Source organism: Petrotoga sp. 9PWA.NaAc.5.4, from assembly GCF_002895485.1.
In the GTDB taxonomy this organism is placed as follows: domain Bacteria; phylum Thermotogota; class Thermotogae; order Petrotogales; family Petrotogaceae; genus AZRK01.
Genome location: NZ_AZRK01000001.1, coordinates 230,686 through 288,356, shown reverse-complemented (window position 1 = coordinate 288,356; position 57,671 = coordinate 230,686). Strand labels below are relative to the sequence as shown.

Here is a 57,671-nt window from a genome sequence, read left to right as displayed (position 1 = left end):
ATTGGGGGCTTATTATTCCTTATATGGTAAATCCTATGTTCGTTTTGATTGTATCTCAGTTTTTCAAAGGCATTCCCAACGAGTTTGAAGAAGCAGCTCGGATTGATGGAGCTGGTGAATTGTATATTCTGTTTCGAATAATGGTTCCATTAGCTAAGCCATCTTTAGTTGCTATAGCTGTTTTCAGTTTTGTAAGTACGTGGAACGATTTTTTGTGGCCTTTAATAGTTATGACTGATCAAAAAATGTACACTTTACCGGTAGGCTTGGCAACTTTTTATGGTTCATATACTATGAAATATGGGGTTACAATGGCAGGAAATGTAATTGCAGCTCTCCCCATTTTTATCTTCTTCATGATCTTTCAAGAACAGCTTATACAAGGATTAACTGTTGGAGGACTAAAAGAGTAAAAATTAAAAGTATACGATTTGTACTGTAGTCAGAGGTGAAATAGATTGAAAACTGCTTTCTTGATAATTGTTAATTTATTTTCATTGCTTATTTACGGTAATAATAATATTAATTTTGATTCGTCAAATTATGTTACTTATACTAATCCCCTAGGAGTTTTTGTAGCTGATCCCTATGTATTAAAAGTAGGGAGCAATTATTATCTCTATGGCACATCAGTTGCAAATATAGGATTTAAAGTATGGGAATCAAGCAATTTGGTAAATTGGGAGGAAAAAGGTTTTGCTTTCAATAAATTTGAAGAAGGAAATGAATGGGGGCAAAGTGATTTCTGGGCCCCAGAAGTTATTAACTATAATAATAAATATTACATGATATATAGTGCTCGAGCTTCTGATGGTCACTTAAAGATAGCTGTTGCCGAAAGCTTGTCTCCAGTAGGCCCTTTTCAAAATATTAAAGCACCCTTGTTCGATGATGGTTTTTCAAATATTGATGGACATATTTTTATTGATACAGATGGAATTCCGTATTTATTTTATGTAAGAGATTGCTCAGAAAATATTATTAATGGAAAACATATTAGCCAAATTTATGTACGAGAACTTTCTGAAGACTTAACCGAAGTAATAGGAGAACCTTTTTTAGTTGTGCAGCCTTCTCAAGAATGGGAAGGATTGACTGAAGAATGGCAATGGAATGAAGGACCTTTTGTTCTGAAAGAAAATGGTATTTATTATCTACTTTATTCAGCAAATTATTTTGCTTCTTCAGAATATAGTATTGGATATGCAACTGCAAATAATCTAAAAGGTCCGTGGATCAAAAGTAAAGATAATCCTATACTTTCAAAAGATTTATCTATAGGTGTTTCAGGACCAGGACATTGTTCAGTTACCACTTCCCCAGATGATAGTGAATTATTTATTGTGTACCACACACATGCTTTTCCAAAATCTCCAAGTGGTATTAGAGTTCTAAATATTGATAGAATTTACTTTGATGAGAATGGAAACCTGAAAATACTTGGTCCTACGAGAACACCACAACCTATTCCGTAACATACAATATTATTTTTAAAAAAACAAGAATATAAAAAGGAGAATGAATATGAATAATATACCTCGACCAGAATATCCTCGTCCAAACTTTGTTAGAAAAAATTGGTTGAATTTAAATGGAACTTGGGATTTTGAATTTGATGATGAAAATCTTGGAGAAAAAGAAAAATGGTTTATATCCCATAGCTTTTCAAAAAAAATAGTAGTTCCTTTTTGTTATGAAAGTGAAATGAGCGGAATTAACGACAAAGCCCCACACGATTACATATGGTACCAAAAAAGATTTGCTGTACCCGAATCTTGGAAAAATGAAACAATAAAAATAAATTTTGGAGCAGTTGATTATATAGCTAAAGTATGGGTAAATGGCGATTATATAGGTAGCCATATTGGAGGTTATACTCCTTTTAGCTTTAATATAACTAATTCCTTAAAATGGGACGGTAAGGAAGAAATAGTTGTGAAAGTTGAAGATCTAAGTTATAATCCAAAACAAGCGAGAGGAAAACAAACATGGATAGGAAAACCTTTTGCTTGCTGGTATACAAAAACTACAGGCATATGGCAAACAGTCTGGTTGGAACCTGTTAACGAAGCACATATTGAAAAAGTTAAATTGACTCCAGATTTAGACAATGGCAATCTAAAAGTCCATACTTTTATGACACATGAAGCTGTTGGAAATAAACTGAAGGTCACTATAAAGTTCGAAGAAATTGATATTGTAGAAACCGACTTTCATTGTTTTGATAATGAAATGAACTTTGTTTTAAATTTGTTAAATAAAGAATTCGAGTGGAAAATAAAATTATGGTCTCCTGAAGAACCCAACTTATATGATATTTACTTTGAATTAATAGATGATGAGGGGAAAATTTTGGACTCTGTAAAAAGTTATTTTGGTGTTAGAAAAGTGTCTACCAAAAATGGAAAGTTTTTATTAAACAATCGTCCCTATTATCAAAAATTAATTTTAGATCAAGGTTATTTTCCAGGTTCTTTGTTAACTCCTCCAAGTGAAGAGGCAATTATAAATGATATTAAAATGACCAAAATTTTAGGTTATAATGGAGCTAGAAAACATCAAAAGGTCGAAGATCCATTATACCTTTACTGGTGTGATAAGTTAGGATTGTTAGTTTGGGGAGAAATGGCTTCATTTTATGAATTTACAAACGAAGCAGCTAATCAATATACAAGAGAATGGCAAGAAATAATTGATAGAGATTATAATCATCCTTCCATAGTAGTTTGGACCCCCTTTAACGAATCGTGGGGAGTTCCTAGTGTTTTGGTAGATAAAAACCAACAAAGTTATACAGTAAGTTTGGTCAATATGATTAGATCTACAGACTCCACAAGATTAGTTGTATCTAATGATGGTTGGGAGCATACAGATACTGATTTATGTACCATCCATGATTATAGAGAATCGGGCAAAGAATTCTTGAAAATATATGAGGATAAAAGCGAAATTATCAACGATGCCCCTGCCAATAAATTTATCTTTGCAGAAGGATATTCATATAATAATCAACCAATTTTAATAACAGAATATGGAGGAATTGCTTTTTCACAAACTGAGGGATGGGGTTATGGAAACAAAGTTACTAATGAAGAAGCATTTTTAAAACGTTTAGACGAAATAACCACTGCTATAAAATCTATTGATTACATAGTCGGTTATTGTTATACACAATTGACAGATGTTGAGCAAGAAATGAATGGACTCTTGACATATGATAGAAAATTCAAAATTGATCCAGAAAAGATTAAAGCTATAAATGATAGAATTGTTTAATTAAGTTCTGATTAGTATTTACTTAAAGGAGTGGAAACATTGTGAAGTATAACCCAATTAGTGGAAAGGTTTCTCATTTTCTCCATGGTGCTGATTATAATCCTGATCAATGGCTCAACTATCCAGAAGTTCTTGAAGAAGACATCAGGCTTATGAAACTTGCTAACTGTAATGTTATGTCTGTAGGTATTTTCGCATGGAGTACTCTTGAACCGGAAGAAGGTAAGTTTAATTTTGAATGGTTGGATGAAGTGATTGAAAGATTGTATAAAAACGGAATTTACACGATACTTGCAACTCCGAGTGGTGCAAGACCAACGTGGATGGCTCAAAAATATCCAGAAGTTCTAAGAGTCGGTCCAAATAGGGTAAGAAATCTATTCGGAGAGCGTCATAATCATTGTTATACATCTCCTATTTACAGAGAAAAAGTCAGAATAATGAACACAAATCTTGCTGAAAGATATTCAAAACATCCCGGAGTAATCATGTGGCATGTATCAAACGAATATGGGGGAGAATGTCATTGTGACCTTTGTCAAGAAGCTTTTAGAAGCTGGCTAAAAGATAAATATGGAACTCTTGACAATCTCAATCATGCATGGTGGACATCTTTCTGGAGTCATACTTACACCGATTGGTCTCAGATAGAATCTCCTGCTCCACACGGAGAAAATCTTGTTCATGGATTAAATTTAGACTGGAAAAGATTCGTAACCCATCAAACTGTTGATTTTTTTAAACATGAAATTAAGCCTTTAAAAAAGATTAACCCAGAATTGCCTGTTACAACTAATTTTATGGGAGTCTATGAAGGATTAGATTACTGGAAATTTGTTGACTTTTTAGATGTCGTATCTTGGGACAATTACCCAAGGTGGCATCAAACTAACGATGATTCAGATTTAGCTTGTCAAGTTAGTTTGGTACACGACCTAAATAGGTCCCTGAAGGGTGGAAAACCATTCATGCTCATGGAAAGTACACCAAGCATGACAAATTGGATGACTGTTAGCAAGTTAAAAAGACCAGGTATGCATTTACTTTCTTCTATTCAAGCAGTAGCACATGGTTCAGATACTGTTCAATATTTTCAATGGAGGAAGAGCAGGGGTTGCAGTGAGAAATTTCATGGAGCAGTTGTTGATCATTGTGGACATGAGAATACTCGAGTCTTTAGAGATGTACAAGAAGTTGGAGAAATTCTTAAGAAATTAGATGAAGTAATTGGAACTACTGTGAAACCAGAAGTTGCTATCATTTTTGATTGGGAAAACCGTTGGGCTATGAAAGATGCAAAAGGACCGAGAAATATTGGAATTCATTATGAAGAAACTGTTGTAAGTAATTACAAACCTTTCTGGAAAAATGGCGTTCCTGTTGATGTAATTAATATGGATTGTGATTTTTCAAAATATAAACTACTTATTGCTCCAATGCTGTATATGGTTAAAGGTGGAGTAGCCGAAAGAATCGAAGAATTTGTGAAAAATGGAGGCACCTTCGTCACAACTTATTGGTCTGGGATTGTTAATGAAACTGATTTATGTTTCTTAGGGGGATTTCCTGGACATTTGAAAAAAGTTCTTGGGATCTGGGCTGAAGAAATTGATGCACTTTACGACGGAGAAGAAAGGCTCGTTTCTTTTAATGAAGGTAATGAACTTGGGTTAAAAGGAGATTATAAGGCGAGTGAATTATGTGATCTAATTCATTTAGAAGGAGCTCGAAGCTTGGCAACTTACAAAGAAGATTTCTATGCAGGAAGGCCCGCTTTAACGGTAAATGACTTTGAAAGAGGCAGATCATATTACATAGCTTCAAGAAACGAAGATAAGTTTAATGATATGTTCTACGGTAAACTTATTCAAGAACTTAATTTGAGAAAAACTGTTAACACAGAACTTCCCCATGGAGTAACAGCTCAAATGAGAACAGACGGAGAAAACGATTACGTATTCTTAATGAATTTTAGAAATGAAGAAAGCACAGTAACTTTAGACAATTTTGATTACACAGATTTATTGACAGGAGAAAAAGCATCTAAAGAAGTAAAGCTACCCATTTATGGTTTAAAGGTTTTAAAAAGAAGATCTAGGTAAAATAGTTAAAAATTCAATAAAATAAGGGTGCACTCTCCAGAGTACGCCCTTATTTCGTTTTTTAGCACTAAAAGGGGAAAATTATTTTTCTTTGACATTATTTTCAAGGATCTTTACAATCGTATCTGAAGCTACTTTCATATCCTCCACCGGAATCAATTCAAATCTGCTGTGAAAATTGTAACCACCTGTAAATATATTTGGACATGGTAATCCCATATATGACAGTCTTGCTCCGTCTGTTCCTCCTCTTATGGGTTTTATTATAGGATCAATACTTAGGTCAATCATTGATTTTTTTGCTAGTTCAATAATTTCCATATGTGGTTCTATCTTTTCTTTCATGTTATAATAACTGTCTGTTATTTCTGCTTTGACCAATTCTCGACTATATTTGTAATTTAGAAATTTAACAATTTCTCGAAAAAATTGTTTTTTAAATTCAAATTTAGCTTTTGAATGGTCTCGTATGATGTATTCAGCTTCTGCATAATCAACCGTACCATTTAGTTTTGTTAGCAAGAAGAAACCTTCATATCCTTCTGTATATTCTGGTTTTTCATTTACTGGAAGCATACTTTCTATTTCAAGTGCTATTCTTAAGGCATTTATCATTACATTCTTAGCAGTACCTGGATGTACATTTTTCCCATAAATTTTTAGTTTAATGCTTGCAGCATTAAAGTTTTCGTATTCTAATTCTCCAAGTGGTCCTCCATCAACTGTATATGCAAATTCTGCACCAAAACCTTCAATATCAAAAAAATCTGTTCCTCTTCCAATTTCTTCATCTGGAGTAAAAGCTATTTGAACATTTCCGTGTTCAATATCTGGATTATTAACTAAGAATTGAACAGCATTCATAATAGCAGCAATTCCAGCTTTATTATCTGCCCCTAAAAGTGTTGTTCCATCTGTAGTAATTATTTCCTTACCTTTTAATTTATCCAGAAAAGGAAATTCTTCAACAGTCATTATGTAATCATTATTTAATATAATGTTACCACCTTGATACAAGAAAATATGTGGATTTGTACATTTGCCATCTAAGTCTGGAGATGTATCCATATGGGCTATAAATCCTATAGACGGAACAGGTTTTTGCGTCTTAGATTGTAGGGTAGCATAAACGTAACCATGCTCATCTTGTTTTGCATTTGTTAATCCCATTTCTCTTAATTCTTGGACTAATAATCTTCCTAGTACTAATTGTCCAGGTGTACTTGGCACAGTTTTACTTGATTCATCAGATTTGGTATCTATAGCAATATATTTCTTGAACCTTTCTACAATATCTATCATTCTTCTCACCCTTTAAAATTCTAATATCTAATTTTTATAAATATTTTAGATTTGAATTTGTTATACAACACCTCTATAAATTATTTTCAAAAATGTTTAATTTAGTAAATTTTACTACAAAATCATTTTAGAAAAAGGCACGTATTTGTTAATATAAAAAATATAATTATTCTAAAAATAAGAAATTGAATCATAACGATAGTTATTTAAATTAGAACGATTCTAATTTTCAATAAACTTTTCTTATGAATAATACAATTTTAAAAGATATCTTTAGTAATAATATAGCACAAGTTGAAAATTCTAAAATTATTGGTCAAATTTCTCCCAATTCATTTTGTATATTTATGCCACAAATTGAAAGAAATATTTCAAAATACACTCCTTACAAAAGGATATTTTTAAAAGAATTTTTTCATAATATAAAGCAGAGAGATTTACTACAAACTAATTAGTTAGTTTCTTCTTAAGTACAAAAAGTACTATAACTGCTGCAACTTCTAATGTCATTGAAAAAACTACCAAAGTTATTATTGAATAATCGTACAATAATCCCATAATTGCACTTCCGATAAACCAAAATAATCCAAAGACTGTATTAAATAATCCATAAGCTGTTCCTCTTTTTTCAGAAGGAATTATATCAGCTACGACAGATTTTAAAATTGATTCCTGGGCTCCCATCCCAATTCCCCAAAAAATAATTCCAATAATTATCAAAATAATCGAATTTGATAGAAAAGCAAAAGGTGAAAAAAATAAGCTAAGAGAAGAAGCTATAATAAGACTACCCATTCCTATTTTGTCATATAAGAATCCAAAAATAAGGGCAGCAAATGCATCTATTCCCATAGCTATAGCATACATAAAGGGAATTAAAGAGTCTGTTAAAATCATATTCCTTTGAAAGTGAAAAGCCAGTAGTGGAAAATCTACAAATCCAGCGGCAATTAAAGATATAGCTACCAAATATAACCAATATGATCTATTCAATCCTTTGGTATCTATCTTATTTTGCTTAGTTTCAAATTTTTCGGGCTCTGGGAAATTAATTTTGCTAAATATTAATAACACAATAGTTAGAAGAGCTGGAATTAATAGCATCGCAAAAGCAAATTGATAGTTTCCTATATCATCATCACTTCTAAAAAGAAGTATAAAACTTAGTATTAAAGGTCCTGCTACAGCTCCTATTTGATCAAGAACTTCTGCAATAGCAAATCCTTTACCGCTTCCAACATTTCTTGCTGCATAAGACATAAGAGTATCTTTTGCAGGTTTTCTTGTGGCTTTTCCGATCCTTTCTAGAATTATTAGCATTGCAGCAGTTTGCCATCTTCCGGTTAAGGCAAGTGCAGGGACAGCAAATACATCTATCGTATACCCAAGGAAAGTAAATAACCAGTATTTACGTGTCTTATCGCTCAAATAACCTGTCAATAGCCTTAAACCATAACCGATAAACTCTCCTAAACCTGAAACTAATCCAACAATCGCACCACTTGCTCCAAGTAAACTTAAATAAGGTCCTATCAAACTTCTTGCGCCTTCATGAGTAATATCGGCAACTAAACTCACTATTCCCATAACGATGATAAAGCTAATAGCAGATTTTTTCGTTGGTATTCACCTTCTTTAAAATTATATCGACAATTTAAATATAATTCTTTTTTTGGAATTTGTCAATCTCAGTGTTTGTAAATTTTTTGATATAGAAAAAATAAAAAAGTAATAAGGTTTTCTTAAAAATAGTGTGGTAATTAAGCTGTAGTTAAATTGATTTTATACAATGACAAATTTAGAGAAGGCTACCATGTCTAAATCATAGACAACTGCATCCATCTACTCGAGAAAAGGAAACAAAACAAACAATAATGACCATACATAATATTAGATTTTTACTTATTGTTCATATCTTATTTTTTCTACATACTGTTTTCGAAAGGGAACCAAAAAGGTAGTTAGAAATTTTTATTAGTATGGAATTATCAGAATTAGAAGCTTATTTTTTAGATTTAATTTCTTGTAAAATATTTTTAATATCTGTTAACAATACCTCTTCTTTAGAAGGAGCTGGTGGAGTAGGAGGAGGTGGAAGAGGAGTTGGTTTTTCAAACTCTTTCCTTATCTTATTTATAAAGCGAACAAATATGAATATAGAAAATGCTACGATTAGAAAATCCACAACTGTTTGGATAAAATTACCATATTTAATAGTTGCCTCTCCTATGCGAAATTCGAGAGACGCAAAGTTTATGCCTCCTATAAGTAACCCTATGAAAGGCATCAAAATATCATTTACTAAAGAAGTGACGATTTTACTGAAAGCACTTCCTATAATGACACCAACAGCGAGATCAATAACGTTTCCTTTAACAGCAAATTTTTTAAATTCTGACCACATGCTTTTCATATAGTCTCCTCCTTATAAATTCAAAAGATTATTTTTAAAAAATTCTCATTTCTAAAGTTCCTATCTAATCCTTGCAAAATATAAATTTCTTTAACTTTTTCGCTGCGCGTAGCTAAGGAGAGAGGGGAGGGCTCCGCCCTGGACCCATTTTAAATTCAAAAGATTATTTTTAAAAAATTCTCATTTCTAAAGTTCCTATCTAATCCTTGCAAAATATAAATTTCTTTAACTTTTTCGCTACGTGTAGCTAAGAAGAGAAGGGAGGGCTCCGCCCTGAACCCATTTTAAATTCAAAAGCTTATTTTTAAAAAATTCTCATTTCTAAAATTCCTAAATTCAAAATTTTATTTTTGAAAATGTTCATTTTTAGGCTAATTAACTTTGAAATTTTTTTAATTAATGTTATCATATTCATAATATAAAATCAAATGTTAAGAGGTGATAAGATGGCAATAGTTTTTGAAGAAAAGAAGAAAAAATGGATTTTAGAAACTATAAATATGGGATATGTATTCGCTTTAGATAAAGAAGGAAAGTTAAAAAATGTATATTGGGGATCAAAATTACCAAGGTTTGAAGATTATCCAGAAGTTGATGATCTTGTTGTAATGGATAGGTACACCTGGGATGATGAGTTTTCTGTTAGAGGAGAAAAGAATAATGTAGAACCCTGTTTAAAAGTTGAATATTATGATGGAGTGAGAGACGTAGTTTTGAATTATGTTGATTTTGAAATTAAAGGCAATCAACTAATTATAAAATTATTAGATGAACAATATGGATTGAGTGTAAAACTTTTCTATAGATTAATAGAAAAGTACGACATTATAGAAAGATGGGTAGAATTAGAAAATAGTTCTGATAAAGAAATAAAGATAGAAGATATAAAATCAGCGTCATTATACGTTGAAAATTCAGAAAAAGTAAGGTTAAATTATTTAACTGGTATGTGGGGAAGCGAATTTCACTTACGAAAAGAAAAAATAAATGAAGGGAGCAAAGTTTTAGAAAGTAGAGTAGGTAAAACCAGCGCTTATATGAATCCATATTTTGCAATTGACTACGATGCAACAGAAGATAATGGAAAAGTATATTTTGGTGAATTAGCTTGGAGTGGAAACTGGAAAATATCTATTCAAAAAAGAATTTATGAAAGAATAGCGATTATAGCTGGTATCAACGAATGGGACTTTACATATATTTTAGAACCATCAAAAAAATTTATGACTCCTAAGTTTGTATTTGGTTTTTCAGAAGAAGGATTTTCTAAAGCAAGTCAGAATTTACATCATTATCAACTTGATTATATTTTACCTCAAGATAAAGCACATAAATTAAGAAAGGTTTTGTATAACTCATGGGAAGCAACTACGTTCAATGTAACTGAGGAAAATCAGAAGATTCTTGCAGAGAAAGCAGCAAAAATTGGTGTAGAACTTTTTGTAATAGATGATGGATGGTTTGGTCAAAGAAATGATGATCGTGCCGGATTAGGTGATTGGTATGTAAACAAAGAGAAGTTTCCAAATGGATTAAAGTCTTTAATAGATTATGTAAAATCTTTGGGGATGGATTTTGGTATATGGGTAGAACCTGAAATGGTAAATCCTGATAGTGATTTGTATAGAAAACATCCTGATTGGGTTATAAACTTTCAAAATAGGCCACGTTCAGTAGAAAGAAATCAATTAATGCTTAATTTAGCAAGAGAAGATGTAAAGCAATTTATAATAGATTTTATGGACAAGCTTTTATTAGAAAATAACATAGATTTTGTTAAGTGGGATATGAATAGACATGTTTTTGAATCAGGTTGGCCAGAAGTCGAATCAGAAAGACAAAGAGAAATATGGGTGAAATATGTGTGGAATTTATATGATATATGGAAATACTTGAGAGAAAAATATCCTCATGTTACTTTTGAGAATTGTTCGAGCGGCGGAGGAAGAGTAGATTTGGGTATTATGCAGTATGCAGATCAAGTATGGACAAGTGACAACACCGACCCATTTGATAGATTAGAAATTCAAGAAGGATTTTCTTATGCCTATGCTCCTAAAATAATGATGGGATGGGTAACTGATTGGGGAGGAAAAGATACGTATCCTTTAGAATACAGATTTCATTCATCTATGATGGGATCCTTAGGTATAGGTGCTGACTTAAATAAATTTAGCGAAAAAGATTTTGAAATAGCAAAAAAACAAGTTCAATTGTATAAAGAAATAAGAGAGATAGTGCAAGAAGGTTATCAATACAGACTGTCATCAGTAGCAAAAGAGAGATATTTTGCAGTTCAATATCTAAACGAAGATAAGAGTGAAGGAGTTATTATATATCTTAGAAATCCGAGACGTTTTGGGTTGTTTGATAGAGTCAATTTAAAGTTGAAAGGGTTAGAAGAAAAAAGTATTTATAAAATATATGAAGGAGTAGGAGAAGAAGAGATAGAAGTTAAGACATTATCTGGAAAAGCATTAGAAGAAAGAGGTATTATTATCGAAGATTCAAGTAAAGAATTTTTTTCGACGAATAAAATAAAACATTTTTACAGCAGAGTTTTGAAAATAAATAAAATATAAAACTAAAACTATTTAATCATTTTTTAATTTTTAGGTAATATAATTTCATAAAAGTGAGAATAAGAAATTGATTGAACGATTTAGAAATAAATTATGGACTTTAGAAATGATAATTTTCAGAAAATAAGCTTTTGAATTTAAAATGGGTTCGGGGCACAGCCCTCTCCCCTTCCTTCAGTCCAAGTACCGAAAAAGGTAAAGAAATTAGGAATTAGTAAGGATTAGAAGCGGGGAGATATTTTGTAAAAAAATCAATGCTAAAATATTTATAAAATGTGAAGTTTAGAATTTTTAGGTGACTATAGTAGGTATTTTAGAAATGATAATTTTCAGAAAATGGGCTTTTGAATTTAAGATGAGTCCAGGGCGGAGCCCTCTCCCCTTCCTTCGGTGCAAGTACTGAAAAAGGTAAAGAAATTAGGAATTAGTAAGTATTAAAAATAAATTTAAAGGAGGACGATAAATATGAAAAAAGTTTTTACTACGATTTTAATTTTAACGGTAGTTATTGCAGTATACTCTCTTGATATTATTGGAGGAGGTAGTTATAACACATATAACTTTGATTATTATATTGATGGTGAAAAGATGACTTTAAGTGATGAAGTACTTGAGGAAGTAGGAAAAGGTTTTGGCGCTTATGCTGGAATAGCGGTTGGAGGAAATGTTGGTATGGAATTTGGAGCAGATTGGTTTCAAAGCAAATATGATGGTACTGATGGAATTTTGACTTTATCTCAAAATACACTTGCACCATATGGAGCCTTAAGATTCAGGATAAATACATTAGTACTTCCATTGAGCATAGATGCAAAAGTAGGATTGTCTTATTATATGAATGAAACTACGTATAAAGGAGAATTAAGTTGGGGTTCAGGAAGTATAACTCTTTCATCAGGTGAAAAATATAGTGGATTAGGATACTTTGCTGGAGCAGGTGTGAATATTGGAATCACTAATACTTTAAGTCTTTCTTTAAACGGTACTTATAGATGGGCAAAAATACCTTTAACTGAGGAAAAAAGTTATTCAGGAGAATATGTAAAGTACGAAGGTGAAAGTACAAGAGAATTAGATTTATCTGGATGGAAAATTGGAGCAGGATTGGTATTAGAGTTTTAAAAATAAATTATATTATAATTGAATAATAAATAAAGATGGAGTGAGTAATTTTTCACCCCATCTTTTTATTTTTTAGCTTATTGGTGGCGGCGAAGAGATTCGAACTCTTGACACTACGGGTATGAACCGTATGCTCTAGCCAACTGAGCTACGCCGCCATAAATAAAAATGGTAGCGGGGGTAGGATTTGAACCTACGACCTTCGGGTTATGAGCCCGACGAGCTACCAGACTGCTCCACCCCGCACCAAGTAAAAGTAAATTTATTTTAATGGTGCCGAGAGTCGGACTCGAACCGACACGGGTGTCTCCACCCAGCGGATTTTAAGTCCGCAGCGTCTACCAATTCCGCCATCTCGGCATCCTTTACGTAAATAAGTTTATCATAAAAAGTGTCTTTTGTCAAGAATATTTATAAAATATCAAAGAGTTATTTTTTAATTATTTTGTTGTATAATTGATTTATCAGTTTAAATAGGTTAGGAATGAGATTTTTTTAAAATAAATTCTTGAATTTGCAAGGGGGTATCTCATGAAAAACATATTGTCAGAATTTAAATTCAAAAAAGTAACTGTTATCTTGATTTTTATGATAATTCCTTTGTTTTTTTTCTCTTCACAAGTTTATACACCACCTAAAGAACTTTATCAGATAGAAACTGAAAATTATAGATTTGTTTTTGAAAAAGATCTTTATTATTTTTATGAAGAAATCAGTGAATATGCAGAAGAATTATATGTAAAATACAAGTATTTTTACAATTCTAATCCAGGTAAAATTACTATTTTTATTTTAGATGATGTTGATTTTACGAATTCTTTTGCTTTGACTTCAACAAATGTTATAAGATTGTATATTAATCCTCCAGAAGATTTTTTGGCTTTAGGAAACAATGTAGAAGATTGGAGTAGGTTTGTTCTTTCTCATGAATTAACACATATATTTTATGGAAGCGATGTTAGGGATCCTTTGATTTCTTGGATCCCAAATAAATTAATTAAAAATACAATCAATATGGTTCATCAACCAAGTTATTTGCATGAGGGTTTGTCAATCTATATGGAAAGTAAAAATTTTGGTGGAAGATTTGAAGATGACTTATTTAACATGTATTTAAGAGCTGAGATTTTAAGTAATCAATTTCCGAGATATTATTTGGGGTCAGGTTCACAAATAGATGTTTGGAGTCCGGCTGGCTTCAATTACATGTACGGGGCTATTTTAGTAAGAGAAATAGTTGAAAATTATGGAGAAACCGCTTTAAGGGAAATTGTAAAAGTTTTAAACAGAAATATTTTTAGTAATATTGATGAAGCTTTTGAATGGGTAACAGGAGCAAGATGGGAAAGATTTATAGGAAACATAAAAAAAGAAAATATTTCAAAATATGATTCATTAATTGAAAAAGGGTATAAATTTTCATGGCTTAAAATAGATGAAACACATCAAAATACTGGAAATTTAAGAACAGATGGGGATTCTGTTTATGGATATTTAGAGATGCCTAATAAACCAAAAGGAATCTATAAAAATAACGATTTAATTAAAAAAAATGTAAATAGTTTCGATGTTAATGAAAATGGAGATTTGTTATATTTAGTAACTACATATTCTAATGGGTTTTATACCAACAAATTGTATTATGACTGTGGCTGTTCAGCAGGAGAAAAATTAATTGATGAGAGAGTGAAAGTGTTTGCCTTTGTTGGTACAGATAAAGTAATTTATTCTAAATTAGATAAAGGATTAACCGCAATATATTTATATGATTTGAAAACTAATAAATCTCGAATGTTAATTGATTACGGCAAATATGTTGTTAATTCAATTGATTCAGAAAATAATTTAATATATTTTTCTATAAATTATAAAAATCAAACAGACATCTATAGATATGATTTAGAAACTAACAAAGTAAGTCAAATAACAAATGATTCTTTTAAAGAGCTACAAATTTTTGTAAAAGATAATAATATTTACTATTCTGCAAATTACAAAGACAATATTTACAACATTTATAAATTAGACCTTAACAATAATAAATTAGAACAGATGACAAACTATATTACTGGAGCATTCAATCCCGTTATTTTAAATAATAAGTTATATCACTTATTTTATGATCATGAAGGGTATCATTTAACATACTTAGATTTAACAGAAAAGAATAGTTATTATGATTCTTTTTTGAAAGATGAAACCGTGTTGATTGAATTTGAAAAATATGCTTTAACTTTTCCTGAAGATTATGAATTAGATAAATATAATTTTGAAAAGCCTTATTTTATTCCTTATCCAGTTTTATTAATTGACGAAAACGAAAATATTTTTTATGGTGCAGGAACTATATTTGTCAGTGAAGCAACAAATTATTTAGGGATTATTCAAAGTTATACAGATGGCAACGAATTCTATTTGGATTTGGGAATAACTTTTGACTATTACACTACAAACAGTATAAATTTAAGTTTAGGAAGCGAAAAAATATATAGTGATTTTTACATTTCAAATAATTATCTTTTGTATTTGGGGCAGTATGTCAATACTTTTATTGGTGGAGGAATGGGCTTAACTAATGCTTCTTTAGAGTATTATCGTATAGACTCGATATTTCAAATAGAACCGTATTCAGTAAATAATTATGATATATATAACTTTGGATTATGGTTATCATATGTTTCTGATGCGGGGATTTTAGCTGTTTTAGATAAACCTTTTGTTGCTTTTGATACTAAAATAACACCCTATGTGGGTTATGAGGAAGGATCAATTTATTTAGGAAGCAGCATCGATAAAGTTCTTTGGAGACCGTATTTATCCTTTGAATCTGGTAAATATAGATTTGATGGAATTGTAGTTGGTGCAGACGTAAGTTACGATTTCATGAAAGAAGAGATTGATTATATGTTTTATATTCAGTTTGATTTAAGCGCTTTTTATTGGCTGAATTTGCCTTTAAGATTAAGTAGCGATATGTTTTTTTAGTACTTTAAAAATGAAGATTATTCTTAAAAAAATCGTATTTTAAAACATAAATTTAAAAGAGGCTTTGATTTATTAAAGCCTCTTTTCATATTAACCAAAAAATTAAAAATGCATCAAAAATAAGCCCTATTATCATAGAAATATAATTTTTTGATTTTAAATCTATATATAAGCGTAAAATTAGTATCCAGCAAATTGCTATATATAAAAAGAATTTTCCTAACAGTCCAAGGACTAAAGGAGAAATGGTGGAAATATAAGAGTAAAAAAAGTTATTTTCGGAAAATAAATTCCTTATTCCTGCGCTTAAATAAGAAAAAAACAAAATAAAAAGTATCAATTTTAACTTTGAAATATTTATTCGACCAATTACTATAAAAGTGGGGTTTTTCAAAATTATTGGAGAAAATATAAACAATATAGCTATAATTATAGGAATGAAAAAAGTTTTTTTGGTTACATTTAGGATTTTATTTGGACTGAAAAGAGCATTGTAAAAATCCAAAAACATATCTAATCAGTTCACCTTTCAAATAATAATATTGAATAATCATACACAATATTTATTCCTTCTTGAACAAGCGCATTTATAGTAGGCTGGACTGCCGCATTGTCAATTATAGAATTGTCTAAAATAATTCCTCCATAATCATTTAATGCATTTAACAAGGTTTGGTTGAAAGAATATGGTCGATACGCACTTTTTGTAAAAATATAATATCTACTCTTTAAGTAATTTATAACATTTTCATCTATATTTTCCAAATCTAAAACAAAGATAACGGGCGTTAATTCAACATATACATTATTAGTTAAAAACTGATAATAAGGTAATTTTAAACCATAAAGTTCATAATCTACCCGTTTTTCTTTATAATTTTCACCAGTGGAAATTAAAAAACTTGTTAAATCCTCATAAGAGCGTTTGTTTAAAGGTTTTACGCTTAAAAAATTTTCTTTAAAATCGAAATTAATCCTTCCAACGAAAACTTTGTTTCCTATTATATCTTTTGTCAAAAGGGAAAGATTGTGTATATCATTTAACTGTTTAGATAAAAAACTTGTTTTATCTTCTTGATTTTTAATTTGAAACATAGGAGGTTTCTCTAATTGATAAATATTAGTTTCTACATGGCCGTATAATAAATATAATAAAACAGATGATGAAAAAAATAAAATAAAAAGTATAATTACCCATCCATAAAATCGCACATTTAATTACCCCTTAATAAGAAATCCAATGCAGTTTTCAATTGTAAATCTTCTTCAAGGTTTATAACAGGTTTATCTGTTGTTGTGTTAAGAGCTTGCGAAGCTTCTTCTTCAGTTATTGTGCTTAAAGAAGCAATTTCTTTTGGAGGATTTTTAATTTCTATATCCGGTTTAATACCTTTTAAATGTATATCTTCTCCACTCGGCGTAAAATAATGAGCGATCGGTATCCATACTTCTCCTCCAGTTGATAATTGAAAAGTACTTTGTACAGCAGCTTTTCCATACGTGGTTTCTCCTATAATAGTTGCGACAGAGTTATCTTTTAAAGCTCCTGTCAAAATTTCGGAAGCAGAAGCAGAACCTTTATTAACTAATAATACTATTGGTATCTTTTCTAAAAAATTGTAATAATATCCAGGAATAGTAGGAATAATTTCTTTGGTCCCGTCAAAATAACTAATACTGACTATTTCACCAGTTTTCAAAAACATAGAAGTTACTTCTATTGCAGAATTAAGTAACCCTCCAGGGTTATTTCTTAAATCAAGGATAAGACCTTCTAAATTATTTTTAGAAAGGGTATTTAAAGCTTGCCTCATTTCTTGAGGGCTTGTTTCAGAAAAGTTTGTCAATAGAATATAGCCAAATTTTTTATTTTCATAATTAATTGCATCATATTTTACTGTTTTTGTTTCAATTATTTCTCTAATCAAAGTTATAGTTTTAGTTTCCTGCCATCCATCTCTATATATTTCTAAAGTAACCTCTGTACCAGGATTACCCCTCATTAAAGAAGCTGCTTTATTGATATTCAATTCAGAAGTTGGGGTTCCATCTATTGATATAATATAATCGTTTGGCATCAAACCAGCCCTATATGCAGGTGTACCTACCATTGGAGAAACTACTACAACCGCTTTTATTTCATAATCGTAACGTATAGTCAAACCTATTCCACCATATTTTGATTGAGTATCTATTTTACTTTCTTCAGTTTCTACAGAGTCTAAATACCATGCGAACGGGTCATTAAGGCCTTTCATCATACCTTCAATCGTAGAATCCAAAATTTTATCATAGTCAATTTTATCTCTGTCATAATAATAATTGTTAATATAATACAAGGTTCTTAAAATTGGTTCTTCAAATTTTTCATAATAAATTTGTACTGCAGATTTATCTTTACTATAACTATTTGAAACACTTTCTGCGTAGATCCACGAAGTAATAAACAAAACACAAATGAGAAAAATTGAAATAAATTTCTTTTTTTTCTTGCTCAATAAAATCACTCCTATTTTTTAAACTTCTTTAAATTTTGACAATATCTCTATTAATTCTTCAATTAACTTTTCATTTCCTGATTCTTCATATTCAATAATACAAACTTTAGTATATTCTTTTAATATTTTTTCGGTAGTTTTATTCAATGCTCCTTTAACTGCGGACAATTGAATTAAAATTTCAGAACAATTTCTATTTTCTTCTACCATTTTTTGAAGGCCTCTAATTTGCCCTTCTATTCTTTTCAAGCGGTTTATTATGCCAATTTTATATTCTTCTGTTTGGTGTTCCTTATTTGACATTTAAACACCTCACTTTTATGTATAAGAAATCTTTAAATCTTTTATTGAAACTTCTTTGTCATTAAGTACGTAATCTTGTAATTCTTCTATCTCCATTTGCATCATTTTTTTGAATTCTTTTCCAGAAATTTCTTGTTTATTGTATAGATATATAGCAAGAAGATCCAATCTATTTTTATTAGATAGTAACATTTCTTTTGCTTTTTCATAACTACTTATAATAAAATTTTTAATTTCTGAATCTATTTCTTGAGCAGTTTTTTGAGAGAAATTTTTCATTTTTGTTAATTCTCTACCTAAAAAAATTTCTCCCACTTCTTCTCCCCATGCTATAGGTCCTATTTTCTCACTCATTCCCAATTGGGTGACCATTTCTCTTACTAAGTCTGTTGCTCTTTTTAAATCATTTCCTGCACCAGTTGTTATTTCGTTGAAAACAATTTCTTCAGCGGCCCTCCCCCCTAAAAGACCAACTATTCTATCTTTTAATTCTGGTTCAGTGATAATAAACCTATCCTCAGTAGGAAGTTGCATTGTATATCCCAACGCAGCTTGTCCTCGAGGAATTATAGTGATTTTTTGAACAGGGTCAGCATATGGTAGTAGATAACCTAATAAAGCATGCCCTAATTCATGATATGTTACTATTTTTCTTTCTTTTTCATTTATTTTTCTTGACTTTCTTGAGGGACCAACTACAACACGTTCTATAGCTTCCTGAAAATCATTGTTAGTAATAAAATCTCTATTTTCTCTTGCAGCTAATAAAGCAGCTTCATTTACCATATTTTCTAAATCGGCACCAACAAATCCCGGTGTACTGCGAGCCAAACCACTTATATCCACATCTGTAGCTATTCGTTTACCCCTTAGATGAATCTTGATTATTTCTTCTCGTGCTTTTAAATCAGGCACATCTAAATAAATCTTTTTGTCAAATCTACCTGGTCTTAAAAGCGCCTTATCTAATATATCTGGTCTATTAGTTGCCGCCATAACTACTATTCCTTCTCTTGGATCAAAACCATCCATTTCTACTAAAAGGGCATTAAGTGTTTGTTCTCTTTCATCATGCCCACCACCCAAACCTGTTCCTCTTTGTCTTCCTACAGCATCTAATTCATCAATAAAAATAATTGAAGGGCTATTTTCTCTTGCCTCTTTGAAAAGCTCTCTGACTCTTGCCGCTCCTACTCCAACAAATAATTCTACAAAATCTGAACCTGACATAAAATAAAAAGGCACATTTGCTTCCCCTGCTACTGCACGAGCGACTAAGGTTTTTCCTGTTCCTGGAGGTCCTGCTAAAAGGACACCTTTAGGCATTTTTGCACCTAAAGAACTGTAATTTTTTGGATCTTTTAAAAAGTTAACAATATCTTCTAACTCTTCTTTAATTTCATCGATTCCAGCAACTTCGTTGAAGGTAATTTTATTCTTTTTTGAATCATACCTTTTAGCTGGATTCGCTCTATAACTACCGCCGGGTATTCCTTCTCCCCCTGCGGCTCTTCTAAACATCCAAAACCAAAAAATCATAATTAAAAACATTGGAAGCATGTAAATAATTAATGTAAACCACCAACTACTACCCGTGTTTTTTGTGTATTCTACTTTGATACCGTCGTTTGCTAAAGCTCTAACAAAAACTTGATCAAAGAGTAATGTTGGAGCATAAACTCTAAAGATCTGCCCATTTTTCGCCTTTGCCTGAACAATTCCACTTGTGTCAATTTGAATACTGATTATCGTATCTTGGTTGATTAAATTAACCAAATCAGTATAGGTTATTTCTATAATATTTGATGTATTTAATTGTGAAATACTCATGAAAATCAGAAGAGTAAGAATGAAATATATAAAGATGGGGCCTAATAACGGGCCAGTTCTTCTTGAATTATTTGCCATATAATCCTCCTTTTAATCGATACTCATTATTTTTTGATAAATTTTTATTTTTATAAGATTTTTAGTATGTTACTATAATTTTATACCAAAAATATAAAATATGCAAATTTTTGAGGTAAAATAAAAATAACAAGTGAAAAAAATAATTTTATTATGTGCGGGAAATCCTTTGTAGCTAAGATTATTGATTTTGTATTTTTGGTTTCTTTATTTATAGCAGTTATTTTTTAAGTTTTATTTAAGACAAAAATGATTAATTATAATCGTTTGTGATTTCCTTTGCTTTGCCTAATGGAAATAGAGACTTTAGGAATGAAAATTTTCTAAAAATAAGCTTTTGAATTTAAATATGGATGCGGTGCGTAGCCTTCTCCCCATTTTTTCGGTACAAGTACCGAAAAGGGTAAAGAAATTAGGAATTAATAAGGATTAGAAGTAGGGAGATATTTTTGAATAAATTTAGGACTAAAATATTGGCAAAATTTAAATTTTGGAATTTCTAAAGCGGATAAAAATATAAATAGGGACTTTAGAAATGAAAATTTTCTAAAAATAAGCTTTTGAATTTAAAATGGGTCCAGGGCGGAGCCCCCTCCCCATTTCTTCGGTACAAGTACCGAAAAACTAAAGAAATTAAGAATTAGTAAGGGTTAGAATGGGAGAGGTATTTTATAAAGAGTTAAACGCTAAACTATTGATAAAATATGAACTTTAAAATTTCTAAAGTGACTAAATATAAAACTAAGGAGGAAGAAGATGGTGAAAAAAGTTATATTGTTAGGAGTTATGTCTTTATTGGTAGTAGGTGTATTTTCAACAAATTTAACAGAGGTGTTTGATACATCAAAAGCAAATAGTGCTATATATAAAAAAGCTCAGATGGATCTTGAAATTACGAATCTTGATTATGAAAAAGCGAAGATAGAAGCAGTGAACAAAAAGGCAGAATTAGCAGCAGAACTTGCTTATTACAATGGACTTTCAAGTTATAATGCCTCAATGAAAGAGTATTACTCAGATATTTTGGATCGTGTTTTAAATGTTTATACCCAAGAAATAAATTTAGATATTGCTAATTTACAACTGAAAAATGCTCAGATTGATTACAATAACAACCAAGAATTGTACAATAGAGGATTAATATCGAATGACCAGCTTAAGAACTCCGAATTAAACGTAAAAGATGCACAAACCAATTTAGAAACTGTACAGCTGAATTTAGAAACGGCTGTGGATAATTTAAAAAAAGTATACAACGAAGATTATAGACAAATAGAACTAAAGATTCCTGAATATGAAGGGTTGTTTGTAACGGATGAAGAGTATTTAAACAAAAATTATAATTTAAAGTTAGCTTTATTGAATGTCGAAATGTCTCAATACGATTTAAATAATTTACCATACAATGCTTCTCAATACAATAGACGAATAGCGGAAGTTACACATCAAAAGAATCTTTTAACACTGGAAGATCTACAATATACCCTTATTGATATGCATAAAACTACAAAAAACACTATAGAGACTCTTTACAAAACTTTACAAAACCTGAAAGAAAGAATGGATTTAGCTCAAAGCACATACAACGATACAAAAGGACGATTCGATAAAGGGTTAGTATCAGAGATAGAATTAAATACAGCAAATATAAATTACTTAACAGCTCAAAAAAATTATTATGATAGCTTAAAGAATTATATTAAAGCTTATATAAACTACCTAATAGATACAGGAAGGAGCCCTGAGGAGGTAGGATTGTGAAAAAATTTTTGATTTTAACTATAAGCCTACTTACAGGAGTCTTAATGTTGTATGGAACGACTTTTGAAGAGTTATATAATGAAAATTTATATAAAAGTTCATCGTATGCACAAGCAAAGCTTGGATTAGAAAGTGCACAAGTAGATATGAATAAAATAGATAATTTTTTTATGCCATATTTAGGTTTATCGTTCGATACAATTAAATTAGGAACAACAGGACCAACTTCAGTTGCAGGTCTTGTTTTTGGAGGATTAGGAGAAACAGAAGGTTATAAATTATCTTTTAATGTGAACTTTTTAGAAGTATGGGGAGCCAGTGTAGCTCTTTCTTTTCCCTTTACTTTTAATGTGAAAGATGAATGGAATATAGAAACTCCGGAATCAGAAGATATTAATATTCGATTGTCTCGCGATTTAACAAAATTAGACAGAGTAGAAAGATTAAACACTGAGGCAAGTTATTATGATGCGCTTTCAAAGTATTATTTTGTTCAAACGAATATTTTTATTGATACTGTTGAAGATATATTCAATAGACACTACAACGAAAAGATGATCGAGTTATCACAAAAGGAATTAGAGATATTACAAAATAAGTATCAAGCATCTACAGACGAAGATGTTAAGAAAAACATAGAAAAACAAATTTTGAGTGCTCAAAAAACATTAGAAGGTTTAAAATCAAGTAATGCAAGTTTAGAATATTTTGAATATTCAGAAGAACTGTATAACCAAACAAAAAATATAGTAAAAAATTTAATAAATAGTAATCAAAATTATTCAAAAAACATAAACGAAAGGCTTGATTTAAAATCGTTGAAACTTAAAGAAGAAGCATCAAATATCCAAAAGAATTTTTGGTTCATACCTTATATACCATTTAAAAATGTAAATTTGTCTTTTTCTCCCTTTAAAGAAGAAAACAAATGGAGTATAGGTATAGGATTTGAATTAACAATATTAGACAAAGGAGAAAGACAGTTAGTATCAAATAATATGAAGTCGAATTTTGCGATGCTAACATACGATGAAAGTTTAAAAAAAGTAGAAGAAACAGTTAGGAGTCTTGAAACTAATAACAAGATGTTGAATTATGATTTGAATATAAATCAAATTGATTTAGATAATGCTTTAGATGAATACAACAAGAATGTAGATTTATACAATAAAGGATATATAACAAGAGAAGATTTAGAACTTTCTGAAATCAGTTTGAAAAGAGCACAACTTACAAAAGAAAATACAGAAAACAGTTTATTGTTAAATGAATTAAGAATAAGGCAACAATATTATGTAGATATTTGGGGTGATAAAAATTGAAAAAAAGAGGAAAGATAATAATATGGGCGATAGTAATAGTAGCAGTTATTGTTATAGGGATAATAATCATTCCAACTGGTAATGCTACAAAAACAAATCAAGCAAGTGGAATTCCTCCTGTATATTTAGAATATAAGGTAAAATCAGGAGAAGTGGGAGATTCTATAGAAGTAGTAGGAAACGTTGAAGCAGATGTAAAGTCAGTGTATCCAAAAGTTTCTGGTGAGATAGTAGAGATTTATGTAGAAAAAGGTGATTTCGTAGAAAAAGGACAAGTTTTAGCTAAAATAGATGACTTACAATATCAAACAGCATATTTGAATGCATTGAACGATTATGAATCATCTACAAATTTAGCCGAAAGAATGAAAGAGGTAAAAAGATTACAATTAGAACAAGCTAAAAAGAATTTAGAATCTATAGAAATAACGGCCCCCATTTCTGGAATTATAAGTCAAGTGAATGTTTCAGAAGGGACGACAGTTAATACATCTACAGCTGCTTTTACTATTGTAGATAAAAATAATTTAAAAGTTTCAACCAAGATAGATGAAATAGATTTTCCTTTTGTAGAAGAAGGCATGGAAGCTTCCGTAAAATTTAATTCTTTAAATTTAGAATTACCTGGAAAGATTAGTTGGATAAGTCCAGTGTCTTCGACGGATGTGGGAATAGTAGTTATACCAATAGAAATAGAACTTGAGAATATACCTGATAGTGATAAAATTGTTTCTGGTATGACAGCTGACGTTGAGATTGTTACTTTGAAACTCGAAGGGACGGTTGCTATTCCGAAAGATGCTATTCAAAAAGGTCCGAATAATGTAAAAATTGTTTATAAAAAAACATCAGATGGAGGTATGGAGCCAGTTCAAATAGAAACTGGAAGAGAAACAGATACTATGGTTGAAGTGATTTCTGGGTTAAGAGCGGAAGATACGATACTTATATTACCTTCAGAAAAAGAGATACAAAGGTTAATGCAACAATATGGGATTTCTATAGGTATTCCCACAGTTATGCCGACAGTTCCTGCCGGAGGTTCAAGACCAGGAAGAGGTGGATTCTAATGTCTGTTATGGAACTAAAAGATGTTTGGAAAATATATCAAATGGGAGAAGTACAAGTTGAGGCTTTAAGGGGTGTTTCTTTTAACATCGAAGAAGGTGAATATGCAATAATAATAGGTCCTTCCGGAAGTGGTAAATCTACTCTCTTACAGATACTTGGATGTTTGGATAAACCAACTAAAGGACAAGTTTTTATAGAGGGAAAAGAAGTTTCAAAACTTAAAGGTAATGAATTAGCTAAAGTTAGAAATAAGAAAATAGGTTTTATATTTCAAAGTTTTAATCTGTTACCCAAATTAAGTGCCGTTGAAAATGTTGAACTTCCGTTAGTATATGGAGGGATTCCTCCTAAAAAAAGAAGGGAAATTGCTATAGAACAGCTAAATTTAGTGGGGTTAGGAGATAGATTGCATCATAAGCCGACACAACTTTCGGGGGGTCAACAACAAAGAGTTGCCATTGCAAGGGCATTGGCAAACGACCCTGCGTTTATTTTAGCTGATGAACCTACGGGAAATTTGGACACAAAAAGCGGGCAAGAGATCTTACAGATATTTAGAAAATTGAATGATATGGGTAAGACTTTGGTTGTTGTTACACATGATTTAAAAATGTTAGATGAAGGAACAAAGATAGTTAAACTTTTAGATGGTAGAATTGAGTCAATTGAGGTGAATGCAGTTGGAAATACTTAAAGAAACTTTTAGATCTTTGCTTTCTAATAAATTAAGGACTTTTCTTTCTATGCTTGGTATAATAATAGGTGTTGGAGCTGTAATGACCATAATAGCTATAGGAGACGGAGCAAGACAAGAGATTAATGAGACTGTTTCATCTTTAGGATCCAATATAATTATGGTTACTTCCTCAGTTTATTCGCGTTTTGCATCTCAGCCGTTGGAATTCAGTGACGCTATAAATATTCAAAACATGGTTCCAGGTGTAAAAAATGCAACAGGTATCTTGAACTCAAATTTTACTGTAGAAAGTAAAAGTACGGGGCAAAATACTACAGGATCGCTTTTTGGAGTTTTACCAAATTTTTTCGAAATAATGAACCTTGAAGTTGCTTATGGAAGGGCGTTAGAAGAATCTGATGTTGAAGAAATCTTAGGTGTTGCAGTAATAGGATATAATATAGCTGATAAATTGTTTGGTCGTCAAAATGTTGTTGGAGAAAAAATCAATATTATTCAAACTAATAATCAAGGAAGTAGGAAAGTATCTTTTGAAATTGTAGGTGTCATTAAAAAAACTGGTAGTAGATTATTATTTAATGTAGATAATATGGTAATAGTGCCTTATAATGTAGCTGACTATAGATTGTTTCACATGAATGGTAGAACAAATCAAATTTTTGTGTCTGCAGTAGATGAAAAAAGTGCTGAACTGGCAACGATGGGAACCGATTTTTACCTTTACAGAAAATTTCAAGACAGCAACAAATATAATATTTTAAGTCAGGATGCGATTTTAGAGGCGGTAAATCAAATAACTGGTATTATGAATGTAATACTTGTTGGTATAGCTGCGATTTCTCTTGTAGTAGGTGGAATAGGAATAATGAATATTATGCTTGTAACTGTTAAAGAAAGGACTAGAGAAATAGGCATAAAGATGGCAATAGGAGCGTCGCGCAGAAGGATATTATTAGAATTTTTAACTGAGAGTGTTGTTTTAACAATTGTAGCTGGTATAATCGGTATGATATTGGGAGGACTTCTCTCGACGTTGATAGCATATTTTGGTAGAGCCTTTGGATTAAATGCACTTATTACGTGGAGATCTATAATTCTTTCCTTTGGAGTCTCTGCAGCTATTGGGTTGTTCTTTGGTATATATCCAGCAAACCAGGCAGCTAAATTAAGTCCTGTTGAGGCTTTGAGATACGAATAAAAATTTAGTAGGTGAAAGTTTATGGATAGAATAATTTTTCCTAAAGACTTTTTTTGGGGGGCTAACACCCCCATATTTTCTTTGGAGGAAGATTCACCCAATATTACTAATAAAAAGGAAAAACTTAATTGCTTTTCAAAAAATTTGAATAAACAAATAGAATTATTAAAAAAATTGAATTTAAATGCATATCGATTCAGTATTGATTGGAATTATATGTCTTTAGACCAATATGAATGTATTTTTTTATATAGAGATTTTATAAATAAACTTTCTGAAATGAATATAGAACCCATAGTAACTTTGATAGATATGAATTTTCCTTTTTCAATAGAGTTTTGGAATACTGATGAATTTAAAAATGAAAAAAATGGAGATTTTTTAAGTGCTATAAAAAATTTTGTAGAATCTATGAGCAATAAAGTTCAATATTACAGTATTTTAAATGATCCGATGGTATTTTTAATACGTTCATTTTTATTCAAAGGGAAAGAACGATTAGCGATAATTTCAAATACTTTCGAAAATTTATTTTCTTTGTATTCAAGGGTTTATATAGAAATAAAAAAAATTAATCCCTACGCTAAATGTTCGATTTCAGAAAATTTTGCTAACAATCTAATTAATAATTCATATATATTTAATAATTTAAATAAAAATATTGAAGCAATAGATTATTTTTTTTCTTTTTTTGATACATTAGTATATGGGAAAAACAAATTATTTGAAGATAAAGAATATAATAAATCGAGTATAGATTTCATAGGTATAAACTTTAATAATATTTTCTCGGATATAAATGAATTTGATAAGCTAATTAAGGCTTTTAATCAAAAAGAAGAAAATAAGTCAAAAAGCCGTCAGTTTAGATTAGAGCAGGTTCTTAAAGAAAGCTCAAAAAGGTTTGACTTACCTATTTTAATAAGTGAAAATTCTATAGAACAATCAAAAGAGGGGTTTACAAGCAATTATCTTATAAATACTTTATATAATGTTAATCATTTTATATCAGAGAATCGCAGAGTTTTTGGCTATATCTACAATTCTCTTGTAGATCATAAGGACAAAAATTTAGTGTTGAAAAATGGTTTATATAGTGTGAATTTCGAGAATCAATTTTTTACTTTAAGGAATTTTGCTAAAATATACTCTAATATAGCTAAGGAAAATGAAATTAGAGAAAATTATTTAAAATATATTGAGTAATTAAAATAGATAACGGGATTGGGGGATGAAAAAATGAAAAAAATATTTGTTTTTCTAGTATTTATCGTTTTTTTAGTTACATTTGGTTTTTCATACGTTTATTTAAGGGGAAACAATGTTATAAGAAGTGGAGAAGAAATTGAGTTTGTTGGGTTCAATGAAACTCAAGTTTTTATGAAAGTATATAAGATTGATTATCCAATCGATGTTATTGTTAATCATAGGACGTTAGAAGAAGCTGAAAAGACTTTTTTATTTTCAAAGACTATCAGATCGAACTCTGATGGTGAAATAAGTGAAAAGTTTATGCTAAAAGATTTGGGTTTATATTTCTTCGAATTTCAAGGTAATCAGGATAAGTCTTTTGAAGAAGTATTAGTCACAGATACAGATTTTATTTTCACTTACGATGGAGAGAAACTATATATAAAAGTATATGATTTAAAAATTTTAAATGAGGTTGATAGTAGAATCATTTTACAAGGTGCTAACGATAAAACAATTAGTTATAACAATGTGTCTGAATTAACCTGTGAAATATCTAATTTAGAAAAGATTGTAATTCAGAATAAATTTGGTATAAGGTATCAAAATATTTATAAAAAGTTTGAATTGTATAAAGATAACCCTATTCAAATTATTATTGATAGACCTCTTTATAAACCAGATCAAATGGTTAACTTTCGAATTATTTCTTACAAGCAAGAAGATAGTACTTACGTTTTTGAAAATAATCAAGAAATTAATATAGACATCTTAGATCCTGCTGGGAATAAAATTTATACAGAAACGTATACTTCTGATGAATTTGGAGGTGCAAATGGTCAATATTATATTTCAAAGTCCGCACCTTTAGGATATTATCGTATAGATCTATATAAACAAAATGAGGAAAAATACACATATGGATTTTATGTTCAAGAATATGTAAAACCAGAATATACAGCAAATATAACAACACCTAAGGAAAAATATTTTACTGATGAAGTAATAGATTACCAATTAAAATTAGAGTATCTAAATGGTATACCTGTGAAAAATGCACAAGTTTCTTTATATGTTTATTATGATGCATACTTTGGCTATGAAGGAAGGAGCTTACTTTATCAAGCTATTACATATTCTAATGAGAATGGGATTTTAGATATTCCAATAAAAGTGCAAGATGGCCATGAAGGTTATTATACATTAGAAGTGATTATTGTTGACGAAAGTCAAAGACAAATGCAAGAAGTTTGCCAAGTCAGAGTTATGGATGGGAGCTATATGATAAATCTTGAAAATAGATATTTTCAAGGTGAACCTAATGAGAATTTAACTTTTGAAGGTACTATAACAGATAGAGAAGACATACTTCAAAATGGACAAATGAAAGTAACTGTTTACAAGAAAATATGGGATCAAAAAGCTCTCAAAACATTAAATGAGGCAATAGATGAGTTTAATATCTATGTTGAAAATGGTTATTTTAACTTTATTTATACCTTTTCTGAAGAGGCAAACTATTGGATTGAACTTTCTTTTAAAGATTCTACCGCTGATTTAAATGTTTATGTTTCTCCTTATGTTAAAACAACTCAATCTACTTTTTCAAAATTTCAAATAGAAGATGATAAAGTTGTGTTTGCTATAGAAACAAACGTAAAAACCAATGGATTAATTTTTTTAGCAGGAAGAAATATATATGAGGTAATAGAATACGATCAAAATAAAAAGGAGTATGTTTTCACAATTCCCCAAAATTTACTTGAAAGAAACATTTTTGTCTACGCAGTTTTGCTTACTCAAAAAGGGCCGGAAATATTACAGAGATCCATAGATTTAGGCAAAATGGAAAAATTGACTTATGAATATAAAATTAATACAAACAAAGAGGTTTATAAACCAAAAGAAGAAGTAAGAATCTCAATAGAGGCTTCTGAAGATGGTGTTTTTACCTTAGGTGTCGTAGACGAAGGAATTTATCAATTAGTTGAAGACAGAAAAAATATTATGAATGAACTTTATCCAGAAATGTACTATATAGAGCCAACTATTTCAACAGGAAATACATATCTTTATCTTCCTTATAAATATTATGGACTGTCTTTAGAAGAAAGTCAAGTTTTTGGAGCTTACAAAGGAAGCAACGAATTAAGTACAAATAGAAGAGAATATTTTCCGGATACTGCTTTATGGGTTCCTTTTTTAAAAACCCAGGATAAAAAAGCAGAGATAGTATTTATAAATCCAGATTCACTAACTACATGGAGAATAACCTCACATGGATTTAGCTACGATGGAATTAAAATGAAAAAAGAAACAGTTTCCTTCAAAAGTAACATTGATTTTTATATAAGGCCCTTACTTCCCAACTTTGCAATTGAAGGAGACAATGCAGAATTCTACCTTGTTGCATACAATAACAGCAACGAAATCAGACAGATAAAGTACAATATATCTATAAATAATGAAAAAATCCAAATTACACCAAATGAAGGAGAAATAGAGATTTTACCTAATTCACAGGAAATTATAAAACTAAAACTTTCTGCTTTTGAAAATGGTGAAACTGAAATAACCTTCGATTTTGCCTATGACATAGTAAAACTTCCTTTTATAGTGAGAGATGATCAAATTATAAGAGATGTTATAAAATTGGTAGATACAACTCAAGGTTATACGATAAAAAAAGGCCAAGAATTTAGGCCATTTGATTTAAACACCCTTACAAATGATTTATTGGATTATATAAAAAACTATCCATATAGCTGTAGTGAACAAATAGTATCGACTATTTATCCTTTATTAACTGCTCAGAGTTTGGGTTACGAGATTGAAGATATTGATTTGAAAATAATCAATTCTCTTCAATTGCTTTATAAATCTCAAAAAGATGATGGTGGATGGGGATGGTGGTCTAATAGCGAGAAGTCAGATCCAGAAATGTCTGCATACGTGATGTTTGGTTTAAAAAAGATAGAAGATAGTGGATATTATGTTTCACAAGGGACTATTTCAAAGGGTTTAAGTTATTTAAAGAAAAACGTGGTTTCTGGATTTGTTTATTATGTGCTAAGATTGTATGGAATAGATATAAGTTATGAACCTGAAGATATCTTAGATGAAATATATTACACATTTTTTAATAAAGATAATTTAGAAACTGTTCTATCTAAGATCGTTGAAAAGGAAGATATTGCTTACTTAGATTATTTTGATAAGGATTATTTCTATTCGGTGACTGAAGTAAATGCTATTTTGCTTGATTTGTTGCTTGAAGAAGTACCGCACGCTTCAATTACATTGAAAGTATTCAAATATTTAATATCCAATAGAGAAGGTTATTCGTGGTATTCAACAAAAGAGTCCGCTAAAATGCTTGATATTCTATTAAAATATAAAAATAATTTTTCTATATATTCAACAGCAAAGTATTCGAATGAAAAAAATGAATTTATAGTTTCCCAAAACGATATATATCTATATGATCAAGGTTTATATGAAATAAAAGAAGAAAATGTAATAGAACCGTCGATAAGTAACAGTGGAATAACTTTAGATAAATTATTATATAAAAAATATGATGTTAAAGGGAAAAAAGGAAATAATAACTATATGTTAGATGCTTTTATTAGTATAGAAGAATCTAAAATTCCTGCATCATTAGAAAGTGTAGAAGATTCTAACATTTTGGAAAAGGATGGGCAATTAATTTGGTATAACACTTTCGTATCTCAAAATATTTATGAAGATGAAGAAATGATCATTAGATATAACGGGCGTGAGAATCAAATTCATATTAACGATTATATTATTGAAAAACCCAAAATGTTAATTAAAAACTCTGATTGGGTTTATGTAATAAATAATGAAATTTTGTATGAATATAATATAAATCAAAATTCTATAAAAAAATTTATTATGGATGGTAATATTAAATCTTTAGCTCTTATGAACGAAAAACCAGTTTTGCTTTTAGAATCTGATAAATCACAGGAAGATTATTTATATCTTGACAACAAATATGAGAAGTTACCAGGTAATTTTAATGATTTAGATATAATAGACGGAAAAATAATATTATTTTCAAATGTTATGTATGGGTATGATGTTGAAAATAAAAAATTAAATAAATTATTTCCTATATCGGCTTATAAGATTTCTCAAATATCAGATGATTCTATCGAGATTTTTGGAGATGTAAAATTCGAGGGTAATTCAAGAAATATAGGTCCTTTAGGACTTTACAAAATAGTTTTCGAAAATAATCAAAACACCTACTTTCAAGAAGGAGATATAGTAAAAGTTAAAATAAAAATGAAGTCTGATATTCCATCCTTCTTGGTAACTGAAGACCACTTACCCGGAAATATTCAAATATTAAGAAATTATTCTGAAAGAAATATTTCACAATCTACCAAATTTTATTATAATTGGTATTCTCCTTGGAACTATTGGTATAGTGGTATGGAAATTAGAGCAGAAAAGATAGCATTTTTCTCGGGCGGATATAAGCAAGGAGAATATGAGTATTATTTTAGACTATTAAATAGTGGGACATATAAAATACTTCCCGCTATTTCCTACACTATGTATTGGAAAGGAACAGTGGGTTCTAGTAATGAAATTTTACTAAATGTGAAGTAAAGTTATTTGAATATTATCTTTTGTAAAGGTAATTTCTGCGTAATTTCCGTCGCAGAGAGCTCCTGGGTTCAAAATTATAGTGTCATTTATCTTAATTTTTTCTTGGACATGTGAATGACCGAAAATCATAAGATCTAAAGGATGTTTAAAATACTTAATCAAACGTTCAGGGATAGCTGGTCCTGTTTGATGCCCATGTATTAGCCCTATCTTTTTATCATAAATATTTAATTCAATTTTTTCAGGAAGTTTATTCTTAATATAAAAGTCGTCCATGTTTCCATGGACGGCTTGTAAAATAGGTTTTTGATTATCTAAATAGTTTAATACTTCCACATCTACAATGTCGCCAAGCAAAAATATCTGATCATATATATCAAAGTTCAATTTTTTTAAAGAATCGAGCTCGGCTTTTATTGGGATATGAAGATCACTTAATACTAAAACTTTCAATATAGTTTCCTCCTAAGTTATTTCCTATCTTCTCACAATTCAAAAAGCTTTGTTATGTTTTTTTCATAAGGTGCTCTTATTATACCTTTTTCAGTTATTATTGCCGTAACTAATTCATTGGGAGTTACATCAAAAGCAGGATTATATACCTCTACTTCATCGGGCACCAATCTGACTTTGTGACAATATCTAACTTCCTCTTTGCTTCTTTCTTCTATGGGGATATCTTCTCCTGTTTTGGTTTCAACATCTATGGTTGATAACGGAGCTGCAACATAAAAAGGTATTCCATGCCTTTTTGCCAATACTGCGACTGAATATGTTCCTATTTTATTTGCTACATCTCCATTCCTTGCTATCCTATCCGCACCTACTATAACAGCATTTATTTTTCCTTGTTTCATAACCCAACCAGCCATATTGTCTGTTATTAAAGTAGTTTTAATACCACTTTTCATTAATTCCCATGTTGTCAATCGAGCACCTTGTAAGTAAGGTCTTGTTTCATCAGCATATACTTGGATTTTTTTACCGTTTTCAATTGCGGCTCTTATAACCCCTAAAGCTGTACCGTAGTCTACTGTAGCCAAAGCTCCCGCATTACAATGAGTTAAAACTGTATCTCCATCATTCAAGAGTTTTTCTCCGTTTTTTCCGATAGCCTTATTTATTTCTATGTCTTCATAAGCAATTTTGAGAGCTTCTTCTTCTAAAATATTTATTAATTGTACTATTTCTTTTGAATTTAGATTATCTTTTGCGATTTTATCCATCCTATGTAGAGCCCAAAACAAGTTTACAGCCGTTGGACGTGTTTGAGATAAAGTTTGTTTAATTTTTTGAAGTTCTTTGTAAAAGGTGTTTTTATCTAAAAGATTTTGAAACTGTTTTGCCCCTAAAACATATCCGAAAGCAGCTGTGGCACCAATTGCAGGAGCACCTCTAACTACCATATCTTTAATTGATTTGGCAATATCTTCATAGGTTTTACATTCAACGTATATTTCTTCCAGTGGTAAAAATCTTTGATCAATCAAAATTAAGCTGTCACCAGTCCATTGCAGAGTCATAGTTTTAATTTTTTCCATTTAGTTTATATTTCCTCCTTACATAGTATTTTTTACTAAATTTAGAAATTCCAAAATTCAAATTTTACCAATATTTTAGCCCTAAATTTATTCAAAAATATCTTCCTGCTTCTAATCATCATTAATTCCTAATTTTTTTAACTTTTTCGCTACGTGTAGCGAAAGAGAGGGGGAGGGCTCCGCCCTGGACCCATTTAAATTCAAAAGTTTATTTTTAGAAAATTCTCATTTCTAAAGGCCCTATAGTATTTTTTACTAAATTTAGAAATTCCAAAATTCAAATTTTACCAATATTTTAGCCCTAAATTTATTCAAAAATATCTTCCTGCTTCTAATCATCATTAATTCCTAATTTTTTTAACTTTTTCGCTACGTGTAGCGAAAGAGAGGCGGAGGGCTCCGCCCTGGACCCATTTAAATTCAAAAGTTTATTTTTAGAAAATTTTCATTTCTAAAGGCCCTATAGTATTTTTTACTAAATTTAGAAATTCTTAATTCTGAATTTTATTGGCTAATTTTTCAATCGCATAACCAAGTTTAACTGTTTTAACATACAAAAGCTTCAATTTTGTTTTATTGAAGATGCCCATGTATAATGTCTCTACTTATTTTCAGTACATAGTATCAAAGAAAGAAGACTTTGTTATTTCCTTTCTACGAAAGTGTTACCAGATTCATTTTTTTCTTTTTTGTAGAAAAAAGGTGCTATAGAAGAAAAACCTATATCTTTGTAGTTAAAAATTCTTTCTGTAGAACCTACAAAAAGCACTCCACCAGGCTTTAAAGATTCAAAAAAGTTTTTGTATAACCTTTCTTTTGCTTCATTATCAAAATATATCACAACGTTTCGGCATACAATTAAATCAAAATTTTTATCGAATGTATCATATAAGAGATTCATTCTTTTAAATAAAACACTATGTTTAATGAAATCCTTTATTTGATAAGTACTATCTCCAAGATTAATAAAATATTTATCTTTCATTTCTTTTGAAAGATTTACAAGACTTTTTTCGGAGTAAATACCTTTTATTGCTTTTTCTAAAGCACCTGAATCAAAATCGGTTGCAATAATATCAGCTTTGTTTAAACTTCCTAATTCATGCAAAATAATAGCTAATGTATATGGTTCTTCACCTGTTGAACACCCAGCACTCCATGCTTTTAATTTGCCGTTGTTTTCTTTTATTAAATCTTTTAATATCTCATTTTTTAGAAACTCCCATTTTTCAGGATTTCTGAAAAATTCCGTGACGTTTATTGTAAGCTTATCTAAAAATTCATTCCATTTTTCAGGATTCTTTTTAAGCATTTCAAAGTATTCATTATATGATTTTAAGTTATATTTTTTCAATAAAATATCTATTCTTCTTCTTAATCTATGCTGCTTATAACCTTTTAAATCTAAGTTGAAATATTTAATTAGATTGTTTAAAAATGATTCGTAATCTTTATCATCATATATAGAATTATAAAATTCATTCATTTTTATCTCCTAATATTCAAATAACGTACGTAATTTTTATTTACAAAGCTCTTATTTGAGTAAATAGCATTATTTTGATCGATATAAATCAATATAAAAAGAAATCCCTAAGCCCAAATTAGAAAAAGTAAAAAATAGATTTTTATTCAGAGGAATTCTAAAATAAAAATTATTTTCATTTTTTTCAAAATAAAGAGAATCTATGGTAAGCTTTCCTGTATCTGATTCATATTTCAGCCTAAAATCTTTGTTTAAAATATAAACAGAATCTATATAATTTTTATTTGTGGAAAAAAGTAAATCTCCTACTTTAAAATAATATTTTATTTTCTCCTCAAATCCTATAGAAATACCTAAATTTTTGGGAGAATTAAAAGTCATAGCTACTTTTGAGTTTGATAAATCAGTGAGTTGTGTCCAATAAGACAAGCTAAAAAAAGATTCATCAAAGATTATCCCTAAATTAAGGTTTTTAAATGAAAAGTTCATGAAATTATCCAAACTCATTGTGAAACCATCAAAATTTTCAATTAAAAAATATGGATCAATTCTATCTTCCGGATTTCGATAAGATATTTCAAATCCTGGTTGGTAAAATTTAAAGTAATTGACTATTTGGTCATAATTAGAAAAATAAATATTTTCATTAGAAATTTCAAAATAATAGCTAATATCAGCTTGATATATATCCTCTAAAGTTAATTTAAATGTAATCTCATTTTTTAATATAGGTGTAAAATCTCCTAACAGTGAAACTTTAGAAGTTTGATTAGGAAAAGAAAAAATTGACAAGAACCAAACGAAAAAAATAAACATTGTAATCCTTTTTATCATATTCTTTTCCTTTCTTTATAAAAAATAAGTATCTTTAAAATTTTATTTCTGAAATTCCTTTATAAGTTAACAAAAGGGGAGCTAACTCCCCTACCAAAGTATGATCAAATTTACTACATATTTGCAGCCAATTTTTCCATAACCTCATCAGCTATATCATAATTGCCGTATACTTCTTGAACATCATCCATATCGTCTAACGCATCTAACAATTTCAATAATTTTTCTGCATCTTCTTCGGATAATTTAACGGTAGTTTTTGGGATATAAGTTAATTGATCTCGCACCGTATATCCCATTTGTTTTAAAGTGTTTCTGACTTTTGTCAAATTTTCTGGAGAAGTAACAATTTCAATAGGGTCAGCAGTTTCATCTATATCTTCAGCCCCAGATTCAATAGTCGCAAGCATAAATTCATCTAAGTCTTCTATTTCTTCTTTAGGGACAGTAATTAAGCCTTTGCGTTCAAAGTTCCAAGATACTGATCCAGATTCGGCTAAGGAACCTCCCCATTTTGATAAAACATGTCTTAGTTCTTGAGCAGTCCTATTCTTGTTGTCCGTAACTACAGAAATAAGTAATGCAACTCCTCCTGGAGCATACGCTTCGTACATTATTTCAGTTAGTTCTTCGCCTTCTAATTCACCAGTTCCTTTTTTTATAGCTGCTTCAATCTTATCTTTTGGCATATTAGCAGCTTTGGCGTTATCTATCGCAGTTCTTAATCTTGGATTAGCTTCGGGATCACTGCCTCCTTCTCGTGCGGCTACAGTAAGCTCTCTAATTAACTTTGTAAACATTTTTGATCTTTTTGCATCTTGGGTGGTTTTTCTTTGTTTTATATTTGCCCACTTATTATGCCCTGACATACTAATCTACCTCCTAAAAAAATCAATTTTTTATAAAATACCGTTCAGATTCTGACCAATTGACTATTTTTTTCTTCTTCGGTATTTTTACCGAAAAAGAGGGAAAAGGGCTGCGACTTGAACCCTTTTAAAATTCAAAACCTCATTTTTAGAAAATTTCTCATTTCTAAAGTCACTAATTATCTATTTTATTAAGTTAGTCAATACTTTGAGTGAAGGATATACCACACCCTGTTATACTTTCACTCCGACATGTCTCTGTCGATGAGAATTGAGCTCTGCCTTGGATCCGTTGTAAAACAAAAAAATCATTTTTCAAAAATAACTTCTCAATTGGAGACACCATGTAAGGTATTTTTACATATTCTTGGTGATCGTACCATTTACATATCTATTTTCTCAATTTAAAATCAAATTTTACACAACGTCTATTATACTTTTCAGTATTACATTAACTTTTTCTTTTTTTATCGATATATTTAAAATTTAAAGACTTTTATGAAAGACTTCTATCTCCATCATATTTTATCATAATATTTTAATTTTGATAAAAAATAATGTGATATGATATTCAATAGTCTAAAAAAGAAATATTTTTATATTCTTTAATGTAAAGAAGTTACAGCGGAGGTGTATAGAAATAAAAGATTTTATTATAGGTTTTGTTGTAGGAATATCTATTTTTTTCATTTTATTTTTTTATGTCCAAAACTTTTACAAAAATTCTTTCTCTATTTTCTTGACTGATTCTAATTATAACACATATTTATTTGATAATAATGAAATGATTTTTCCGACTAAATATGAGTATGTGAAATTGGAAGATGTCCCAGTAGAACTAATTTATATTCTTCTATGGTCAGAAGATAGAGATTTTTTTGAACATAATGGTATTAGCCTTAAAGCTTTAACAAGAGCTGCATTGATAAACATAAAAAATTTTTCGATTGTTCAAGGTGGAAGTACTCTTACGCAACAATTAGCAAAAACGGTATATTTAACTAATGAAAGAAATATTAAAAGAAAGGTTATGGATATTATGTTGGCTTTTTTTTTAGAAAGGGCTTACACAAAAGAAGAAATTTTAGAAGGTTATATAAATAGTGTTTATTTAGGAAATGATATATCTGGGTTTGGTGCCGCATCTAAAAGATATTTCGGTAAAGATGTAGAAAATTTAAATATTGAGGAAATGTTGGTTTTGGTAGGTATAATAAATGGTCCTGAAATATATAATCCTTACAAATATCCAGAAAGGGCTAAAGAACAAGCCCATATTCTCTTAAATTCTCTCCCTGATAATTTTTTGATGAATAGTAAAGAGAGTATAGCACAAGAAATAGACAATTTAATTTTTTATTCTCCGTCTTCATCTTCGCAGGATAAGTATTTGAATTTAATATACAGAATAAAATCTGAAGAAAAACAGATCGGATTAGCTGGTGGTGGTTATACAATAAAAACAACTTATAATAAAAACCTTTTTGATTCTGTCAGCTTAGATGCCAGTTCTTCTGCAATTGTTCTAAACAATAAAACGGGGGAAATTTTAAGTTTTTGGGGTGGAGAGTTTGATACGTTTTATTCTAAGAGACAAATAGGTTCGGCGATAAAGCCATTTTATTATCTTTTAGCTTTTGAAAAAGGATATCAAGATTATACGGTTTTACCCGATCAACCTATGAAATTTGGTGATTGGCAACCAAAAAATTTTGATAATACTTTTAGAGGAAGTGTGACTTTAAAAGAAGCCCTCATAAATTCTATAAATATTCCTTCTATTTATTTGGCGATGCACATTGATATTTCTCCTCAAAAATCTATAGAAACGATAACCAATTTTCTTTTACAAGATATTGGGCTCATAGGTAATTATCCAAATGATTTAACTATATCTTTAGGGACAGTAGAGACAAGTCCACATGATTTAGCAAAAGCTTATACAATTTTTCCGAATTATGGAATAATTCCATCTACTTATGTAATTTCAGAAGTTTACGATAGAAAAGGGAACTTAATATACAAAAGATACCCTAAGATTGAAAGAAAAGTAAACAGTATAAAAAATGAAAGTTATTCAAAAATGAATTCGTTATTGAGAAGTGTCGTTTTGGAAGGAACTGCAAAATCCGCAAACATTAAGGATATTGAATTACATGGTAAAACAGGAACTTCTGAAGAATCTGCATGGTTTGTAGGATATACGGGAAAAGAAGTTTTTTCTGTTATTGTAAAAGGGAAAAATATTTTATCTTCAACAACGGCTGTACCTATTGCTAAGAATATAGCAATGTCATTTCTTTATTTGGGAGAAAGCAAAGGTGTTCCTGTGTTTTCGAGTTTGCAGGACCTGAATGCAGCAATTTCCTTTTTTGATGATCCACTTGAATTTATTGCCAGTGGAAAAGATGTTTTAACTTTTTTAAATTCTATAAAACTTAATTATTCTTATTTTGAGTTAAAAGAGAAGATAAAAGATTCTGTTAGTTCAATAGAGTTTATTTATCCAGACGTTGCTAAGTTAGTGCTCCAATGGGAAGAGGAAAACTTAGTTGATTTTTTAGAAGATCCTTATGCTTTTATACAAAATGGATATGATTTAAAGAGTTACCTGGATAATTTAACTCTTAATCAAAATATTTTGCAAAAGCTCCAAGAAATTTATTATCAGTTAAAATATATATATCCTGATCAGGCTAAAATAGTAGAAGATTTTTTGAGTAGTAAAAATCTTGCTGATTTTTTTTAAAATTAACAAATATTTAATGTTTTAAAATGATTTAGATGGTAAAATAATCAGATGGATTTTTCTAATTGATGTTTCTTCACCTAATAGTTGCGTAATTGTATAAAAAATCAAAACTAAAATATTAATAAAACTTAAGTTTTAGAATTTTTAAAGTGAGTATTATTATAGAAAGAGGAGGTGTACTTGTGTACGCTATTGTTGATGTTGGTGGTAAGCAATATAAAGTAGAAGAAGAGCAGATTATATATGTAGAAAAAGTAAAAAGCGTTGAAGCTGGCGATGAAATTACATTAGATAAAGTATTATTCTTAAAAACTGATGAAAATTCTAAAGTGGGAACCCCTTACGTTGATGGCGCTAAAGTTGTAGCTGAAGTTGTTGAACATGGCAAGGATAGGAAAGTTCAAATAGTAAAATTTGAGGGAAGAAAAAATTATAGACGAAAAAAAGGTCATAGACAACCATACACTGCATTAAAAGTCAAAGAAATTCAAGGATAATTTGATTTAATATGATAAAGGTAATTTATTATTATTCGCAAATGCCTCGAGTTGAGATAAGGGGACATGCTCTCTTTTCATCTTATGGAAGAGATATAGTTTGTAGTGCAGTTAGTTCTTTATCACAATTTGTAGCCGAAATATTAAAAAGAGAAGGCGTGGGTGATTATAATAAAGCCGATGGATATTTAGAAATTAAAGTTACAAAGAGTACGGATTTTTCCATAAAAATGATATATTACTTAATTGAAAGTTTGAAGTCAATATCTAAGGATTATCCAAGAAATATCAAAGTGGAGGTTAGATCATGAAAATTAATTTACAACTTTTCGCAAAAAAAAGTTCAGATTGGAATAAAAAAGATAGTAATCCTAAATATCTTGGTGTAAAAGCATCTGAAGGCAAAAGAGTAAATGCGGGATCAATAATAGTTAGACAAAGGGGTACAAAAATACATCCGGGAAATAATGTTGGATTGGGAAGAGATTTCACCATTTATGCAAAAATTAATGGGGTTGTAAAATTTGAGACAAAAAATAATAGAAAATATGTAAGTGTATATGATCAAGAAAGAGTGTAAATGAAATGAAAAGTCGTAGATTGGCTTTGATAGGTATATTTGGCGCATTATCGTTCCTTTTAACTTTTATAGAATTTCCCATTATACCTTTATTGCCTTTTTTAAAATTTGATCCAAGTGACAGTTTAATAATCTTGATGACCATGGTATATGGTTATGTGCCTGGTTTTTTCACTTTGATAATAAAGAGCTTTTTGTTTATTTTTCGATCAGGTGACGGTGGGCTCATAGGAATTTTCATGAATTTTATCGCAGGTACTACTTTCATTACTCTTTTATACTTTTTAAAAAACAAAATTAAAATTAATATATGGATCAATTATGTTATAACTTCAATTCTAACAGGAATAGTAGCTTATTTATTAAATTATTTTGTTTCTATACCTATTTATACTAATCAACCTACTGATATGTTTGTTAATAGTTTGGGAATAAATTTGCAAATATTTTTTTGGTTAGTGTTACTTTTTAATTTCATTAAGTTTTTTGCTGACTCATTGATTGCTCATATTATTTTTAAGAAAACTAAGATTACTAATTACGCGCTTTTAAAGTAGTTGAGGCCTTCTATCGGTTACAAGTGCTGAAGAAGTTAGAAAAAAAGAAAACAATAAGGAGGTTTTTGAATTGAATTCCAAATTAGTTCAGCCCTCTTATCAAGCTAAGAAAGGGCAAATAAAAAGAGAGTGGTATTTGGTGGATGCAGAAGGTCATACTCTTGGAAGAATTGCTTCAAGAGTATCTAAAATATTACAAGGTAAACATAAGCCAATTTACACACCTCATGTAGACACAGGTGATTTTGTTATTATTGTAAATGCAGATAAAATAAATTTATCTGGGAAAAAAGAAGCTCAAAAAGTTTATAGACATTATAGTGGATATCCGGGTGGATTGAAAGAAATTTCGTATGAAAAAATGATTACGCGTCAGCCGGAAAAGGTATTAAGATTAGCTATTAAAGGTATGATGCCAAAAACTATCTTAGGGAAACAGATGATAAAAAAATTAAAAATATATTCGGGGCCAAATCATCCACATCAAGCACAAAATCCTAAGAAGATAGATTTAGAAAAAATTTAATTAGGAGGTCAAAGTAATGGCGGATCTTGTTGAATATTATGGAACAGGTAGGAGAAAAACTTCAGTTGCAAGAGTTCATTTGAGGCCGGGAACCGGTAAAGTTAAAGTAAATGGTAAAGAATATGAAAAATTGGTTGATTATCTTATAGGAAACGAAGTATGGGAAATAGCGGCTTTAAAGCCACTCTATGTTACAAATTTAAAAGATCAATTTGATTTAGTGATAAGAGTAAATGGTGGAGGTTTAAGTGGTCAAGCCGGAGCTATTAGTTTAGGAATAGCAAGAGCGTTACTTCAATACGATCAATCATTGAGGCCTATTTTGAAAAAAGAAGGTCTTTTAAAGAGAGATCCCAGGGAAGTCGAGAGGAAAAAATACGGTTTAAGAAAAGCAAGAAAAAGACCACAATTTTCCAAGAGATAATATCTTATATATAGAATTCTTTCCTGATTTTCTTTCGGGTTTAAAAAAATTGTGGTTCACAAGGATAAGTGAATTACAATGAAAAAAGATTATGATAATATCAGAAAAGTAATTGACGAAATTAAGAATAAAGTAGACATTGTAGATTTCGTCAATTCTTATTTATCTTTGAACAAAAAAGGTAAGAATTATTCTGCCTTATGTCCTTTTCATACTGAAGATACTCCTTCTTTTTATATTTTTCCAGATACACAAACTTTTCATTGTTTTGGATGTGGGGCGCATGGAGATGTAATAACTTTTTTAGAAAAATATGAGCAGATTAGTTTTTTAGAAGCTTTAAAAAAATTGGGATCTTATGCAGGAATCACGGTTGAGTTAAATCAAAATTCTGTTCCTGATGAAATTCTTTTAAATGAAGAAGTTTCAAAGCTTTATACCAATACTCTTTTAAATTTGCCATCTTATAGTTCAGTTTGGAAGTATTTAAATAAAAGAGGTATTGATAAGGATTTAGTTGAAGAGTTTGAGTTGGGGTTTGCAAATGGTAATGAAGTAAAAAAAGTTCTTGAAGAAAACATGTTTGATAAGCAGATTGCAATTAATAACAGGTTGATTTTAGAGGATAAAGAATTTTTTTATAACCGTTTGATTATACCGATTAGAGATAATTCGGGATTGTTGGTAGGATTTTCCGGAAGACTAATAAACGAAAATGAAAATCTTCCAAAATATATAAATTCTTCTGAAAATCGATTTTTTAAAAAATCAAAGATTTTGTATATGTATTACAAGACAAAAAAATTTATAAAAGAAAATGATTTTGCAATAATAGTAGAAGGTTATTTTGATGTAATTTCTCTTTACAAATTAGGATTTAAAAATACAACTGCAATTTTAGGTTCTTCTTTTACTAAAGATCATGCTCTTGATATTTTAAAGTCTACAAATAAAATAATAACGATGTATGACATGGATGAAGCTGGTAAAAAAGCTACTTTATCTACTATAGAAGCCTTATATTCTAAAGATTTTCAAATAGCAGTAGCTAAATATCCGGCGAAGGATCCTGATGAGTTAGTTAAGAAAAAAGATAAGAGTTATATAGCAGAAATACTAAAAACTTCGTATAAATTTCATGAGTTTATTGTAGATTATTATGCCGAAAAATATGATTTGAGCAATGATTTTGGATTGGAAAAATTTTTACAAGAGATGACTATCTGGTACAAAAAATTTGAGAATGCTGGAAGATTAAGTTATTTAAACAGTTTTTTAGAAGTCGTTTCTGAAAAAACTTTAAAAGATAAAAACTACATACAAAAAATCTTTGAAAGGGCTTCTAATTTTATAAATAAAGAACCTCTTGGACTGAAAAAAAACGATTCATTTCTTGCAAATAATCAATTATCTTTGGAAAAAGGAATAAGATACGATATTGCAAAGTCTTACTTATACCTTTGGATAAAATATCCACAGTATCAGAATATATTAAAAGATTTCTTTAACGAAAAAGATTTTCAAGATAGTGTAATTAAAGAATTTTTAAAATTGATGGAAGAAAACAATAATCTTGGGTTCATATTAGAAAATGCTTCTCCTGAATTAAGTAATTTGATAACAGAAATATGGAAAATTGACTATTATTTTGATCCAGAAAGGATTTTATCTTCCTTAAAAGAAAGCATTAAGCGTTTTAGAATTAATAGACAAATAGAAGAGCTGAAAAATAAGTTGCATATGGCTGAAGAACCATCAGAAAAAACGCAGATAGTTTCCCAAATAATAAGTTTATACAGCAAGCTTAAAACTATAAATTGAATTTAGGTACTTTAGAAATGGAAATTTTCAGAAAACAAGCATTTGAATTTAAAATGGGTCCAGGGCGGAACCCTCTTCTTCCTTAGGTACAAGTACCGAAGAGGGTAAAGAAATTAGGAATTAGTAAGGATTAGAAGTGAGAAGGTATTCTTGAATAAATTTAAAACTAAAATATTGGCAAAACTTAATTTTTAGAATTTTTAAAGGTAGTATAAATTGAGTCTGACATGGAGGTAAATTAGCTCATGCAAAAAGTTAAAACACAGACCACTTTTTCTGAAATCATCGAAGACATTGAGAAAGTTGAGTTTATAGGAAAAGATCAGATAATAATAAAAAGAGATAAAGATAAATATATAAGTCAGTTAGAAAAAGGATTAGATAGATTATTAAAATTAGCGAAAGAAAAAGATAATGTCATAACTTATAAAGATATAGATGATTGCATACCTGAAGAATTAGCAGATGTCATAGATAGCGAATTTTTGGAAAAAATACATGAGAAGTTGGAAACTGAGGGTATACAAATTATAGAAAATTCATTGGAAGATAATGATTTGGATGAAAGAGATAGTTTTTATAGTGAAGATTTAGATTTTCTTTTTGAACAAACAGATTCTCAAGTATTTGACAACAATTTAACAAATGAACCAATAAAGATATATTTAAGGGAAATAGGTAAGATAAAACTTTTGACTCCTTCAAAAGAAAGGCAATTAGCGATTAGAGCAAAAAAAGGCGACAAAAAAGCAAAAGATGAACTCGTAAAAGCCAATTTAAGATTGGTTATCAGTATAGCCAAAAGATATACTGGAAGAGGTTTAAGTTTTTTAGATTTAATTCAAGAAGGAAATATCGGGTTAATGAAAGCTGTTGATAAATTTGATTGGAAAAAAGGATTCAAGTTTTCTACTTATGCGACTTGGTGGATAAGACAAGCTATTACAAGGGCTATAGCTGATCAGGCAAGAACCATAAGAATACCTGTGCATTTAGTGGAAACTATTAATAGAATGAATAAAGTTATAAGAGAATATTTACAAGAAAATGGAGAGTATCCATCAACAGAAGAACTTGCACGATTGTTAGATAAACCGTTAGAAAAGATGGATGAGATTCTTTTGGCAACCAAAGAAACGATTTCTGTTGATGCCCCTATTGGTAACTCAGAAGATGAAGAGTCTTACATAGGGGACTTCTTAGAGGATGTAAATGCTGAAAAGCCGGAAGAAACAGCTGTTCGAATGATATTAAGAGAAGAGATAGAAAAAGTTTTAGAAACATTAAGGCCTAAGGAAGCAGCTGTCCTAAAGATGAGGTATGGATTATTAGATGGTAAAATGAAAACCTTAGAGGAAGTAGGGGCTTTTTTTAATGTTACAAGAGAAAGAATAAGACAGATAGAAGTGAAAGCTTTAAGAAAATTGAGACATCCCAGTAGAAGCATGCAACTTAAAGAAATAAGCGACATGATAGATAAAAAAGGGCTTTGATTTTTTGATAATTCCTGTTTTAAAATGAAGATTTTTGAAAAACGATATTTTGAATTTAAAGTGAGTTTGAAAGAGAGTCCTTCTTTCTGGTACAAGCGTCGAATAAGTTAGAATAAACGAGCGTTAATAAAAACTTGGGTTTTAAATTTCTAAAAATAGCATTTCAAGCAAATTTAGGAGAGTTAGTAATGTCAAATGAAGTAAATCATGAAATTTTGAATGTAAAAAATAAAGTTCCTCCCTTTTTAGAAAAAGTTTTGGATGAAGAACAAATTGAAGCTGTAATAAAATCAAGGGGTAAATCGATAATAGTGGCTGGTCCGGGTTCTGGTAAAACGAGAGTTATTACCTATAAAATAGCTTATCTATTTCATTTAGGCATAAAGCCTGAAAATATTCTTCTTGTGACATATACAAGAGCAGCGGCAAAACAGATGATAGAAAGAGTGAAACAAGTAACTAATGTTGATACAAAGAATATGTTGGCAGGAACATTTCATCATATATGTAACACAATTTTACGAAAATATGCTACAGTCATTGGTTATCGTAACGACTATACGATTTTAGATTCGCAAGATTCAAAAGATTTATTAAAAATAGCAAGAAGTGAATATGTTCAAGAAGTGGATGATAGATATAAGCTCCCGAAAGAAGAAGTAATTATGAAAATTATAAGTTATTCTTGTAATACTTTGACATCTTTAAGGGAAAGTCTTTCGGAAGTTGCGCCTTATTTGTTAGAATATGAAAATGACATTGAACAAATATGGAGCATATATTCACGATTAAAAAAAGATATGAACGCAATGGATTATGACGATTTGTTAGTTAACACCTTGCAACTTTTTATGACTCATCGAGATATATTAAAAAAAATTGCCGAACAGTTTCAATATGTATTAGTTGACGAATTTCAAGATACAAACAAGATCCAAATTGATTTAATAAAAGCACTTTCAAGTGTTCATGGTAATTTAATAGTTGTCGGTGACGATTCTCAAAGTATATATTCTTTTAGAGGAGCAGACTTCAAAAATATAAAAAAATTTATAGAAGAAGAAGATACTAAAATTTTTAAAATACAAACAAATTATAGAAGCACAGCGGAACTTGTAAATTTCATAAATTATTTGTTGCCTTCTAATTCAGTGCCAAAAACCTTAAAATCCTATAGAAAAAGTTATTTAAAACCTTTTATAATAGAAACTTTTGATGATTTGGAACAGGCTGATGCGGTTGTTAAAATCATAAAAGAGAAAGTTGAAGAAGGGTTAAATTACGAAGACATTGCAATAATTTATAGATCCCATTCGCTTTCTATGGCGGTTCAACAAAAATTAGATGTAAGCGGCATTCCCTATAAAATATTGTCAGGTCTAAAATTTACAGAAACTGCTCATATTAAAGATATAATAAGCTTTTTGAAGATTACTTATAACATTTTTGATAGAATCTCTTGGATGAGGATTTTAAAGTTATTTGCAGGAATTGGGGACAGGACGGCAACTAAAATATATAATAGAATAGAAGAAACGTTAATGAATGAGCCTACAAAGAATTTTTTGGAGGTATTGGAAACTACACCTCTGAGTAAAAATAAAGATGCGTTGAAATTTTTGCAAAAGCTTTTTGAAAGTAAAGATAAAAAACCAAATGAAGTAATTGATTTAATATACGAAGACTTTTATAAAGAATATTCGTATTTGTCTTTCGATGATGCAAAATTAAGGAATATGGATATTGAACGTTTTAGTGAAATTGCTTCTCGTTATAATTCTATAGCTTCTTTTTTAGATGAGTTAACTTTGAGTGAAGATGTAAGAATAATAGAAAGCGGTGTGAATGAAAAGAAAGATCTTATAACTTTAACTACAGTTCATCAAGCTAAAGGTCTTGAATGGAAAGTCGTAATAATTATTTCTGTAAATCCAGGAGATTTTCCCAATGGTTTAGCAATAAAAGAGAATAAACTCGATGAAGAAGAGAGACTTTTTTATGTTGCTATTACTCGAGCTAAAGATGAACTTTACATTATAAAACAACTGACGGGAACAACAAATCCTTTTATAAAAAATTCATTTTTCTTTGTAAAAAAAGAAAATGATTTTATTAAAAAAATACCTGATGAAATAATCAACAAGATGAGAATTCATTATAGATAGCATAATTTATTCAAATTGTTATATATAGTTCATTTATAATTAAGGTATAATAATGTAAAATATCCATTGGCATTTTTGTTTTCATTAAAATATGTTATAAATTTAAAGTTATGATTTTAATAAAAAATTATGAGAAGGAGGTGAACTCCGTTATCAAGCTTGCGTTTATATAATTTTAAAGTTTTGATAACGGATTAACAAGCAGATGCCAACTATAAATCAATTGATTAGATACGGTAGAACAAAAGTCAAAAAGAAAACCAAAGCACCAGCTTTGAAAGGTAATCCACAAAAAAGAGGAGTTTGTGTAAGAGTTTCTACTATGACCCCAAAGAAGCCTAATTCAGCTTTAAGAAAAATAGCAAGAGTCAAATTATCTAACGGTATAGAAGTTACTTGTTACATTCCAGGAGAAGGGCATAATTTACAAGAACATTCAAATGTATTGGTTAGAGGAGGAAGGGTTAAAGATTTACCTGGGGTTAGATATAAAATAATTAGAGGAGCTTTAGATGCAGCTGGTGTTGAAGGAAGAAAGCAAAGTAGAAGTAAGTATGGAGCTAAAAAACCAAAAGCATAATTTAAGGAGGTTTTTTTAACAAATGAGAAGAAGGAGTGCGGAAAAAAGAAATATTGCTCCAGATCCAATATATGGAGATATTTTATTATCAAAATTTATTAATAGATTAATGTACGATGGTAAGAAGTCGTTGGCTCAGGATATAGTTTATTCTTCATTAGAAAAATTAGCTAACGTTACAAAAGAAGAACCTTTGGAGGCTTTTCACAAAGCAATAAATAATGTTAAACCTATTATCGAAGTAAGATCTAGGAGAGTTGGAGGATCAACCTATCAAGTTCCTTTTGAAGTTGAAGAAAATAGAGCTACTTCTTTGGCGATAAGGTGGATAATCACTTCGGCACAATCTAAAAAAGGCAGAAGCATGATAGAAAAATTATCTCAAGAATTGATAGATGCTTACAATAATACAGGAACAGCTGTAAAAAAGAAAGAAGACGTTCATAAAATGGCAGAAGCTAACAGAGCATTTGCGCATTATAAGTGGTAACGTTTTTTTTTAGGAGGGATTAAGTTGAAAGAAAGAGCGCTGCCCATAGAAAAAATAAGAAATATAGGAATAATTGCACATATAGATGCAGGAAAAACTACAACTACAGAGAGAATTTTATTTTATACGGGGACAAAACACAAATTAGGTTCAGTTGATGAAGGTACCACTGAAACTGATTGGATGGAACAAGAAAAAGAAAGAGGCATTACAATAACAGCCGCTGCTACATCGGCTTTTTGGAAGGGTCATCGAATAAATATTATTGATACGCCAGGACACGTTGACTTTACTGTTGAGGTGGAAAGGTCTTTATTTGTACTTGACGGAGCTGTAGTGATTTTCGACGCTCAAGTAGGAGTTGAGCCTCAATCTGAAACGGTATGGAGACAAGCCGATAGATATAAAGTTCCAAGAATTGCTTTTATGAATAAAATGGATAAGATAGGAGCGAATTTCTTTAATGCAGTACAAACAATTAAAGATAAACTTGGAGCAAATCCAGTTGCGTTAGAAGTTCCGATAGGATCTGAATCCGAATTTAAAGGCGTTGTTGATTTATTAAATATGGAAGCTATTTATTGGACAGACGAAAACGGATTGAGTATCGAAAGAGATGAAATTCCAAATGATTTAAAGGATTTATGTGAAACTAAAAAAGAAGATTTAATAGCATCTCTTGCCGAGATAGACGAAGAATTGATGGAGTTATATATAGAAGAAGCAGATATTCCTGTTGAAAAAATTAAATCCGTTATACGGAAAGGAACGATCCAAAATAAAATAGTGCCTGTTTTATGTGGTAGTTCAGCAAAAAACAAGGGGGTTCAACTACTTTTAGATGCTATAGTAGAATATCTTCCTTCTCCTTTGGATATGCCACCTGTTAAGGCATATGATTCGAATACTGGAGAATATGTAAGAAGTGTTCATCCTACAGAAGATGAAGCTTTTTTAGCATTAGCTTTTAAAATAATGGTAGATCCTTATATCGGAAAATTAACTTTTGCAAGAGTATATTCAGGGACTTTAGCAAAGGGAAGCTATGTATTAAACACGACAAAAAATAAAAAGGAAAGGGTTTCTCGTTTAGTTTTTTTACATGCAGATAAACGAGAAGAAGTCGATTATATTAGACCGGGAGATATTGTAGGAATAATTGGGTTAAAGGATACTTCGACTGGAGACACACTTGCAGCTGAAGATTGTAATTTAGTTTTAGAAAAATTAGTTTTTCCTGAACCTGTAATTTCTATTTCTATTGAACCTGAAACTAAGGATGACGAATCTAAACTTAGCAAAGCATTGGCTGCTTTAACTGAAGAGGATCCAAGTTTAAAGGTATTTGTAGATAAAGAAACAGGTGAAACTATTCTTTCAGGAATGGGAGAATTACATTTAGAGATTATTATAGATAGGATAAAAAGAGAATTCAACGTTGGAGTTAGAGTGGGTCAACCACGGGTTGCTTACAAAGAAACGATAAAATTACCTGCAGAAGCAGAAGGAAAATATATAAGACAAACCGGTGGAAGGGGACAATATGGACATGTTAAACTTAGAATTTCACCACTTCCTTTGAATTCAGAAAAGGATTTTGAATTTGTCGATAAGATTGTAGGAGGGATTATTCCTAAAGAATATATCCCAGCTATAGGAAGCGGAGTAAAAGAAGCTATGCAAAGTGGTATATTAGCTGGGTACCCTATGGTTTGTATTAGAGTTGAAGTGTATGATGGGTCATATCATGAAGTAGATTCTTCAGAAATGGCTTTTAAAATAGCAGCTTCTATGGCTTTCAAAGAAGCCGTTAAAAAAGCAAAACCTATTTTATTAGAACCAATAATGAAAGTTGATGTTACAACTCCTGAGGAATATTTAGGAGATATAATAGCAGATTTAAATTCAAGAAGAGGAAGAGTGGAGAGCTTTGAAAGTGTGGGTGGTTCAAATACGAGGATAATTCATGCGCGTGTCCCACTTTCCGAATTATTTGGTTATGCGACTGTTTTAAGATCACTATCACAAGGAAGAGCAACAAGTACAGTACAATTCTCACATTACGAAGAAGTTCCAGAACAAGTTACTCAGAAGATTATAAGTAAAGAATAACTTAAAATTAAAATATCGAATAAATTAATAAAGTCATAATTAATCAAAATTAGAATCGAGGAAGTACTCTATAAAAATCCAATGCTAAAACGTATATAAAATAAGGATTTTATAATTTATAAAAATAGTATATATAACAAATGAGAAGGAGGAGATTTAAAAAATGGCAAAAGAAAAATTTGTTAGAGAAAAAATTCATATGAACGTAGGTACTATTGGACATATTGATCATGGTAAAACTACTTTAACGGCCGCTATAACAAAAGCTTTATCCTATAAAGGGCTTGCAGATTTTACACCTTTTGATGAAATAGACAAGGCTCCGGAAGAAAAGGCAAGAGGTATTACTATAAGCGTTTCACACGTTGAGTATCAAACTGAAAAAAGGCATTATGCACATATAGATTGTCCTGGTCATGCTGACTATATCAAAAATATGATTACTGGAGCAGCACAAATGGATGGAGCTATCCTTGTTGTTGCAGCTACAGATGGTGTTATGCCTCAAACTAGAGAACACGTTTTATTAGCAAGGCAAGTTAATGTTCCTGCATTGGTAGTATTTATAAACAAAGTTGATATGGTAGAAGATGAAGAATTAATCGAATTAGTTGAAATGGAAGTAAGAGATTTATTGACAAGTTATAACTTCCCAGGGGACGAAGTTCCAGTTATTCGTGGTTCAGCATTGAAAGCTCTTGAAGAAAATAGTCCAGATGGTCCATGGACTCAAAAAATATATGAATTAATGGATGCCATAGATAGTTATTTTCCAGATCCTTTAAGAGAAACTGATAAACCTTTCTTGATGCCAATCGAAGATGTTTTTAGTATAACTGGTAGAGGAACTGTCGTTACTGGAAGAATAGAAAGAGGGGTTATTCATCCGGGTGATACAGTTGAAATAATAGGGTTAAGCTACGAGAAGAAGAAAACAGTTGTTACTGGAGTAGAAATGTTTAGAAAATTATTGGATGAAGGTGTTGCGGGTGACAATGTAGGATGTCTGTTGAGAGGTATAGAAAAAGACGAAGTTAAAAGAGGACAGGTTCTTGCAGCCCCAGGATCTATTACTCCTCATAAAAAATTTAAAGCTGAAGTTTACGTATTAAAGAAAGAAGAGGGAGGAAGACATACACCGTTTACCAAGGGTTATAGACCTCAATTCTATATTAAAGTAGCTGATGTTACAGGCACTATTTTAGATTTTTCAAGTGGTGCTGAAATGGTAATGCCTGGTGATAATATAACAATGACAATAGAATTAATTTATCCTGTTGCTCTTGAAAAAGGAACAAGGTTCGCTATTAGAGAAGGCGGAAGGACAGTAGGTGCAGGAGTAGTTACAGAAATTATTGAATAAAAAATTAAATTATTTAGGGGAGTTATAATACTCCCCTTACTAATGAAGTAAAAGGAGGCTTAAAACTTCAATGCCCAATAAGTATATAAAAATACGTTTAAAAGCTTATGATAATAAATTATTGGATGAATCTTCAAAAAAAATTATAGAGGCCGTAAAAGATACGGAGGCTAAAGTTTCAGGTCCAATACCGTTACCAAATAAAAAAACAGTTTATTCAGTTATAAGATCGCCTCACAAATATTCCTATTCTATGGAACAGTTTGAAAAAACCGTTCATAAAAGAGTTATTTACATATATGATGCATCACCTGACACCGTTACAAAATTGCTTAAGGTTAATATACCGTCTGGTGTATCTGTTGATATTAAAGCGTAAAATTTAAGCGAGATATTTTAGATAACTTATAAAAAGGCCGATGAGTTTATATTTTATTAAGAATATAAACAATTCGAAAATCGGGCTCTGGAGGTGTAAAAATGAAAGGTATTTTAGGCAAAAAAGTTGGAATGACGAGAATTTTTAAAGAAGACAAAGCCATCCCGGTTACAGTTATACAAGCAGGACCATGTGTTGTGGTACAGAAAAAAACTGTAGAAACCGATGGGTATAATGCGATTCAAGTTGGTTTTGAGGAAATTCAAGAAAGAAAAGTGAACAAACCTTTATTAGGTCATTTTAAAAAAGCACAAGTAAAGCCTTATAGATATTTAAAAGAATTTCGAGTTGATAATGTTGATGATTTTAAAATTGGCCAAGTAATCGATGTATCTATTTTTTCTGAAGGTGAAAAGGTAGACATTACTGGTTATTCAAAAGGAAGAGGATATACAGGAGCTATAAAGAGATGGAATTTTACAGGTGGGGAAGTTTCGCATGGTTCTAAATTTCATAGAGCTTTAGGTTCCACAGGTATGAATACTTATCCTTCTAAAGTATTTAAAGGTAAAAAAATGCCAGGAAGGTATGGAAACGAGAGAGTTACTATACAAAATTCAGAAGTTGTATACATAGATCAAAAAAACAATCTAATAGCGCTTAAAGGCGGAGTTCCAGGTGCGAGGGGCGGCTTAGTAATTATAAAAGAAGCAGTTAAAGTTAAACGCCCAAAAATGAAGTAAGGAGGATTATTGAGATATGGCTCAGATAGATGTTTATAACAAAGAAGGAGAAAAAATCGATTCTTTAGAATTAAAAGACGAGGTTTTTAATATTGAACCTAATATGGATATTATGTATAGGTATGTTGACATGCAACTTACAAATAAAAGAGCCGGAACTGCTTCTACTAAGACGAGGTCAGAAGTAAGTGGTGGAGGAAGAAAACCATGGCCACAAAAGCACACAGGTAGAGCAAGAGCAGGTTCGATTAGATCCCCGCTATGGAGGCATGGAGGAGTTACTTTTGGTCCAAAACCTCGAGATTTTAATAAATCTTTAAATAAAAAGATGAAAAAATTAGCTTTAAAATCTGCATTAAGTACAAGGTATAGAGAAAATAATTTGATAGTCTTCGAAGATTTAAAGTTTGAAAATCCTAAAACAAAAGAAGTTAAAGATATTTTAAATAAATTCAATTTAATAGATAAAAAAGTTTTAATTGTATTACCTCGTCAAGAGGAAGGATATAAAAATATTAAATTATCTGCAAGAAATTTGCCAAAAGTAAAAGTTATTATTGCTGATAATCCTGGACAAAATAAGATTAATGTTGATGGTTTGAATGTTTTTGATTTGATAAACAATGAGAAAATTATCTTAACTAAAGAAATGGTTAATAAAATTGAGGAGGTGATCGGCTAATGGATAATATTAGAGCACATGATATAATAATAAGGCCGATCCTGACAGAAAAATCTTATAATCTAATGAGAGACAGGAAATATACCTTTGAAGTAGACAAAAAGGCTACAAAACTTGAAATAAAAGAAGCAATTGAATCAATTTTTAAGGTAAAAGTTGAAAAAGTTTATGTAATGAATGTAAAACCCAAACCAAAAAGATTAGGAAGAAGTGAAGGCTATACTCGAGGCTGGAAAAAAGCAATAGTTAAGTTAGGTGAAGGGTATACAATAAGAGAATTGCAAGGTAGCTTGTAAAAGAGGTGATTTCTAATGGCGTTGAAAGAATATAAACCAGTTACTCCTTCTAGAAGATTTATGGTAACTGTTGATAATTCAGATTTATCTAAAGTAAAGCCCGAAAAAAGTTTATTGGCTCCCTTGAAAAAAACAGGTGGCAGAAATAGTTACGGTAGAATTACTGTAAGACACCGAAGTGGCGGAAATAAAAGAAAATATCGTATAATAGATTTTAAAAGGGATAAAATAAATATTCCGGCAAAAGTAGTTTCTATAGAATACGATCCAAATAGAAGTGCAAGAATCGCGCTCTTGACATATGCAGACGGTGAAAAAAGGTATATTTTAGCTCCCAAAGGTTTGAAAGTTGGGGACAATGTTATGAATGGACCAAATGCGGAAATAAAAGTTGGAAACGCATTACCCTTGGAGAATATTCCATTAGGTACTTTAATACACAATATTGAATTTAAGCCTGGAAGAGGTGGAAAAATAGCCAAAGCTGCAGGAACTTCTGTTCAATTGATGGCAAAAGAAGGTAAGTATGCTTTATTAAAAATGCCTTCTGGAGAATTAAGGCAAGTAAGATTAACTTGTATGGCTACTATAGGAACAGTAAGTAATGAAGATCATATCAACCAAGTTTTTGGTAAAGCCGGAAAGTCTCGATGGCTTGGTATAAGGCCAAGCGTTAGAGGAATGGCTCAAAACCCTGTTGACCATCCTATGGGTGGTGGAGAAGGCAGGAGCAAAGGACATATTCCTAAATCTCCGTGGGGAGTTCCAGCGAAAGGTTATAAAACCAGAAGGGGTAAGAAGCCTTCGGATAGATTTATAGTTAGAAGAAGAGAAAAATGAAAGAACTAATGTAAGGATGGTTAGGAGGTGTAATAGTGGGAAGATCCTTAAAAAAAGGTCCTTACGTTCATCCAAGTTTACTAAAAAAAATTAGAGAAATGAACGAAAAAGGCGAGAAAAAAGTTATAAAAACATGGTCTAGAGCTTCTATGATATTACCTGAAATGGTTGGACACACAATTGCTGTACATAATGGGATGAAACATATACCTGTTTATATTACCGAACAGATGATTGGTCACAGATTAGGTGAGTTTTCGCCAACACGAAGATTTGGAGGACATCCAGATAAAAAGTCTATGAAAGGTAAAGTAGAAAGGCAAGGTTAAGGAGGTTAATTCATGGCTTCTAATAAAGAAATTTCAAGAGTTTTAGAAGATGGGAAAAAGTTAAAAAGGTCAGTTTATCATAGAATGAGAAAAGAAAAAGAAGCAGAGGAGCCCAAAGTTGAAGCTCAAGCGATTGCCAAATATGTTAGAATTTCACCAACCAAGGCGAGATCTATCGCTAATGCTATAAGAAATAAAGATGTCAGTGAAGCTTTGCAAATTCTTACTTTTAGTCCTAAGAAGTCGGCAAGATTGATTTATAAAGTACTAATGTCTGCAATCGCTAACGCCGAAAATAATTTTGGATTAAATGCCGAAAATTTGTATGTATCAGAGATCATGATAAATGAAGGTCCAAGATTGAAAAGGTTATGGCCAAGGTCTCATGGAAGAGCTGATATTTTACAAAAAAGAATGAGTCATATATATGTAACTGTTAGAGATAGAAATGCTGATAAATAAGTGAGGTGAATTGAGTGGGATCTAAAGTACACCCATATGGTTTTAGGTTAGGAACTACTAAACCTTGGAAATCAGTTTGGTTTAATGAAAAAAATTATCAAGAATACTTATATGAAGATGAAAAAATCAGAGATTTTGTTAAAACTAATTATGAAAGTGCCGGTATTGCGGATGTGCTAATTGAAAGGCCAAGTGATTCTTTAGTGAGAATAGATATTTACGCAGCAAGGTTAGGAATACTTATAGGCAGAAAAGGAGCCGAAATAAAAAATATTAGAGATCAATTGGCTCAAATAGTTTCCGATAAAAATGTAAAAGTTTATGTTCAAGAAGTGAAAAATCCATACATTAACGCTCAGTTAATTGCACAAGATATATCTGGGCAATTGCAGCGAAGAGTTTCCCATAAAATTGCAATGAAAAGAGCTATTTCTAATGCCATGAGAAGAGGGGCTAAAGGAATAAAGATAATGGTTTCTGGAAGATTGGGTGGAGCTGAAATTGCGAGAACTGAATGGTATATGGAAGGAAGATTACCCCTTCAAACTTTAAGATCTGATATAGAATATTCTGTTTTACAATGTCAGACCAAATATGGGACAATAGGTATTAAAGTTTGGGTATATTACGGTAACTCTCAGATTTAGTCAATTAAGTGGTAATAAATGCTTTAAAAATCAAGAATAAAGCCTTGTAATGGGAAAATTAGTCAAGAAAATGATGTTTTGAATTTATATTGAGTCCAAGACGGTATTTTATAAAAATTTAAATTTAAAGTATTGATAAAACATAAATTTTGTTATTTTTAAAGTAAGTAAAAGTGTTTATAGGTACTTTAGAAATGATAATTTTCAGAAAATAAGCTTTTGAATTTAAAATAGGTCCAGGGCACAGCCTTCTTCCCCTTCCTTGGCTACAAGTATCGAAAAAGATAAAGAAATTAGGAATTAGTGAGGATTAGAAGTGGGAAGGCATTTTGTGAAAAGTTAAACGCTAAAATATTTATAAAATGTGAAGTTTAGAATTTTATAGTGAGTGAAAAGTGTTTAAAGAAGGAGGAAGTTCTAAATGTTAATGCCGAAGAGAGTAAAATATAGAAAACAACAAAGAGGAACAGTTAAAGGTATGGCAAAGGGAGGAACATTAGTTCATTTTGGAGATTGGGGTTTAAAAGCTCTTGAAAGTTCTTGGATAACTGCACAACAAATTGATGCCTGCAGATTAGCTATGGTTAGAACACTTAAAAGAACTGGTAATATTTGGATAAATGTTTTCCCTGATAAACCTGTCACTTCAAAAGGAATTGGAACGAGGCAAGGAAAAGGTAAAGGAGATGTAGAAGGTTGGGTAGCAGTGGTGAAAAAAGGTAGAGTTATGTTTGAGATTGGAGGAGTAGATGAGGAAACAGCAAAATTGGCTTTAAAGTATGCTGCTTCTAAGTTACCTATTAGAACAAAAATTGTTCCGCGATATGA

49 protein-coding genes and 3 tRNA genes (2 of these 52 only partly in view) are annotated in these 57,671 nt (G+C 30.4%); 37 read left to right on the top strand and 15 right to left on the bottom strand.

The features are described 5' to 3' along the window. The 4 genes in view from X924_RS01375 to X924_RS01360 are tightly spaced (at most 49 nt apart) and all read left to right on the top strand, a layout consistent with a single transcriptional unit that may run on beyond the window. Positions 1-413: the 3' portion of a carbohydrate ABC transporter permease gene (locus X924_RS01375; protein WP_121957148.1), read on the top strand. The gene continues 394 nt to the left of window position 1, outside the view; only the last 413 of its 807 coding nucleotides appear in the window; its start codon lies beyond the left edge, outside the window; it ends in the stop codon at positions 411-413. A 45-nt stretch (positions 414-458) separates the two neighbouring features. Further along, a complete protein-coding gene (locus tag X924_RS01370; protein ID WP_199172600.1) occupies positions 459-1,475 on the top strand; it encodes a glycoside hydrolase family 43 protein in 1,017 nt (338 codons plus the stop codon). 49 nt (positions 1,476-1,524) lie between these two features. After that, positions 1,525-3,276 carry a glycoside hydrolase family 2 protein gene (locus X924_RS01365; RefSeq protein ID WP_121957147.1) on the top strand — a complete coding sequence of 584 codons (1,752 nt, stop codon included), beginning with the start codon at positions 1,525-1,527 and terminating at the stop codon, positions 3,274-3,276. A 38-nt stretch (positions 3,277-3,314) separates the two neighbouring features. Next, complete coding sequence (locus X924_RS01360) at positions 3,315-5,378, top strand: beta-galactosidase (protein ID WP_121957146.1); 2,064 nt, start codon at positions 3,315-3,317, stop codon at positions 5,376-5,378. Positions 5,379-5,459: 81 nt separating this feature from the next. Here X924_RS01360 and pepT read toward each other — a convergent pair whose 3' ends face one another. The 3 genes from pepT to mscL form a co-directional block, all read right to left on the bottom strand. Continuing rightward, a complete protein-coding gene (pepT, locus tag X924_RS01355) occupies positions 5,460-6,677 on the bottom strand; it encodes a peptidase T (RefSeq protein ID WP_369826005.1) in 1,218 nt (405 codons plus the stop codon). Positions 6,678-7,127: 450 nt separating this feature from the next. Then, positions 7,128-8,267: an MFS transporter gene (locus X924_RS01345; protein ID WP_121957143.1), complete on the bottom strand. Its 1,140-nt coding sequence runs from the start codon at positions 8,265-8,267 to the stop codon at positions 7,128-7,130. 415 nt (positions 8,268-8,682) lie between these two features. Beyond that, entirely contained in the window at positions 8,683-9,084 is a 402-nt protein-coding gene (gene mscL / locus X924_RS01340; protein WP_121957170.1) for a large-conductance mechanosensitive channel protein MscL, read from the bottom strand. Positions 9,085-9,539: 455 nt separating this feature from the next. Here mscL and X924_RS01335 point away from each other — a divergent pair, with 455 nt between their 5' ends. Both X924_RS01335 and X924_RS01330 read left to right on the top strand, forming a co-directional pair. Further along, entirely contained in the window at positions 9,540-11,675 is a 2,136-nt protein-coding gene (locus X924_RS01335; protein ID WP_121957142.1) for an alpha-galactosidase, read from the top strand. A gap of 465 nt (positions 11,676-12,140) precedes the next feature. Continuing rightward, positions 12,141-12,797 (top strand): outer membrane beta-barrel protein, encoded by a 657-nt coding sequence (locus tag X924_RS01330; RefSeq protein ID WP_121957141.1) that lies wholly within the window; start codon positions 12,141-12,143, stop codon positions 12,795-12,797. An 81-nt stretch (positions 12,798-12,878) separates the two neighbouring features. Here X924_RS01330 and X924_RS01325 read toward each other — a convergent pair. The 3 genes from X924_RS01325 to X924_RS01315 form a co-directional block, all read right to left on the bottom strand. After that, positions 12,879-12,955, bottom strand: a tRNA-Met gene (locus tag X924_RS01325). A gap of 11 nt (positions 12,956-12,966) precedes the next feature. Further along, positions 12,967-13,043: transfer RNA gene (locus tag X924_RS01320), tRNA-Met, on the bottom strand. A 25-nt stretch (positions 13,044-13,068) separates the two neighbouring features. Next, positions 13,069-13,157, bottom strand: a tRNA-Leu gene (locus X924_RS01315). 171 nt (positions 13,158-13,328) lie between these two features. Here X924_RS01315 and X924_RS01310 point away from each other — a divergent pair. Beyond that, positions 13,329-15,782 (top strand): hypothetical protein, encoded by a 2,454-nt coding sequence (locus X924_RS01310; protein WP_121957140.1) that lies wholly within the window; start codon positions 13,329-13,331, stop codon positions 15,780-15,782. A 522-nt stretch (positions 15,783-16,304) separates the two neighbouring features. On the opposite strand, the gene X924_RS01300 is transcribed toward X924_RS01310, so the two are convergent. The 4 genes from X924_RS01300 to ftsH are packed head-to-tail and all read right to left on the bottom strand — an operon-like array spanning position 16,305 to position 20,491. Further along, positions 16,305-16,994, bottom strand: coding sequence for a hypothetical protein (locus X924_RS01300; protein WP_121957138.1), 690 nt, complete (start codon positions 16,992-16,994; stop codon positions 16,305-16,307). Positions 16,995-16,996: 2 nt separating this feature from the next. After that, complete coding sequence (locus X924_RS01295; protein WP_233186545.1) at positions 16,997-18,289, bottom strand: S41 family peptidase; 1,293 nt, start codon at positions 18,287-18,289, stop codon at positions 16,997-16,999. Positions 18,290-18,298: 9 nt separating this feature from the next. Beyond that, positions 18,299-18,583, bottom strand: coding sequence for a metal-sensitive transcriptional regulator (locus X924_RS01290; protein ID WP_121957136.1), 285 nt, complete (start codon positions 18,581-18,583; stop codon positions 18,299-18,301). Positions 18,584-18,598: 15 nt separating this feature from the next. Further along, positions 18,599-20,491, bottom strand: a complete 1,893-nt coding sequence (gene ftsH / locus X924_RS01285; RefSeq protein ID WP_121957135.1) for an ATP-dependent zinc metalloprotease FtsH — start codon at positions 20,489-20,491, stop codon at positions 18,599-18,601. A gap of 756 nt (positions 20,492-21,247) precedes the next feature. On the opposite strand from ftsH, the gene X924_RS01280 reads away from it, so the two are divergent. The 7 genes from X924_RS01280 to X924_RS01250 are packed head-to-tail and all read left to right on the top strand — an operon-like array spanning position 21,248 to position 32,375. Further along, positions 21,248-22,252: a TolC family protein gene (locus tag X924_RS01280; protein WP_121957134.1), complete on the top strand. Its 1,005-nt coding sequence runs from the start codon at positions 21,248-21,250 to the stop codon at positions 22,250-22,252. Then, on the top strand, positions 22,249-23,574 hold the full coding sequence (locus X924_RS01275) for a TolC family protein (RefSeq protein ID WP_121957133.1): 1,326 nt from the start codon (positions 22,249-22,251) through the stop codon (positions 23,572-23,574). Before X924_RS01280 ends, X924_RS01275 begins: the two co-directional genes overlap by 4 nt. After that, positions 23,571-24,644 carry an efflux RND transporter periplasmic adaptor subunit gene (locus X924_RS01270; RefSeq protein WP_121957132.1) on the top strand — a complete coding sequence of 358 codons (1,074 nt, stop codon included), beginning with the start codon at positions 23,571-23,573 and terminating at the stop codon, positions 24,642-24,644. Before X924_RS01275 ends, X924_RS01270 begins: the two co-directional genes overlap by 4 nt. Further along, positions 24,644-25,339 (top strand): ABC transporter ATP-binding protein, encoded by a 696-nt coding sequence (locus tag X924_RS01265; protein WP_121957131.1) that lies wholly within the window; start codon positions 24,644-24,646, stop codon positions 25,337-25,339. The genes X924_RS01270 and X924_RS01265 overlap by 1 nt, the downstream gene beginning before the upstream one ends. After that, on the top strand, positions 25,326-26,540 hold the full coding sequence (locus X924_RS01260) for an ABC transporter permease (protein WP_121957130.1): 1,215 nt from the start codon (positions 25,326-25,328) through the stop codon (positions 26,538-26,540). The genes X924_RS01265 and X924_RS01260 overlap by 14 nt, the downstream gene beginning before the upstream one ends. A gap of 21 nt (positions 26,541-26,561) precedes the next feature. After that, a complete protein-coding gene (locus X924_RS01255) occupies positions 26,562-27,746 on the top strand; it encodes a family 1 glycosylhydrolase (protein WP_121957129.1) in 1,185 nt (394 codons plus the stop codon). A 33-nt stretch (positions 27,747-27,779) separates the two neighbouring features. Further along, a complete protein-coding gene (locus tag X924_RS01250; protein WP_121957128.1) occupies positions 27,780-32,375 on the top strand; it encodes an MG2 domain-containing protein in 4,596 nt (1,531 codons plus the stop codon). Here the strand turns inward: X924_RS01250 and X924_RS01245 are convergent. From X924_RS01245 to X924_RS01225, 5 genes are all read right to left on the bottom strand, one after another. Beyond that, entirely contained in the window at positions 32,361-32,828 is a 468-nt protein-coding gene (locus X924_RS01245) for a metallophosphoesterase (protein WP_158245272.1), read from the bottom strand. The genes X924_RS01250 and X924_RS01245 overlap by 15 nt on opposite strands. 32 nt (positions 32,829-32,860) lie before the next feature. Next, on the bottom strand, positions 32,861-33,916 hold the full coding sequence (mtnA, locus tag X924_RS01240) for an S-methyl-5-thioribose-1-phosphate isomerase (protein WP_121957126.1): 1,056 nt from the start codon (positions 33,914-33,916) through the stop codon (positions 32,861-32,863). A gap of 643 nt (positions 33,917-34,559) precedes the next feature. Continuing rightward, positions 34,560-35,402: a protein-glutamate O-methyltransferase CheR gene (locus tag X924_RS01235; protein ID WP_121957125.1), complete on the bottom strand. Its 843-nt coding sequence runs from the start codon at positions 35,400-35,402 to the stop codon at positions 34,560-34,562. Positions 35,403-35,471: 69 nt separating this feature from the next. After that, a complete protein-coding gene (locus X924_RS01230) occupies positions 35,472-36,236 on the bottom strand; it encodes a hypothetical protein (RefSeq protein ID WP_121957124.1) in 765 nt (254 codons plus the stop codon). A gap of 113 nt (positions 36,237-36,349) precedes the next feature. Beyond that, positions 36,350-37,105 carry a YebC/PmpR family DNA-binding transcriptional regulator gene (locus X924_RS01225; RefSeq protein ID WP_121957123.1) on the bottom strand — a complete coding sequence of 252 codons (756 nt, stop codon included), beginning with the start codon at positions 37,103-37,105 and terminating at the stop codon, positions 36,350-36,352. A gap of 784 nt (positions 37,106-37,889) precedes the next feature. Between X924_RS01225 and X924_RS01220 the strand changes: the two genes are divergently transcribed. The 23 genes from X924_RS01220 to rplP form a co-directional block, all read left to right on the top strand. Next, positions 37,890-39,854 (top strand): transglycosylase domain-containing protein, encoded by a 1,965-nt coding sequence (locus X924_RS01220; RefSeq protein WP_121957122.1) that lies wholly within the window; start codon positions 37,890-37,892, stop codon positions 39,852-39,854. Positions 39,855-40,039: 185 nt separating this feature from the next. Then, on the top strand, positions 40,040-40,354 hold the full coding sequence (gene rplU, locus X924_RS01215; RefSeq protein WP_121957121.1) for a 50S ribosomal protein L21: 315 nt from the start codon (positions 40,040-40,042) through the stop codon (positions 40,352-40,354). 11 nt (positions 40,355-40,365) lie between these two features. Then, positions 40,366-40,665: a ribosomal-processing cysteine protease Prp gene (locus X924_RS01210; RefSeq protein ID WP_121957120.1), complete on the top strand. Its 300-nt coding sequence runs from the start codon at positions 40,366-40,368 to the stop codon at positions 40,663-40,665. Then, positions 40,662-40,934, top strand: a complete 273-nt coding sequence (gene rpmA / locus X924_RS01205) for a 50S ribosomal protein L27 (protein WP_121957119.1) — start codon at positions 40,662-40,664, stop codon at positions 40,932-40,934. The genes X924_RS01210 and rpmA overlap by 4 nt, the downstream gene beginning before the upstream one ends. 5 nt (positions 40,935-40,939) lie before the next feature. Next, positions 40,940-41,491 carry an ECF transporter S component gene (locus tag X924_RS01200; RefSeq protein ID WP_121957118.1) on the top strand — a complete coding sequence of 184 codons (552 nt, stop codon included), beginning with the start codon at positions 40,940-40,942 and terminating at the stop codon, positions 41,489-41,491. A 70-nt stretch (positions 41,492-41,561) separates the two neighbouring features. After that, complete coding sequence (rplM, locus tag X924_RS01195; protein WP_121957117.1) at positions 41,562-42,017, top strand: 50S ribosomal protein L13; 456 nt, start codon at positions 41,562-41,564, stop codon at positions 42,015-42,017. A gap of 16 nt (positions 42,018-42,033) precedes the next feature. Next, positions 42,034-42,441 carry a 30S ribosomal protein S9 gene (gene rpsI / locus X924_RS01190; protein ID WP_121957116.1) on the top strand — a complete coding sequence of 136 codons (408 nt, stop codon included), beginning with the start codon at positions 42,034-42,036 and terminating at the stop codon, positions 42,439-42,441. A 78-nt stretch (positions 42,442-42,519) separates the two neighbouring features. Next, positions 42,520-44,262, top strand: a complete 1,743-nt coding sequence (dnaG, locus tag X924_RS01185) for a DNA primase (RefSeq protein WP_121957115.1) — start codon at positions 42,520-42,522, stop codon at positions 44,260-44,262. 245 nt (positions 44,263-44,507) lie between these two features. Then, positions 44,508-45,755 carry an RNA polymerase sigma factor RpoD gene (gene rpoD, locus X924_RS01180; protein ID WP_121957114.1) on the top strand — a complete coding sequence of 416 codons (1,248 nt, stop codon included), beginning with the start codon at positions 44,508-44,510 and terminating at the stop codon, positions 45,753-45,755. A 188-nt stretch (positions 45,756-45,943) separates the two neighbouring features. Further along, entirely contained in the window at positions 45,944-47,920 is a 1,977-nt protein-coding gene (locus X924_RS01175; RefSeq protein ID WP_121957113.1) for an ATP-dependent helicase, read from the top strand. Between the two features lie 205 nt (positions 47,921-48,125). Further along, entirely contained in the window at positions 48,126-48,500 is a 375-nt protein-coding gene (rpsL, locus tag X924_RS01170; protein ID WP_121957112.1) for a 30S ribosomal protein S12, read from the top strand. Between the two features lie 22 nt (positions 48,501-48,522). Then, on the top strand, positions 48,523-48,990 hold the full coding sequence (rpsG, locus tag X924_RS01165; protein ID WP_121957111.1) for a 30S ribosomal protein S7: 468 nt from the start codon (positions 48,523-48,525) through the stop codon (positions 48,988-48,990). 24 nt (positions 48,991-49,014) lie between these two features. Continuing rightward, a complete protein-coding gene (fusA, locus tag X924_RS01160; RefSeq protein ID WP_121957110.1) occupies positions 49,015-51,102 on the top strand; it encodes an elongation factor G in 2,088 nt (695 codons plus the stop codon). Positions 51,103-51,265: 163 nt separating this feature from the next. Further along, entirely contained in the window at positions 51,266-52,465 is a 1,200-nt protein-coding gene (gene tuf / locus X924_RS01155; RefSeq protein ID WP_121957109.1) for an elongation factor Tu, read from the top strand. A 70-nt stretch (positions 52,466-52,535) separates the two neighbouring features. Then, positions 52,536-52,844 (top strand): 30S ribosomal protein S10, encoded by a 309-nt coding sequence (gene rpsJ, locus X924_RS01150; RefSeq protein WP_121957108.1) that lies wholly within the window; start codon positions 52,536-52,538, stop codon positions 52,842-52,844. Positions 52,845-52,945: 101 nt separating this feature from the next. After that, positions 52,946-53,587 (top strand): 50S ribosomal protein L3, encoded by a 642-nt coding sequence (rplC, locus tag X924_RS01145; protein WP_121957107.1) that lies wholly within the window; start codon positions 52,946-52,948, stop codon positions 53,585-53,587. A 16-nt stretch (positions 53,588-53,603) separates the two neighbouring features. Then, complete coding sequence (rplD, locus tag X924_RS01140) at positions 53,604-54,269, top strand: 50S ribosomal protein L4 (protein ID WP_121957106.1); 666 nt, start codon at positions 53,604-53,606, stop codon at positions 54,267-54,269. After that, entirely contained in the window at positions 54,269-54,565 is a 297-nt protein-coding gene (gene rplW, locus X924_RS01135; RefSeq protein ID WP_199172599.1) for a 50S ribosomal protein L23, read from the top strand. Before rplD ends, rplW begins: the two co-directional genes overlap by 1 nt. 15 nt (positions 54,566-54,580) lie before the next feature. Further along, positions 54,581-55,405 (top strand): 50S ribosomal protein L2, encoded by an 825-nt coding sequence (gene rplB, locus X924_RS01130; protein ID WP_121957105.1) that lies wholly within the window; start codon positions 54,581-54,583, stop codon positions 55,403-55,405. Positions 55,406-55,440: 35 nt separating this feature from the next. Further along, entirely contained in the window at positions 55,441-55,734 is a 294-nt protein-coding gene (gene rpsS, locus X924_RS01125; protein ID WP_121957104.1) for a 30S ribosomal protein S19, read from the top strand. Positions 55,735-55,746: 12 nt separating this feature from the next. After that, complete coding sequence (gene rplV, locus X924_RS01120; protein ID WP_121957103.1) at positions 55,747-56,196, top strand: 50S ribosomal protein L22; 450 nt, start codon at positions 55,747-55,749, stop codon at positions 56,194-56,196. A gap of 14 nt (positions 56,197-56,210) precedes the next feature. Beyond that, complete coding sequence (rpsC, locus tag X924_RS01115; RefSeq protein WP_121957102.1) at positions 56,211-56,843, top strand: 30S ribosomal protein S3; 633 nt, start codon at positions 56,211-56,213, stop codon at positions 56,841-56,843. A gap of 421 nt (positions 56,844-57,264) precedes the next feature. Next, positions 57,265-57,671: the 5' portion of a 50S ribosomal protein L16 gene (gene rplP / locus X924_RS01110; RefSeq protein ID WP_121957101.1), read on the top strand. It continues 19 nt past the right edge of the window; the window shows 407 of its 426 coding nt (coding positions 1-407); it begins with the start codon at positions 57,265-57,267; its stop codon lies beyond the right edge, outside the window.

Coding starts and splice junctions, on each gene's coding strand:
- X924_RS01365 (WP_121957147.1), top strand. CDS start 1,525: ATGAATAATATACCTCGACCAGAATATCCTCGTCCAAACTTTGTTAGA.
- X924_RS01345 (WP_121957143.1), bottom strand. CDS start 8,267: ATGGGAATAGTGAGTTTAGTTGCCGATATTACTCATGAAGGCGCAAGA.
- mscL (WP_121957170.1), bottom strand. CDS start 9,084: ATGTGGTCAGAATTTAAAAAATTTGCTGTTAAAGGAAACGTTATTGAT.
- X924_RS01335 (WP_121957142.1), top strand. CDS start 9,540: ATGGCAATAGTTTTTGAAGAAAAGAAGAAAAAATGGATTTTAGAAACT.
- X924_RS01330 (WP_121957141.1), top strand. CDS start 12,141: ATGAAAAAAGTTTTTACTACGATTTTAATTTTAACGGTAGTTATTGCA.
- X924_RS01310 (WP_121957140.1), top strand. CDS start 13,329: ATGAAAAACATATTGTCAGAATTTAAATTCAAAAAAGTAACTGTTATC.
- X924_RS01290 (WP_121957136.1), bottom strand. CDS start 18,583: ATGTCAAATAAGGAACACCAAACAGAAGAATATAAAATTGGCATAATA.
- ftsH (WP_121957135.1), bottom strand. CDS start 20,491: ATGGCAAATAATTCAAGAAGAACTGGCCCGTTATTAGGCCCCATCTTT.
- X924_RS01280 (WP_121957134.1), top strand. CDS start 21,248: ATGGTGAAAAAAGTTATATTGTTAGGAGTTATGTCTTTATTGGTAGTA.
- X924_RS01265 (WP_121957131.1), top strand. CDS start 24,644: ATGTCTGTTATGGAACTAAAAGATGTTTGGAAAATATATCAAATGGGA.
- X924_RS01255 (WP_121957129.1), top strand. CDS start 26,562: ATGGATAGAATAATTTTTCCTAAAGACTTTTTTTGGGGGGCTAACACC.
- X924_RS01250 (WP_121957128.1), top strand. CDS start 27,780: ATGAAAAAAATATTTGTTTTTCTAGTATTTATCGTTTTTTTAGTTACA.
- mtnA (WP_121957126.1), bottom strand. CDS start 33,916: ATGGAAAAAATTAAAACTATGACTCTGCAATGGACTGGTGACAGCTTA.
- X924_RS01235 (WP_121957125.1), bottom strand. CDS start 35,402: ATGAATGAATTTTATAATTCTATATATGATGATAAAGATTACGAATCA.
- X924_RS01230 (WP_121957124.1), bottom strand. CDS start 36,236: ATGATAAAAAGGATTACAATGTTTATTTTTTTCGTTTGGTTCTTGTCA.
- X924_RS01225 (WP_121957123.1), bottom strand. CDS start 37,105: ATGTCAGGGCATAATAAGTGGGCAAATATAAAACAAAGAAAAACCACC.
- X924_RS01220 (WP_121957122.1), top strand. CDS start 37,890: ATGATTTTTCCGACTAAATATGAGTATGTGAAATTGGAAGATGTCCCA.
- X924_RS01210 (WP_121957120.1), top strand. CDS start 40,366: ATGATAAAGGTAATTTATTATTATTCGCAAATGCCTCGAGTTGAGATA.
- rpmA (WP_121957119.1), top strand. CDS start 40,662: ATGAAAATTAATTTACAACTTTTCGCAAAAAAAAGTTCAGATTGGAAT.
- X924_RS01200 (WP_121957118.1), top strand. CDS start 40,940: ATGAAAAGTCGTAGATTGGCTTTGATAGGTATATTTGGCGCATTATCG.
- rpsI (WP_121957116.1), top strand. CDS start 42,034: ATGGCGGATCTTGTTGAATATTATGGAACAGGTAGGAGAAAAACTTCA.
- dnaG (WP_121957115.1), top strand. CDS start 42,520: ATGAAAAAAGATTATGATAATATCAGAAAAGTAATTGACGAAATTAAG.
- rpoD (WP_121957114.1), top strand. CDS start 44,508: ATGCAAAAAGTTAAAACACAGACCACTTTTTCTGAAATCATCGAAGAC.
- X924_RS01175 (WP_121957113.1), top strand. CDS start 45,944: ATGTCAAATGAAGTAAATCATGAAATTTTGAATGTAAAAAATAAAGTT.
- rpsL (WP_121957112.1), top strand. CDS start 48,126: ATGCCAACTATAAATCAATTGATTAGATACGGTAGAACAAAAGTCAAA.
- rpsG (WP_121957111.1), top strand. CDS start 48,523: ATGAGAAGAAGGAGTGCGGAAAAAAGAAATATTGCTCCAGATCCAATA.
- tuf (WP_121957109.1), top strand. CDS start 51,266: ATGGCAAAAGAAAAATTTGTTAGAGAAAAAATTCATATGAACGTAGGT.
- rpsJ (WP_121957108.1), top strand. CDS start 52,536: ATGCCCAATAAGTATATAAAAATACGTTTAAAAGCTTATGATAATAAA.
- rplC (WP_121957107.1), top strand. CDS start 52,946: ATGAAAGGTATTTTAGGCAAAAAAGTTGGAATGACGAGAATTTTTAAA.
- rplD (WP_121957106.1), top strand. CDS start 53,604: ATGGCTCAGATAGATGTTTATAACAAAGAAGGAGAAAAAATCGATTCT.
- rplW (WP_199172599.1), top strand. CDS start 54,269: ATGGATAATATTAGAGCACATGATATAATAATAAGGCCGATCCTGACA.
- rplB (WP_121957105.1), top strand. CDS start 54,581: ATGGCGTTGAAAGAATATAAACCAGTTACTCCTTCTAGAAGATTTATG.
- rplV (WP_121957103.1), top strand. CDS start 55,747: ATGGCTTCTAATAAAGAAATTTCAAGAGTTTTAGAAGATGGGAAAAAG.